General features: G+C 70.1%; 55 protein-coding genes (1 of these 55 running past the window's edge). 21 read left to right on the top strand and 34 right to left on the bottom strand.

The genetic code is table 11. The features are described from left to right. Window positions 1–1474, top strand: a 1474-nt coding sequence (locus DXK32_RS19865; protein ID WP_162801267.1) for an ABC transporter permease, incomplete at its 5' end; no start/stop codon positions are given. Window positions 1475–1577: 103 nt separating this feature from the next. Next, entirely contained in the window at window positions 1578–2426 is an 849-nt protein-coding gene (locus DXK32_RS19870; protein ID WP_114860090.1) for a pirin family protein, read from the top strand. A 180-nt stretch (window positions 2427–2606) separates the two neighbouring features. On the opposite strand, the gene DXK32_RS19875 is transcribed toward DXK32_RS19870, so the two are convergent. Then, window positions 2607–3635, bottom strand: a complete 1029-nt coding sequence (locus tag DXK32_RS19875; protein WP_114860091.1) for a Fe(3+) ABC transporter substrate-binding protein — start codon at window positions 3633–3635, stop codon at window positions 2607–2609. 276 nt (window positions 3636–3911) lie between these two features. Here DXK32_RS19875 and DXK32_RS19880 point away from each other — a divergent pair, with 276 nt between their 5' ends. Next, the gene (locus DXK32_RS19880) at window positions 3912–4424 is read left to right on the top strand and encodes an invasion associated locus B family protein (RefSeq protein ID WP_094301712.1); all 513 of its coding nucleotides are present in this window, start codon (window positions 3912–3914) and stop codon (window positions 4422–4424) included. Between the two features lie 108 nt (window positions 4425–4532). On the opposite strand, the gene cobT is transcribed toward DXK32_RS19880, so the two are convergent. The 4 genes from cobT to DXK32_RS19900 all read right to left on the bottom strand — a co-directional run bounded on the left by cobT (window position 4533) and on the right by DXK32_RS19900 (window position 8498). Next, complete coding sequence (cobT, locus tag DXK32_RS19885; RefSeq protein ID WP_114860092.1) at window positions 4533–6398, bottom strand: cobaltochelatase subunit CobT; 1866 nt, start codon at window positions 6396–6398, stop codon at window positions 4533–4535. Between the two features lie 91 nt (window positions 6399–6489). Beyond that, a complete protein-coding gene (locus tag DXK32_RS19890; protein WP_114860093.1) occupies window positions 6490–6750 on the bottom strand; it encodes a GxxExxY protein in 261 nt (86 codons plus the stop codon). A gap of 85 nt (window positions 6751–6835) precedes the next feature. Further along, window positions 6836–7840, bottom strand: a complete 1005-nt coding sequence (gene cobS, locus DXK32_RS19895; RefSeq protein ID WP_014239256.1) for a cobaltochelatase subunit CobS — start codon at window positions 7838–7840, stop codon at window positions 6836–6838. A gap of 73 nt (window positions 7841–7913) precedes the next feature. Continuing rightward, window positions 7914–8498 carry a J domain-containing protein gene (locus tag DXK32_RS19900; protein ID WP_114860094.1) on the bottom strand — a complete coding sequence of 195 codons (585 nt, stop codon included), beginning with the start codon at window positions 8496–8498 and terminating at the stop codon, window positions 7914–7916. A 165-nt stretch (window positions 8499–8663) separates the two neighbouring features. Between DXK32_RS19900 and DXK32_RS19905 the strand changes: the two genes are divergently transcribed. Both DXK32_RS19905 and DXK32_RS19910 read left to right on the top strand, forming a co-directional pair. Beyond that, window positions 8664–8936, top strand: coding sequence for a BolA family protein (locus tag DXK32_RS19905; RefSeq protein ID WP_014239259.1), 273 nt, complete (start codon window positions 8664–8666; stop codon window positions 8934–8936). A gap of 311 nt (window positions 8937–9247) precedes the next feature. Then, window positions 9248–9670: a ribbon-helix-helix domain-containing protein gene (locus DXK32_RS19910; protein WP_247877246.1), complete on the top strand. Its 423-nt coding sequence runs from the start codon at window positions 9248–9250 to the stop codon at window positions 9668–9670. Between the two features lie 169 nt (window positions 9671–9839). On the opposite strand, the gene DXK32_RS19915 is transcribed toward DXK32_RS19910, so the two are convergent. From DXK32_RS19915 to DXK32_RS19930, 5 genes are all read right to left on the bottom strand, one after another. After that, a complete protein-coding gene (locus tag DXK32_RS19915) occupies window positions 9840–10454 on the bottom strand; it encodes a DUF2889 domain-containing protein (protein WP_114860096.1) in 615 nt (204 codons plus the stop codon). Window positions 10455–10578: 124 nt separating this feature from the next. Then, window positions 10579–10770: a CBS domain-containing protein gene (locus DXK32_RS33640; RefSeq protein WP_348981603.1), complete on the bottom strand. Its 192-nt coding sequence runs from the start codon at window positions 10768–10770 to the stop codon at window positions 10579–10581. Between the two features lie 6 nt (window positions 10771–10776). Next, window positions 10777–11064, bottom strand: coding sequence for a CBS domain-containing protein (locus tag DXK32_RS33645; RefSeq protein ID WP_348981602.1), 288 nt, complete (start codon window positions 11062–11064; stop codon window positions 10777–10779). 114 nt (window positions 11065–11178) lie between these two features. Then, window positions 11179–12303, bottom strand: a complete 1125-nt coding sequence (gene aroB / locus DXK32_RS19925) for a 3-dehydroquinate synthase (protein WP_114860097.1) — start codon at window positions 12301–12303, stop codon at window positions 11179–11181. A gap of 7 nt (window positions 12304–12310) precedes the next feature. After that, window positions 12311–12949, bottom strand: coding sequence for a shikimate kinase (locus tag DXK32_RS19930; protein ID WP_114860098.1), 639 nt, complete (start codon window positions 12947–12949; stop codon window positions 12311–12313). A 264-nt stretch (window positions 12950–13213) separates the two neighbouring features. On the opposite strand from DXK32_RS19930, the gene DXK32_RS19935 reads away from it, so the two are divergent. From DXK32_RS19935 to DXK32_RS19965, 7 genes are all read left to right on the top strand, one after another. Then, a complete protein-coding gene (locus DXK32_RS19935; RefSeq protein WP_247877247.1) occupies window positions 13214–13354 on the top strand; it encodes a hypothetical protein in 141 nt (46 codons plus the stop codon). A 91-nt stretch (window positions 13355–13445) separates the two neighbouring features. Further along, window positions 13446–15389, top strand: a complete 1944-nt coding sequence (locus tag DXK32_RS19940) for a hypothetical protein (protein ID WP_162801269.1) — start codon at window positions 13446–13448, stop codon at window positions 15387–15389. Continuing rightward, entirely contained in the window at window positions 15386–16405 is a 1020-nt protein-coding gene (gene xerD, locus DXK32_RS19945; protein ID WP_114860101.1) for a site-specific tyrosine recombinase XerD, read from the top strand. Before DXK32_RS19940 ends, xerD begins: the two co-directional genes overlap by 4 nt. A 141-nt stretch (window positions 16406–16546) precedes the next feature. Beyond that, on the top strand, window positions 16547–18151 hold the full coding sequence (gene aceB / locus DXK32_RS19950; RefSeq protein WP_114860102.1) for a malate synthase A: 1605 nt from the start codon (window positions 16547–16549) through the stop codon (window positions 18149–18151). Window positions 18152–18385: 234 nt separating this feature from the next. Next, entirely contained in the window at window positions 18386–19300 is a 915-nt protein-coding gene (locus DXK32_RS19955; protein ID WP_114860103.1) for a DMT family transporter, read from the top strand. An 87-nt stretch (window positions 19301–19387) separates the two neighbouring features. After that, a complete protein-coding gene (locus DXK32_RS19960) occupies window positions 19388–20344 on the top strand; it encodes an acetyl-CoA carboxylase carboxyltransferase subunit alpha (RefSeq protein ID WP_114860104.1) in 957 nt (318 codons plus the stop codon). Window positions 20345–20349: 5 nt separating this feature from the next. Further along, window positions 20350–20892, top strand: a complete 543-nt coding sequence (locus DXK32_RS19965) for an MAPEG family protein (protein ID WP_114860105.1) — start codon at window positions 20350–20352, stop codon at window positions 20890–20892. A gap of 7 nt (window positions 20893–20899) precedes the next feature. On the opposite strand, the gene DXK32_RS19970 is transcribed toward DXK32_RS19965, so the two are convergent. The 3 genes from DXK32_RS19970 to argB are packed head-to-tail and all read right to left on the bottom strand — an operon-like array spanning window position 20900 to window position 23148. Continuing rightward, complete coding sequence (locus tag DXK32_RS19970) at window positions 20900–21883, bottom strand: magnesium transporter CorA family protein (RefSeq protein WP_114860106.1); 984 nt, start codon at window positions 21881–21883, stop codon at window positions 20900–20902. An 11-nt stretch (window positions 21884–21894) separates the two neighbouring features. Then, window positions 21895–22224 carry a hypothetical protein gene (locus DXK32_RS19975; protein WP_114860107.1) on the bottom strand — a complete coding sequence of 110 codons (330 nt, stop codon included), beginning with the start codon at window positions 22222–22224 and terminating at the stop codon, window positions 21895–21897. A 24-nt stretch (window positions 22225–22248) separates the two neighbouring features. Next, window positions 22249–23148 carry an acetylglutamate kinase gene (gene argB / locus DXK32_RS19980; RefSeq protein ID WP_109070784.1) on the bottom strand — a complete coding sequence of 300 codons (900 nt, stop codon included), beginning with the start codon at window positions 23146–23148 and terminating at the stop codon, window positions 22249–22251. A 168-nt stretch (window positions 23149–23316) separates the two neighbouring features. On the opposite strand from argB, the gene DXK32_RS32270 reads away from it, so the two are divergent. Continuing rightward, a complete protein-coding gene (locus DXK32_RS32270) occupies window positions 23317–23493 on the top strand; it encodes a hypothetical protein (protein ID WP_162801270.1) in 177 nt (58 codons plus the stop codon). Window positions 23494–23497: 4 nt separating this feature from the next. On the opposite strand, the gene DXK32_RS19985 is transcribed toward DXK32_RS32270, so the two are convergent. The 6 genes from DXK32_RS19985 to rpmH all read right to left on the bottom strand — a co-directional run bounded on the left by DXK32_RS19985 (window position 23498) and on the right by rpmH (window position 28312). Next, a complete protein-coding gene (locus tag DXK32_RS19985) occupies window positions 23498–24766 on the bottom strand; it encodes a cation:proton antiporter (protein WP_114860108.1) in 1269 nt (422 codons plus the stop codon). 4 nt (window positions 24767–24770) lie between these two features. Continuing rightward, window positions 24771–25433 carry a ribosome biogenesis GTP-binding protein YihA/YsxC gene (gene yihA / locus DXK32_RS19990; protein WP_114860109.1) on the bottom strand — a complete coding sequence of 221 codons (663 nt, stop codon included), beginning with the start codon at window positions 25431–25433 and terminating at the stop codon, window positions 24771–24773. Window positions 25434–25590: 157 nt separating this feature from the next. Further along, window positions 25591–27330 carry a membrane protein insertase YidC gene (gene yidC / locus DXK32_RS19995; RefSeq protein WP_114860110.1) on the bottom strand — a complete coding sequence of 580 codons (1740 nt, stop codon included), beginning with the start codon at window positions 27328–27330 and terminating at the stop codon, window positions 25591–25593. 27 nt (window positions 27331–27357) lie between these two features. Then, window positions 27358–27678, bottom strand: coding sequence for a membrane protein insertion efficiency factor YidD (gene yidD, locus DXK32_RS20000; protein WP_014239278.1), 321 nt, complete (start codon window positions 27676–27678; stop codon window positions 27358–27360). Beyond that, the gene (gene rnpA / locus DXK32_RS20005; RefSeq protein ID WP_114860111.1) at window positions 27675–28172 is read right to left on the bottom strand and encodes a ribonuclease P protein component; all 498 of its coding nucleotides are present in this window, start codon (window positions 28170–28172) and stop codon (window positions 27675–27677) included. Before rnpA ends, yidD begins: the two co-directional genes overlap by 4 nt. Before the next feature lie 5 nt (window positions 28173–28177). Continuing rightward, window positions 28178–28312 (bottom strand): 50S ribosomal protein L34, encoded by a 135-nt coding sequence (gene rpmH, locus DXK32_RS20010; RefSeq protein ID WP_014239280.1) that lies wholly within the window; start codon window positions 28310–28312, stop codon window positions 28178–28180. A gap of 290 nt (window positions 28313–28602) precedes the next feature. Here rpmH and DXK32_RS20015 point away from each other — a divergent pair, with 290 nt between their 5' ends. Then, window positions 28603–30045 carry a hypothetical protein gene (locus DXK32_RS20015; RefSeq protein WP_162801271.1) on the top strand — a complete coding sequence of 481 codons (1443 nt, stop codon included), beginning with the start codon at window positions 28603–28605 and terminating at the stop codon, window positions 30043–30045. Window positions 30046–30054: 9 nt separating this feature from the next. On the opposite strand, the gene DXK32_RS20020 is transcribed toward DXK32_RS20015, so the two are convergent. From DXK32_RS20020 to DXK32_RS20035, 4 genes are read right to left on the bottom strand one after another with little or no spacing between them, the layout of a single operon-like run. Then, complete coding sequence (locus DXK32_RS20020) at window positions 30055–30984, bottom strand: glycosyltransferase family 2 protein (protein ID WP_114860113.1); 930 nt, start codon at window positions 30982–30984, stop codon at window positions 30055–30057. Then, entirely contained in the window at window positions 30984–32003 is a 1020-nt protein-coding gene (locus DXK32_RS20025) for a glycosyltransferase (protein WP_114860114.1), read from the bottom strand. The genes DXK32_RS20020 and DXK32_RS20025 overlap by 1 nt, the downstream gene beginning before the upstream one ends. A 29-nt stretch (window positions 32004–32032) precedes the next feature. Further along, window positions 32033–33214 (bottom strand): hypothetical protein, encoded by a 1182-nt coding sequence (locus DXK32_RS20030; protein WP_162801272.1) that lies wholly within the window; start codon window positions 33212–33214, stop codon window positions 32033–32035. Then, on the bottom strand, window positions 33211–34638 hold the full coding sequence (locus tag DXK32_RS20035) for a hypothetical protein (protein WP_114860116.1): 1428 nt from the start codon (window positions 34636–34638) through the stop codon (window positions 33211–33213). The genes DXK32_RS20030 and DXK32_RS20035 overlap by 4 nt, the downstream gene beginning before the upstream one ends. A 280-nt stretch (window positions 34639–34918) precedes the next feature. Here DXK32_RS20035 and DXK32_RS20040 point away from each other — a divergent pair, with 280 nt between their 5' ends. After that, window positions 34919–36871 (top strand): right-handed parallel beta-helix repeat-containing protein, encoded by a 1953-nt coding sequence (locus DXK32_RS20040; protein WP_162801273.1) that lies wholly within the window; start codon window positions 34919–34921, stop codon window positions 36869–36871. Window positions 36872–36875: 4 nt separating this feature from the next. Beyond that, a complete protein-coding gene (locus DXK32_RS20045) occupies window positions 36876–37466 on the top strand; it encodes a demethoxyubiquinone hydroxylase family protein (protein WP_114860118.1) in 591 nt (196 codons plus the stop codon). Window positions 37467–37469: 3 nt separating this feature from the next. Here DXK32_RS20045 and DXK32_RS20050 read toward each other — a convergent pair whose 3' ends face one another. The 9 genes from DXK32_RS20050 to DXK32_RS20090 all read right to left on the bottom strand — a co-directional run bounded on the left by DXK32_RS20050 (window position 37470) and on the right by DXK32_RS20090 (window position 49188). Continuing rightward, window positions 37470–37982: a hypothetical protein gene (locus DXK32_RS20050; RefSeq protein WP_162801274.1), complete on the bottom strand. Its 513-nt coding sequence runs from the start codon at window positions 37980–37982 to the stop codon at window positions 37470–37472. A gap of 112 nt (window positions 37983–38094) precedes the next feature. Then, window positions 38095–39243 carry a glycosyltransferase family 4 protein gene (locus tag DXK32_RS20055; protein WP_205215774.1) on the bottom strand — a complete coding sequence of 383 codons (1149 nt, stop codon included), beginning with the start codon at window positions 39241–39243 and terminating at the stop codon, window positions 38095–38097. Then, window positions 39243–40454: a glycosyltransferase family 4 protein gene (locus tag DXK32_RS20060; protein ID WP_114860120.1), complete on the bottom strand. Its 1212-nt coding sequence runs from the start codon at window positions 40452–40454 to the stop codon at window positions 39243–39245. Before DXK32_RS20060 ends, DXK32_RS20055 begins: the two co-directional genes overlap by 1 nt. After that, on the bottom strand, window positions 40451–41710 hold the full coding sequence (locus tag DXK32_RS20065; protein WP_114860121.1) for a glycosyltransferase family 4 protein: 1260 nt from the start codon (window positions 41708–41710) through the stop codon (window positions 40451–40453). The genes DXK32_RS20060 and DXK32_RS20065 overlap by 4 nt, the downstream gene beginning before the upstream one ends. Before the next feature lie 6 nt (window positions 41711–41716). Further along, a complete protein-coding gene (locus DXK32_RS20070; RefSeq protein ID WP_114860122.1) occupies window positions 41717–42694 on the bottom strand; it encodes a GDP-L-fucose synthase family protein in 978 nt (325 codons plus the stop codon). A 14-nt stretch (window positions 42695–42708) separates the two neighbouring features. Further along, window positions 42709–43707 (bottom strand): NAD-dependent epimerase/dehydratase family protein, encoded by a 999-nt coding sequence (locus DXK32_RS20075; protein ID WP_114860123.1) that lies wholly within the window; start codon window positions 43705–43707, stop codon window positions 42709–42711. A gap of 25 nt (window positions 43708–43732) precedes the next feature. Next, window positions 43733–45088: a nucleotide sugar dehydrogenase gene (locus tag DXK32_RS20080; RefSeq protein ID WP_114860124.1), complete on the bottom strand. Its 1356-nt coding sequence runs from the start codon at window positions 45086–45088 to the stop codon at window positions 43733–43735. 230 nt (window positions 45089–45318) lie between these two features. After that, window positions 45319–46764 carry a flippase gene (locus DXK32_RS20085; RefSeq protein ID WP_114860125.1) on the bottom strand — a complete coding sequence of 482 codons (1446 nt, stop codon included), beginning with the start codon at window positions 46762–46764 and terminating at the stop codon, window positions 45319–45321. 150 nt (window positions 46765–46914) lie between these two features. Beyond that, complete coding sequence (locus tag DXK32_RS20090) at window positions 46915–49188, bottom strand: GumC family protein (protein WP_114860126.1); 2274 nt, start codon at window positions 49186–49188, stop codon at window positions 46915–46917. A gap of 237 nt (window positions 49189–49425) precedes the next feature. Between DXK32_RS20090 and DXK32_RS20095 the strand changes: the two genes are divergently transcribed. The 4 genes from DXK32_RS20095 to DXK32_RS20110 all read left to right on the top strand — a co-directional run bounded on the left by DXK32_RS20095 (window position 49426) and on the right by DXK32_RS20110 (window position 52266). After that, window positions 49426–50118, top strand: a complete 693-nt coding sequence (locus tag DXK32_RS20095) for a Crp/Fnr family transcriptional regulator (RefSeq protein WP_114860127.1) — start codon at window positions 49426–49428, stop codon at window positions 50116–50118. Between the two features lie 77 nt (window positions 50119–50195). Beyond that, window positions 50196–50387, top strand: coding sequence for a YgaP family membrane protein (locus tag DXK32_RS20100; RefSeq protein WP_114860128.1), 192 nt, complete (start codon window positions 50196–50198; stop codon window positions 50385–50387). A gap of 79 nt (window positions 50388–50466) precedes the next feature. Then, entirely contained in the window at window positions 50467–51225 is a 759-nt protein-coding gene (locus DXK32_RS20105) for a helix-turn-helix transcriptional regulator (RefSeq protein ID WP_114860129.1), read from the top strand. 69 nt (window positions 51226–51294) lie between these two features. Beyond that, window positions 51295–52266 carry a DMT family transporter gene (locus tag DXK32_RS20110; RefSeq protein ID WP_114860130.1) on the top strand — a complete coding sequence of 324 codons (972 nt, stop codon included), beginning with the start codon at window positions 51295–51297 and terminating at the stop codon, window positions 52264–52266. Between the two features lie 71 nt (window positions 52267–52337). Here the strand turns inward: DXK32_RS20110 and DXK32_RS20115 are convergent, their stop codons facing one another. Together DXK32_RS20115 and DXK32_RS20120 are read right to left on the bottom strand one after the other, a co-directional pair. Next, on the bottom strand, window positions 52338–52922 hold the full coding sequence (locus tag DXK32_RS20115) for an ActR/PrrA/RegA family redox response regulator transcription factor (RefSeq protein WP_014239303.1): 585 nt from the start codon (window positions 52920–52922) through the stop codon (window positions 52338–52340). A gap of 14 nt (window positions 52923–52936) precedes the next feature. Beyond that, entirely contained in the window at window positions 52937–54280 is a 1344-nt protein-coding gene (locus tag DXK32_RS20120; protein ID WP_114860131.1) for an ActS/PrrB/RegB family redox-sensitive histidine kinase, read from the bottom strand. Window positions 54281–54388: 108 nt separating this feature from the next. Between DXK32_RS20120 and DXK32_RS20125 the strand changes: the two genes are divergently transcribed. Continuing rightward, a protein-coding gene (locus DXK32_RS20125) for an ABC transporter ATP-binding protein (protein WP_114860132.1) crosses the window boundary here: on the top strand, window positions 54389–54815 show its 5' portion. It continues 374 nt past the right edge of the window; 427 of the gene's 801 nt are visible here — the first part of the coding sequence; the start codon lies at window positions 54389–54391; its stop codon lies off the right edge, out of view.

Below are 54815 nucleotides of genomic sequence, written 5' to 3' on the forward strand. Positions count from 1 at the left end.
CTTCGGGGTGGTGGTGGGCACGCTGGTCATCGGGGTGGGCACCGCGTGGCTGGTCACCATGTGCCGCTTCCCCGGCAGCCGTACGCTGGAATGGGCGCTGCTGCTGCCGATGGCGGTGCCGGCCTACGTCATGGCGTACGTCTACACCGACCTGCTCCAGTTCGTCGGCCCGGTGCAGACCGCGCTGCGCGAGGTTTTCCACTGGTCGCGGCGGGATTACTGGTTTCCGGACATCCGTACGCTCGAGGGTGCGGCGTTGATGATGACGCTGGTGCTCTACCCGTACGTCTATCTGCTGTCGCGCGCCGCCTTCCTGGAGCAGTCCGTCTGCGTGCTGGAGGTCAGCCGTACGCTCGGCCGCGGCCCGTGGCGCAGTTTCTTCACGGTGGCGCTGCCGCTGGCCCGCCCCAGCATCGTCGCCGGTCTGGCGCTGGTGCTGATGGAGGTGCTGGCCGATTTCGGCACCGTGCAGTATTTCGCGGTGAACACCTTCGTCACCGGCATCTACCGGACATGGTTCGCCATGGGGCAGCCGGTGGCGGCGGCGCAGCTGGCCGCCGTGCTGATGATGTTCGTCCTGGTGCTGGTGCTGATGGAGCGCTGGTCGCGCCGGCAGGCCCGTTACCACCACACCACCACCCGCTACCGCCGTCTGCCCAAGCATGAGCTGAAGGGCTGGCGCGCCGCCGCCGCCATGACGGCCTGCGGGCTGCCGCTGCTGCTCGGCTTCCTGTTGCCCGCCGGGCTGCTGGTGCGCATGGCGGTCACCGCGGGGGATCAGGCCTTCGGGCCGGTGTTCCTGACGCTGGCCCGCAACAGCTTCACGCTGGCGGCGCTGGCCGCGGTTCTGGCGGTGTCGCTGGCGCTGGTCCTGGCCTACGGGCAGCGGCTGCGCCCGACGCCGCTGCTGAAGGGCGCGGTGCGGGTCGCCGCCATGGGCTACGCCATTCCCGGCTCGGTGATCGCGGTCGGCGTGCTGATTCCCTTCGCCCATCTCGACAACGCCGTCGACGCCTTCATGCGCCAGACCTTCGGCGTGTCCACCGGGCTGCTGCTGAGCGGCACCATCGCGGCGGTGCTGTTCGCCTATCTGGTCCGCTTCCTGGCGGTGTCCTTCAACACGATCGAGGCCAGCCTGGGCAAGATCCGCCCGACGATGGACTTCGCCTCGCGCGTGCTCGGCCACACGGCGGGGCGGACGCTGATCCGGGTGCACGCGCCGATCATGTGGGGCAGCCTGCTGACCGCCGGCCTGCTGGTCTTCGTCGACGTGATGAAGGAACTGCCGGCGACGATGATCGTCCGGCCCTTCAACTTCGACACGCTGGCGGTGCGGGTCTACACGCTGGCCTCCGACGAGCGGCTGACCGAGGCCGCCACCGGGGCGCTGGCCATCGTGGCGGTCGGCATCGTGCCGGTGATCCTGCTCAGCCTGTCCATCAGCCGCTCCCGTCCCGGCCAGACCGACGAGTGAGGCTGTTGCCCCCGCCGCAACAGTGTTGAGCAGCGCTGGGGCTTTATCCGGCGGTCCGGAAAGAATACCTCTCTCTCAGCACACTGCTTGAGGAGAGCGTCCGATGACCGCCGAAACCGTCCGCCCCGTCCTGACCGCCGTCGAAGGCATGGAGGCGTCCGACGGGGCCGGCGTGCGCATGACCCGCATGGTCGGCACGCCGCGCCTGCGCATGCTCGACCCCTTCCTGATGCTGGATTACTTCGGCTCCGACACGCCGCAGGACTATCTGGCCGGCTTCCCAGACCACCCGCACCGCGGTTTCGAGACGGTCACCTACATGCTGGCCGGCCGCATGCGCCATTGGGACAACCACGGCCACGAGGGGGTGATCGAGACCGGCGGCGTGCAGTGGATGACCGCCGGGCGCGGCGTGATCCATTCCGAGATGCCGGAGCAGACCGAAGGGTTGATGAAGGGCTTCCAGCTCTGGATCAACCTGCCGGCGCGGCTGAAGATGTCGGAGCCCGCCTACCAGGAGTTCGCCGCCGACCGCATCCCGGTCGAGACGCGCGAGGGCGGGACCACGGTGACGGTGATCGCCGGCACCACCGGCAACGGCACCGCCGGCCCGGTGCGCAGCGGCCCGACGGAGGCCCGCTATTTCGACGTCAGTCTGCCGGCGGGTGCCACCTTCTCCGAGCCGGTGCCCGCCGGCCACGCGGCGGCGCTGGTGGTCTTCGAAGGATCGGTGGTGGCACCCGGCAGCTCCGTCCGGCTGGGCGGGCCGCGGGTGCTGGTGCTGGGCGAGGGCGACCGGGCGGAGATCACCGCCGGCCCGTCCGGCGCGCGCTTCCTGCTGCTCTCCGGCCGTCCGCTCGGCGAGCCGGTGGCCTGGGGCGGCCCCTTCGTCATGAACAGCCGCGAGGAGGTGATGCAGGCCTACCGCGACTATGAAGAGGGAAAATTCTAGAGCGAATTTTCATTCGCTTTAGACTCACACGGCCTCATTTGCCGGCCGGGCTTCGGCCGCATGTGCGGCCGGGTCCGCCGTCGCGGTCCAAAGCGGATTGCAATCCGCTTTAAATTTTACAAAAGAAAAGGGCGCGTCTCCACCGCTGGGACGCGCCCCTTCGCTACGCCGGACGGTGGCTTACTTCCAGCCGGCGCGATCCATGATCTTCAGAGCCTCGGCGTTGTTCTTGCCGTAGACGGCGGCGTTCAGCGGGTCTTCCTTGAACTTGCCCCAGGTGACCAGCACCGGCGCGGTCTCGGCCCCGGCGACGATCGGGTACTCGTAGTTCTTCTCCGTGAACATCTTCTGGGCCTCGGGGCTGACCAGATACTCCAGGAACTGGATGGCCTGCTCCTTGTTCGGCGCGTTCTTCATGACGCCGGCGCCGGAGACGTTCACGTGGGTGCCGCGACCGTCCTGGTTGGGGAAGATCACGCCCAGCTTCTCCGCGATGGCCTTGTCCTCCGGCTTGGCGGAGGAGGCGATGCGGGCGAAGTAGTAGGTGTTGGTCACGGCCACGTCGCCTTCGTTGGCGGCCACGCCCTTGATCTGGTCGGTGTCGCCGCCCTGCGGCTTGCGCGCCATGTTGGCGACGACGCCCTTGGCCCACTCCTCGGTCGCCTTCTCGCCGTGGGCGGCGAGCAGCGAGCCGACGAGCGACTGGTTGTAGACGCTGGTCGAGGAGCGGACGAGGACGCGGTCCTTCCACTTCGGGTCGGCCAGCTCCTCGTAGGTCTTGATCTCGTCCGGCTTCACCGAGGCCTTGTTGTAGACCAGGATGCGGGCGCGCTTGGAGATGCCGAACCAATGGCCTTCCGGCTCGCGCAGGTGGGCCGGGATGGCCTCCTCCATGACCTTGGAGCGGGTCGGCTGGAGCAGGCCGGCCTCCTGGGCGCGCCACAGGCGGCCGGCGTCGACGGTGATGAACACGTCGGCGGGGCTGTTGCCGCCTTCGGTCTTCATCCGCTCGATCAGCTCCTCTTCCTTGCCCTCGATGACGTTGATCTTGATGCCAGTCTTCTTGGTGAAGGCTTCGTAGAGGTCCTTGTCCACATCGTAATGGCGCGCGGAGTAGACGTTCACCTCGGCGGCGCTGGCGAGACCCGTCATGGTCAGCAGCGTGGCGGCGAAGGTGGCGGCGAACACGCCGCGCGATCCGATGTGCATCCTCGTGACTCCCGAAGTCTTGTCGGTTCACGCCCGCAATTGCGAAGCGTTCTCATGCGCCGACTTGACCATTCGGGGGGCGGGGTGTCAAGCGTGAACGATAACCATTCTCAATATTCAAAAAGGATGCGGAGCGTGACGATCATCCGGGACTAACATGCCAACCAAAGGTGTAAAGGCTTGTCCGCCTTTGGGGTATGCCTATAATCCGTTCGCGATCCCCGCCGTCGGGGAATCGCGAGCGGCCGAACAGGACGACAGATGGGGAGCGTCAGGATGCGTTGGACAGGTCTCTTCGCTTTTGGTGCGGCGCTGCTGTCCGCGCTGGCCGCCACGCCGGCCTCCGCCGTCGACTTCTCCAAATCCGCCGCCGAGTACGGCCCGGAAGGCGCCTGGACCAGCCGGTGCGAGATCGACCGGATGACCGACACCAAGGTCTGCCGGCTGATGAACTACCGGCTGTTCGACGACGGCAAGGAGGTCGGCTTCGTGGCGCTGAGCGTCATCCCGACCGGCAACGACTACCACCTGTTCCTGACGACCAGCCAGGGCATGATCGACAACTGCGCCATCCGCGTCGACCGCCAGCCGCGCATCGAGACGCAGATCGCCACGCTGAACATGTGCATGTTCCCGAACTTCGTGTCGGGCCGCGTGGTCGACCAGTTCCGCAACGGCTCCACGGTGCTGGTCCGCGTGAACTTCCTGCGCGCCGGCAAGCGCGACATCGACTTCCCGTTGAACGGCTTCTCGCGCAACTTCGAAGAGATGCAGCGCAGCCTGCAGTGACCGGACGAACCGGGCGGCACCAACAAAAACGGCGCGGAGTGATCCGCGCCGTTGTCGTTTGTGCCGCTGTCGTTTGTGCTGTTGTCGTTTCCGGTCCGGGCGCCGGCCTCAGCGCCAGCCGCTGCGGCCCCGGCGGTCGTCCTCGTCGAACAGCTCGGCCAGCTTGTTCATCATGGTGCCGCCCAACTGCTCGGCGTCCACGATGGTGACGGCGCGGCGGTAGTAGCGGGTCACGTCGTGGCCGATGCCGATGGCCACCAGCTCCACCGGCGAGCGGGTCTCGATGTACTCGATCACCTGCCGCAGGTGCCGTTCCAGATAGTTGCCGGCGTTGACCGAGAGGGTCGAATCGTCCACCGGCGCGCCGTCGGAGATCACCATCAGGATCCGCCGCTGCTCGGGCCGCCCGATCAGACGGTTGTGCGCCCACATCAGCGCCTCGCCGTCGATGTTCTCCTTCAGGATGCCTTCGCGCAGCATCAGGCCGAGATTCTTGCGGGCGCGGCGCCAGGGCTGGTCGGCGTCCTTGTAGATGATGTGGCGCAGGTCGTTCAGGCGGCCGGGGTTGGCGGGCTTGCCCGAGGCGATCCAGTGCTCGCGCGCCTGTCCACCCTTCCAGGCGCGGGTGGTGAAGCCCAGCACCTCCACCTTGACCGCGCAGCGCTCCAGCGTGCGGGCCAGGATGTCGGCGCTCATCGCGGCGATGGAGATCGGCCGACCGCGCATCGAGCCGGAATTGTCGATCAGCAGCGACACCACCGTGTCGCGGAAGTCCATCTCCTTCTCCTTCTTGAAGGAGAGGGGGAGGACCGGGTTCACGACGATGCGGGCGAGACGGGCGGCGTCGAGGATGCCGTCGTCCAGGTCGAACTCCCACGACCGCTGTTGCTTGGCCAGCAGGCGGCGCTGCAGGCGGTTGGCCAGCTTGGAGATCACGCCCTGGAGATGGACGAGCTGCTGGTCGAGCATGTGGCGCAGCCGGGCCAGCTCCTCCGGGTCGCACAGCTCGGCGGCGTCGACCACCTCGTCGAAGCGGGTGGTGAAGGGCTTGTAGGCGTTGGGGTCGGGCTCGTTGCGGCCGCGCGCCTCCGGACGCCAGGGCTGGCCGGGGCCGGCGGGCTCCTCCGCCCCCTCGCCCTGGCCCATCTCGGTGTCGCCCTCCTCGCCGGTGCCCTCCTCGGCCTGCTCGCCCTGGTCGGACTCCTGCGTCTCCTGCGAGGTCATCGATTCGGCCTGGCTCTGGGTGTCGTCCTCACCCTGGGTCTGGCCCTTGTTCGGCTCGTTCTCGTTCTCGCCGGAGTCGCGCTCGTCCTCTTCCGGCTCCTGCGGCTCGTCGGGGTCGTTGCCGACCTCCATGTCCAGTTCTGTCAGCAGCTTGCGCACGGCGCGGGCGTAGGCATCCTGATCGGCCATGTGGCCGGCGAGTCCGTGCAGGTCCTTGCCCAGCCGCTCCTCGATCCAGCCGCGCCACAGGCTGACCGCGTGCTCGGCGGCCGGGGGCGGGGCGGCGCCGGTCATCGCCTCGCGGGCGATCAGGCGCAGCACCTCGGGCAGGGGAACCTGCTCGCGCTCCTCCAGCCGCTCGAAGCCCTGCTTGTGGTAGCGCTCGTCCAGCGCCGCCTCCAGGTTGGCGGCCACGCCGGGCATGTGGCTGGCGCCCAGGGCCTCGCAGCGGGCCTGCTCCAGCGCGTCGTAGGCGGCGCGGGCGCTGTCGCCCAGCGGCATGCGCTGGAGATGGACGGCGTTGTCGTGGAAGCGCAGCCGCAGCGACACGGCGTCTGCGGCGCCGCGCAGCGTCGCGACGTCGTGCGGGTTCAGGTCGCGCGCCGGGGTGGGGATGCGCACGCGCAGGCCGGCGACGCCGGGCGGCTCGGTGGAGAAGCCCACCTGCACGTCGGCCCGGCGGGAGAGGGCCCGCACCGCGGCGGCGGTGGAGCGCTTGAAGGCCTCGACGGGGTTTTCACGGTCGGTCATGGCGGGCTGTCTTGGGTCTGCGTCCGGCGGTCGTCGGACAAGATTGACACGGATTTCACGGACGAAGCACGGATTTCACGGATGTTCGCCGTTACGGCAGGACACGGGCGAAGGTGAGGCTGGAGCCACCGAAATTGAACAACAGGCCGACCGGCAATCCGCTGGCGTGAAGATAATTGATGACCTGCCGTTTGTGCGGCGGCGCCAGCGCGTCGGCGACCTTCAACTCCACGATGACGCGGCGCGCCACCACGATGTCGGCGAAGTAGGTGCCGACGTTCGAGCCCTTGTAGCCGATCTGGAATGGAACCTCCTGTTCCGCATCCAGGCCGCGCTCGAGAGTGACCCTCATCCGTGAAATCCGTGCCCAGATCCGTGAAATCCGTGTTGTCCTGTTGCCGGGGAGGCTGTGGTCCCGGGGGACGGGGCGCCCCCCGTCACACCAGGTTCGCCTGCACCCCCGTCTCCGGCAGTTCGGTGCCGAAGCAGCGCTGGTAGTATTCGGCGACGGTCGGCCGCTCCACCTCGTCGCACTTGTTCAGGAAGGTGATCCGGAACGCGAAGGCGATGTCGTTGAAGATGTTGGCGTTCTGCGCCCAGGTGATGACCGTGCGCGGGCTCATCACGGTGGAGATGTCGCCGTTGATGAAGCCGGCGCGGGTCAGGTCGGCCAGACGCACCATCGACGCCACGGTCTTGCGCCCGGCCTCGCTGTCGTATTCCGGCACCTTGGAGGCGACGATCTTCACCTCGGCGTCCACCGGCAGGTAGTTCAGCGTCGCCACGATGTTCCAGCGGTCCATCTGGCCCTGGTTGATCTGCTGCGTGCCGTGGTAGAGGCCGGTGGTGTCACCCAGGCCGACGGTGTTCGCCGTGGCGAACAGGCGGAAGGCCGGGTGCGGGCGGATGACGCGGTTCTGGTCGAGCAGGGTCAGCTTGCCTTCCACCTCCAGCACGCGCTGGATCACGAACATCACGTCGGGGCGGCCCGCGTCATACTCGTCGAAGACCAGCGCGCAGGCGTGCTGCAGCGCCCAGGGCAGGATGCCTTCGCGGTATTCCGTCACCTGGACGCCGTCGCGCAGGACGATGGCGTCCTTGCCCATCAGGTCGATGCGGCTGATGTGGCTGTCCAGGTTGATGCGGATGCAGGGCCAGTTCAGGCGCGCGGCCACCTGTTCGATGTGGGTGGACTTGCCGGTCCCGTGATAGCCCTGGACCATGACGCGGCGGTTGTAGGCGAAGCCAGCCAGGATCGCGAGCGTCGTGTCGCGGTCGAAGCGGTAGGCTTCGTCGATGTCCGGCACATGCTCCGTGCGCTGGCTGAAGGCCGGCACCTGCATGTCGCTGTCGATGCCGAACACTTGACGCACCGACAGGGTGATGTCGGGAACGTGATCGAACAGGGCCGAGCTGGCCTGGGTGGCTCCTTGAGAAGGCATGGGAGGTTCTTATCGTTCCAACGTGTCTGTTGTCGGGGCCGCCCGGCCAATCTGGTCCGGCCAACCGTCGGGGTTACGCACCATAGCAGGCTTTCAGCGTGTTGTAGGCCTGATTGATCTCCTTCAACTTTTCTTCGGCCGCCTTGTCCCCGCCGTTTGCGTCGGGATGGTGGATTTTCACCAGTTCGCGGTAGCGCGCCTTGATGCGCGGGAAATCCACCGGCGGGGCGAGGTCGAGGACGACCAGCGCCTCCTCCTCCGCGCTGCGGGCGGCCTGCCGGCGCTGCTTGGTCTCCTCGGACTGGTCCTTGCCGGCCTCGCGGCCGAACTCGAAGCTGAAGCCGTGCATCGCGCGGTCGCGCAGGAACTTCTCCTGCACTCCCCAGAAGCCGAGCGGCCAGCTCGGCCGCTGCCAGGTGGTGTCGCGGCGGACCTCGGCCTCGATCTGCTCGGGCTTCATGCCGGCGTAATAGTCCCAGGCGCGGTTGTATTCGCGCACATGGTCCAGGCAGAACCAGTAGTAGTCGTTGAGCTGCCGGCGGCTCTTCGGCGCCCGGTACGCGCCCTCGCCGGCACAGCCCGGATGATCGCAGGCGCGCACGGCGGTGCGCGGCTGGTCGTAGCGGCTGAAGTCGTAGCGGGTGCGTGGCTTGCTCATGTGCGAAGTATGGGAAGAGGCATCCTTTCTGGCAAGCGCACGCAAGGGGGCCGTGCCGAACTGCGGAAAATGGCCGGTCTGCGGCATTGGCGGCTTGACGGAAGCGGCGCCGCGCCGTCACCTCAATCCCAAACCCGATCCAGCCCAGACTCAACGAGGATCCCCATGGAATACGCCACCCGCATGCGCCGGAAGCTGACCGACGCGCTGGCCCCCGAGCGGCTCGACATCCAGGACGATTCCGGCCGGCACGCCGGCCATGGCGGCGCCCATCCGGAGGGCGAGACCCATTTCCACGTCACCATCGTTTCCGCCGCCTTCGCCGGAAAGTCGCGCGTGGAGCGCCAGCGGCTGGTCTATGGCCTGCTGGCCCAAGAAATGGCGGAACGCGTTCACGCCCTCGGCCTGACCACGCTGACGCCCGAGGAGGCCCGCTGACAGCAACGCCGACAAGAACGCCGGGCCGCCGCCCGTGCAGCAAGGGAAAAGTGCCACCTGCAAATGCATACATACGCATGCAACTACTAGAGGTTCTTTTCCGTCTTCAAACATAATTGGAGTGCTGCCGTGGTTGCAATTCTCGCTGTATTTAGTAGAGTGCAGCGCATGCAACCAATCAATGCGCCGTGGGCGATGCACTTTTCGCGCGTCGTCCGGCGGGTTCGTGGAGAGGGCGGCGTATGGCGAAGCGCGGGCCGAAGAAGCGGTTAACAGTGAATCCCAACGCGTGTGTGGAACCGCTGAAGAGCATGAACATCATGATTGCCGGGCGCCGCACGAGCATGCGTCTGGAGCCGACCATGTGGGACGCTCTGGAGGACATCGCCCGCCGCGAAGGCCTGACGGTCAACGGCCTCTGCACCCTGATCAAGGACCGGCTGGACGAGCAGATCCGGCGGCGCGGTCCTGGAGCGGACAATGCTGAGGTCACCCTGACCTCGGCGGTCCGCGTCTTCATCGCGGCTTATTTCCGCCGGGCCTGCACCGAGGACGGCCACGTCCAGGCCGGGCATGGCGGCGGCGATCCCTTTGTCGGGACACCCTTCGACCTGCCGCCGCTGGACGAGCTGGACCGGCCGGAGAGCGGGGCCGGCACCACGGCATCCACCATGCCGCCGGCGGCGCAGCCGGGCGCGCCGGGCGAGGGATTGCGGTCAGCGCTGGACGCGTGACCGCCGGCGGCATCCCGACCGGCCGAAGAAAAGGGCGCGTCCGCAGGATGCGCCCTTCTGTGTCTGTCCTTGTGTCTCTGTCCCAGACCCTGTGTCTGTCCCAGACTCTGTTTCTGTCCCGGATTCCGTGTCCGGTGCGGACGAAGACCGGTCGGCCCCGGCCGCCGTCTCAGTCCGCGGCGTCGCGCGGACGGTCGCCGGTGTAGTGGTCGGGCCAGTTCTTCCGCACGACCTCGCCGTTGCTGTCGAAGATGTGGCAGGTGTTCAACAGCACCGGGCGCTTGGTGCGCAGCATGTCCTCCTTGCTGCCCGCCTCGCTGCCGCCGGCCGCCCGGGCCTTGTCGGCCTGCTCGCGCGCCAGGATGGGATAGATGGTCTGGAAGGCGGTGGTGGCGATCGGTCCCAGAAGCTCCACCAGATGCGTGCAGCCCTGGACGCCGCCCAGCCGCTCCTTCACCGCGCGGGTCCAACCCGGCCCGATCTTCAGCCCGACCAGCCGCTGGAAATTGGGGGTGACGGAGCCGCAGGTGCGGTAGGGGCTCTTCTCCGTCACCGCCTCGACCGCCTGGACGGTCAGGTCGTTGTCCACCGTCAGGCGAAGCCACATGCCGTGCACCGGGTCGCCGGGCAGGATCTGGCCGCGCTGTTCGGTGTGGAAGGCGTAGCTCTTCACATCGGTCAGATGGCCTTCGACATCCCACAGCCCATCGGTCCGCCGATAGCCCCGGCAGGTCACTTCCCGGGTATGGATCGGTTCGCGTGCGGCGGGTTCGGACAGCGGCATGGGACTCTCTGACGTTCGGCCTAGTTCGGTCGGCCGGGTTGTTGGGGCGTATCCTGGAATATCGGTGGGGCCAGCGTTCAGGTCAAGCCGGCTCCGCCGCATTGCAGCATTACGCGTCCCGTGGTTACGGAGGAGCGCTGGCGGAGTAGTTCGACCCGAAGATGAAGGCCTCGCGGTCGCGGATCTCGTCCTCCAGATGGGCGCGGACCACGGCGAACAGATCGCGGATGGAGACGATGCCCATCACCGTGCCGTCCGATTCGCCGTCCGCGGTGACCGGCAGGTGGCGGTAGTGGTGGCGCTCCATCAGGTCCAGCGCCTCTTAGGCGCGGGCGTCCGGACCCAGCGTGTCGGGGGAGGCGGTCATCACCTCGGAGAGCCGGGTGGCGGCCGGGTCGCGACCCGCGGCGACGACGCGGGCCGCGAGGTCGCGCTCGGTGAAGATGCCCCTGAGGGACCGGCCCCCCTTCGGCCGGTCCTGAGTGACCAGGAGGGCGGCGACGCGGCGCTCCGCCATCAGGACGGCGGCGTCCCGGACGCTGGCCTCCGGGGGCAGGCAGACGAGCTGCTGGTCCTTGATGACGTCGGGGATGAGCTTGCGGTTCGGCATGTCCAGTCTCCCTTTTTTGGGGCGGCTTTTCCTCGCATCTTGGACGCGAATCGGAACTGTCATTAACTCTGACAGTTTGCTACCCCAACGGTCAAGGGATTATGGTGCAGCGCATCAGCGCGCGACGGCATCCTCCAGTAGCGCCCGCACCACCGCCGGATCGACGTCGCGCCGGGTGAAGGCGTCGCCCAGCGCGCGCGCCAGAACGAAGGCGATGCGCCCGTCCTTGACCTTCTTGTCCTTGGCCATGGACAGGATCAGCCCGTCGACGTCCCACTCCACGCCGGGAATGTCGGTGGGGCGGACCGGCAGGCCGACGCGGGCCAGATGGGCGCGCGCCTTCTCGGCGTCCGCCGCCGGGCACAGCCCCAGCCGCACCGACAGGTCGAAGGCCAGGACCATGCCGATCGACACCGCCTCGCCGTGCAGCAGGCGGGAGCCGAAGCCGGTCGCCGCCTCCAGCGCGTGGCCGAAGGTGTGGCCGAGGTTGAGCAGGGCGCGGTCGCCGCTCTCCCGCTCGTCGGCGCCGACGATGGCGGCCTTGGCCCGGCAGCTTTCCGTGACGGCGTGGCGGCGGGCGTCGCTGTCGCCGGCGACCACCCGCTCGCCGTTCTCCTCCAGCCAGGCGAAGAAGCCGGGCAGGCGGATCAATCCGTACTTCACCACCTCGGCGTAGCCGGCCAGCACCTCGCGCCGCGGCAGGGTGTCCAGCGTGGCGGTGTCGGCGATGACCAGACGCGGCTGGTGGAAGGCGCCGATCAGGTTCTTGCCGTGCGGGCTGTTGATCCCGGTCTTGCCGCCGACCGAGCTGTCCACCTGGCTCAGCAGCGTGGTCGGCACCTGGATGAAGTCGATGCCGCGCAGCGCCGAGGCGGCGGCGAAGCCGGTGATGTCGCCGATCACCCCGCCGCCGAGCGCCAGCAGGACCGCCGACCGCTCGATCCCGCGCGCCAGGACGGCGTCCATGAGCCGTTCGAAATGGGCGAAGTCCTTGGTCTTCTCGCCCGCCGGCAGGACGATGGCCTGGGTCGGCGCGACGCCGGCCTCGCGCAGCGTGCGCTCCAGCGTCGGCAGGTGCCGCGGGGCGACGTTCTCGTCGGTGACGACGATGGGGGCCTTGCCGTTGGTGATCGCGGCGATGCGCGGCCCCGCGCCGTCGAGCACCCGGTCACCGACCAGGATGTCGTAGCTGCGCGGGCCGAGGTCGAGGCGGACGGTGTCGATGGCGGTTTCGGTCATGATGGGATCAGGGCTTGTCGTGGTGGTGGTGCGCCGGATGGCGGTGATGATGGTGATGCGGGGCGTGGGGCAGGGTGATGCCGAAATGCGCCTCCAGCGCCTCGATCACCTGCTCCACGGTCGCCTCCGGCGGACGCTCGTCGCTGATCACCGTCAGGTCGGCTTCCGCATAGACGGGGTAGCGGGCGGTCATCAGCCGGCTCAGGATCTCCTTGGGGTCGCCGGCGTTCAGCAGCGGGCGGTGGGTGCGCCGCGCCGTGCGGGCCAGCAGCACGTCCAGCTCGGCGCGCAGCCAGATGGACAGGCCGTGGGCGCGGATGGCCGCGCGCGTCTCCGGGTCCATGAAGGCGCCGCCGCCGGTCGCCAGGATGTGCACCGGCTGTTCGGTCAGCAGCCGGGTGATGATCCGCCGCTCCACCGAGCGGAACACCGCCTCGCCGTCGCGGGCGAAGATTTCGGCGATGGAGCAGCCCGCCGCCGTCTCGATCTCGGTGTCGGCGTCGGTGAAGGGCAGGTGCAGCCGCGCGGCCAGCCGCCGGCCAATCGCGCTCTTGCCCGCGCCCATCAGCCCGACCAGCACCACCGTCCTCGGAAGGGTCTTGGACGGGTCCGGCGGCTGTCCCTGCGGTGATGGGCGGGCGGTCATGGTGCTGTGGACTTTCCTTATGCGGTTCCGGCCTGATGCGGTTCCGGAGGGCGGGTGTTCGATTCGGTCGCAGGGGCCTCCGCATGTTGCGCAGCGGCGTCCCCGTGGCTAAAGTGGTACGTCCAGCGTTCATCGGCCATCGGGCCAGCGGTGCGGACGGTGTGCGATGATTAGCATGAAAGCGCACCCTTGTCCCAAGCCGCACGGACGCAGACCGTGATACAGCGCCGCCGTTCCTTCCACAGAAACACGACTCCGATCGCCATGAGCCGGGTTATTTCCGTTCTTTTCGTCCTGTTCCTCTTCGTCGTCGGGGGTGGCATGGCCTTCCTTGCCTCCTGGGACATGCCGGCCCCGTCCAAGACGGTGGAGAAGGTCATTCCGGATGAGCGGTTCCCCCGCTGACGCCGGGGACGCCGTCGGGAAAGCCGATGGGCGCCGCCGCCGGTTCGCTGTTCCGCCACGGGGCGGACGGGCCGGGGGCGGCGCCGTTTCCATGTTTGCCGCCGCTTCCCTGGTGCTGGCCCTGTCCGGTACCCTAACGGGAGCGGCGACGCCGACGCTCGCCCAATCCCTGGCCCAATCCCTGGCCCAATCCCATGCCCAGGCCGTGCCTTCCGGGCCGCCGATCCGCCTGTTCCCACCGCCGGAACGGATGGGCGCCCCCGACGCCGGGCCGGAGGCGGGGAGGGTGCTGGACGATCCGCTGGAATCGCCGGGACCGTCCGCCGCCCCGCTGCCTCTGACGCCGTTCCCAACTCCGGCGCCCGCCCACACGCCGTCCTTCGACGTGGTGCCCACCGTGGCGCCGCCCTCGGCCATCGCGGTGGAGACTCTGGGGCCGCTCGACCCCGACGGTGCCGGCCCTCTGGCGGGAGCCGCCGGGCTGGGCGGCGACCCCTGGCGCGGCATCCCGCGCGCCGAGCTGCTGGCCCTGCTGCCGGAGCTGCCCACCCTCACCCCGTCGCCCGCCGTGAAGGAGCTGCAGCGCCGCCTGCTGCTCAGCCGCGGCTCGCCCGCCGCCGCTCCCGGCGAGCCCGAGCCGGCACGCCGCTTCGGCGCGCTGCGGGTGGAGAAGCTGGCGGCCATGGGCGACCCGCGCGGCGCCGCCGACCTCGCCGCCCTGCTGCCCGAGGCGATGAGGACCGACGAGGCCGCCGCCCGTGGCCTGACCGACGCCGAGCTGCTCGCCGGCCCGCTGGACTGCGCCGCCGCGACGGAGCGCGCCCAGCCTTTCTCGGGCCCCTATTGGCAGGGGGTGGCGCTGTTCTGCCGCCTGCGCGCCGGGCGGGTCGGCGGGGGAGCGCCGGCGGAGGCCGGACCGATGGGCGACGACCTCGCCTTCGACATGCTGCGCGAGCAGCCGGGTGGCGACCCCGATTTCCTGCGTGCGGCCGAGGCGATGGCCGGCGGCCCGGCGGTCCGGCCGCGCAGCCTGAAGGACCCCAGCCCGCTGACCCTGGCCGCTCTGCGGACGCTCCAGGCCGGGCTGCCGCCGGACGTGCTGTCGCTGACCGATCCGGCCCGTCTGGCCGCGGTGGCGTCCAACGGCGGCACCGACCCGGCGACCCGCGTGACCGCGGCGGAACGCGCCGCCGCCGCCCTGTTCCTCGATTCCCGGCGGCTGGCGGAGGCGTACCGCGCCGCGCCGGCCAAGGGCGACGAGCTTCTGCGGCTGAAGGACGCCGCGGCGCGCGACCGCACCGCCCGCACCCGCGCGCTGGTCCAGCAGGCCATGCTCGCCGCCATGGCCGGCGGCCGGCGGGTGGAGCTGGCCGGGCTGGCGCTGGAGCTTCTCGACCCGCCGATGCTGGCCGGGCCGGTGGGGGCGGTGGTGGCGGACATGCTCGACACCCTGTCGCCGACTCCGGACGCCGCCGGCCTGGCCCCCGCCGCCGCGCGGCTCTGCTTCGCGCTGGGCCGGGCCGACACCGGCAAGCGCTGGTACGACCTCGCCCTGCGCGGCCGCCCCACGGCGGAGGTGGCGCGGCTGTGGCCGCTCGCCCTCATCGCTCTGGGCCCGCCGCCGGGCGGCGGGGCGCTGGGCCTTGCCGGCTGGCTGGACGAATCGCTGCGCGGCGCCGACCTGGAGGCCCGCGCCCGCGTCGCCGGGCAGCTGGCGCTGCTCCAGGCGATGGGCGTCGCCGTGCCGGGCGAGGCGTGGCGCCGGACCACCGTTTCCGACGACGAGGCGCCGATGACCGCCGACAGCCGCCCCGCCATGGCGGACCCTGCTTTGTGGCAGCGACTGACGGAGGCCTCCGCCGACCGGCGGGTGGGCGAGACGGCGCTGGCCGCGCTGCTGCTGCTCGGCGAGGCCGGGCCGGCGGGCACGCCGCCCGCGGTGGTGGCGCGGGTGGTCGGCGCCCTGCGCGCCGTGGGTCTGGACAACGACGCCCGCGCCATCGCCCGTGAAGCCGCCGCGGCCCTGGCCGGATGAGTCCCATGCCCAAGACACCCCTGCCGAAAGCCCAGCCGAAGCGGCGCGGGCGCCCCTGCAAACCGCGCCCGATCGCGGCCTCGCCCCACGTCGACGCCTTCCTGGACATGCTGACGGCGGAGCGCGGCGCCGCGCTCAACACCCGCGTGGCCTACGAGCGCGACCTCGCCGACCTCGCCCTCTGGCTGGCCCAGCGCGGGCAGCCGCTGGAGAAGGCGGTGACGGAGGATCTGCGCGCCTACCTCGCCTTCCAGTATGTGGAGGGCGGGCAGAAGCCGGCGCCGCGCACGCTGGCCCGCCGCCTGTCGGCGATGCGCCAGTTCTACCGCTTCCTGGTTTCGGAAGGCCGGCGGGCCGACGACCCCGCCTCGGCGCTCGACAGCCCGAAGCAGGGCCGCCCGCTGCCCAAGATCCTGACGGTGGAGGAGGTCACGCGCATGATCGACTCCGCCCAGACCCGCGGCGGGCCGGAAGGGCTGCGGCTGGTCGCGCTTCTGGAGGTGCTCTACGCCACCGGCCTGCGCGTGTCGGAGCTGGTCGGCCTGCCGATGGCGGCCATCCTGCGCGACGGGCGCGGGCTGATCGTGCGCGGCAAGGGCGGGAAGGAGCGCATGGTGCCGCTGTCCGAACCGGCTTCCGCGGCGCTGAACGCCTATCTGCCCTGGCGGAGCCATTTCATCCTGGCCGGGCGCGAGAGCGGGCCGATCGCCTTCCTCTTCCCGTCGCGCAGCTCCACCAACGGGCATCTGACGCGCCAGCGATTCGCCCAGCTTCTGAAGGAACTGGCCATCGAGTCGAACATCGACCCGGAGAAGGTCAGCCCCCACGTCCTGCGCCACGCCTTCGCCACCCATCTGCTCGACCGCGGGGCGGACCTGCGCTCGGTCCAGAAGATGCTGGGCCACGCCGACATCGCCACCACCCAGATCTACACCCACGTGGTGTCGGAGCGGCTGAAACAGGTCGTGCACGAGCACCACCCGCTGGCCCGGCGAAAAACCGTTCGTACGCAATAGCGTTGCGCGCAGAAGGGGTGGCTCTTTCGAAAGATACCAATCCGGCTATGGCGGCTTCTCCCGCTGTGGTATAGCCCTTGTCCCAATGGGGTTGGCCGGCGACCGCGCCGGACCGCCCTCGCGACGAACAGGGGGAACCGCATGGCCACGACCATCTCCGGGCTTGAGATCCTGGGTCCGCTCACGCCGGGCGTCGAGACGATCCTGACGCCGGAGGCCCTGGCCTTCCTGGCGGAGCTGGAGGGGCGGTTCGGGTCGGAACGGCTGCGCCTGCTCGACGTGCGGACCAAGCGGCTGGCCTTGATCGAGCAGGGCCACCGGCCGGACTTCCTGCCGGAAACCCGCGCCATCCGCGAGGCCGACTGGACCATCGCGCCGCTGCCGCACGACCTGCTCGACCGCCGGGTGGAGATCACCGGGCCGGTGGACCGCAAAATGATCATCAACGCGCTGAATTCCGGCGCGAAGGTCTTCATGGCGGATTTCGAGGATTCGAGCTGCCCGTCCTGGGCCAACCTGATCGAGGGGCAGGTCAACCTGCGCGACGCCGTGCGGCGGACCATCGCCTACGACGATCCCGCGTCGGGCAGGAAGTACCGGCTGAACGACAAGACCGCCGTCCTCAAGGTCCGCCCGCGCGGCTGGCATCTGGCGGAGAAGCACGTCACCCTCGACGGCGAACCGGTGTCGGGCGCGCTGTTCGACTTCGCCCTCCACGCCTTCCACAACGCGCGGGAGCTGCTGGCCCACGGCTCCGGCCCCTATTTCTACCTGCCGAAGCTGGAAAGCCATTTCGAGGCGCGGTTGTGGAACGAGGTCTTCTCGGTCGCCGAGGACTATCTCAAGATCCCGCACGGCTCGATCAAGGCCACGGTGCTGGTGGAGACCATCCTCGCCGCCTTCGAGATGGACGAGATCCTCTACGAGCTGCGCGACCATTCGGCCGGGCTGAACTGCGGGCGCTGGGACTACATCTTCAGCTTCATCAAGACCTTCCGCAACGACCCCGCCGCCGTCCTGCCCGACCGGGCGGAGGTGACGATGGCGACGCCGTTCCTGCAGTCCTACAGCCTGCTGGCGGTCAAGACCTGCCACCGCCGCGGCGCCCCGGCCATCGGCGGCATGGCCGCCTACATCCCGGTGAAGGACGATCCGGCGGCCAACGAGGTGGCTTTCTCCAAGGTCCGCGCCGACAAGGAGCGGGAGGTGTCCAACGGCCATGACGGCACCTGGGTGGCCCATCCCGGCCTCGTCCCCGTCGCGCGGGAGGTCTTCGACGCCTACATGCGCAAGCCCAACCAGATCGACCGCAAGCGCGCCGACGTCAGCGTGACCGCCGCCGACCTGCTGGCCGTCCCGGAGGGGCCGAAGACGGAGCGCGGTCTGCGCAACAACGTGGCCGTCGCCATCGGCTATCTGGAGTCGTGGCTGCGCGGTGTCGGCTGCGTGCCGCTGTTCAACCTGATGGAGGACGCCGCCACCGCGGAGATCAGCCGCACCCAGCTCTGGCAGTGGGTCCACCATCGCGCCAGCCTCGACGACGGGCGCCCGGTGACCATGGAGCTGGTGGACGAGACCATCGCCGAGGAGCTGGCCGCCTGGAAGGCCCGCGTCGGCGACCGCGCCTTCGACCACGGCCTGTACGAAGACGCCGCGGTGATGCTGCGCGACCTCGTGGAGCGGGACGACTTCGTGGATTTCCTGACCCTGCCGGCCTACGACCGCATCGTCGCGCAGGGGGCGTGAGGCTCCTCTCTGGACTCTCGTACCTACGGTCCCCCACCCTAACCCTCCCCCGCTGCGCAGGGGAGGGGACTGCCGCCGCTTTGCGCCAAGCTCCCTCCCTTGCGAAGCGGGGGAGGGCCGGGGTGGGGGCAACACTCAGACGCGTTCCCAGCCTGCCCGACCTGCTTGGCAAAAGGCGGAGGCTTCGCCATGTTCGCTGGCCCGTCCGCGTCCCGAGCCTGAGGTTCCGTTCCCGTGTCCACATCCGCCACCGTCCCGCCGGCCTCGCGCGGGGCCGAATCGCTCGCGCTGCTGCTCCTGGTCGGCGGGTTGATCGGGGTGATCTTTCCGGTCACCAAGATCGCGCAGGCGGCCGGCGTGCCGCCGCTGCCCTGGGCCTTCTCCATGATGCTGGGCGCCGGCGTGATCCTGGCCGGGCTGGCGCGTTTCAAACGGCAGCCGATGCCCCTGACCGGGCGGTATCTGCGCTACTTCGCGGTGTCGGGGCTGCTGTCCATGGCGCTGCCCAACGTGGTGCTGTTCTTCGTCATGCCGTGGCTGGGGGCCGGGCTGTCGGCGGTGGTCTACACGCTGCCGCCGATCCTGACGCTGCTGATGGCCGTGGCGGTGCGGATCGAAAAGCCCGACCGCGGCCGGGTGGCGGGCATCCTGCTCGGATTCGCCGGCGCGCTGATGATCGTCGGGCCGCGCGGCAGCCTGCCCTCGCCCGATCTGGCCGGCTGGATGGCGCTGGCCTTCGTCATGCCGGCCGCGGTCGCGGCGGGCAACGTCTACCGCACCGTGGCCTGGCCGCCGGGCGGGCAGCCGGTGGCGCTGGCGGCGGGGACCATGCTGGGCGGGGCAGGCTGGGTCCTGCTGGCGCTGCTCGGCACCGGGGCGGTGGCGGAATTGCCGGCGCTGGGCCTTGCGCCCGCACTGGCCCTGATTCAGATCGCGGTGACGGCGCTGACCTATGTGCTGTATTTCCGGCTCCAGGTCGTCGCCGGGCCGGTCTATCTCAGCCAGATCGGCTACGTGGCGACCTCGGTCGGGCTGGGCACCGGGACGCTGCTGTTCGGCGAGCGCTATTCCCCTTGGGTGTGGGGCGGGGCCGCGGTGATCGTCCTGGGCGTGCTTCTGGTCAGTTTTGGCCGGCGATTCGCGCGATAAGCTGTGGCATCGCCGCCGCGCACCGTGGTACCAAGGCCGGTCCGCGACGTCCGCGTCCTATCCTATTCGGTCCGTGATCCTTCCGGCATGCAAACCTTCCTGGAATTCGAAAAGCCGATCGCCGAGCTTGAAGGCAAGATCGAGGAACTGCGCCACCTGACCAACGCCGGCGACATCAACATCGCCGACGAAGTGACGAAGCTGCAGACCAAGGTCGACAAGCTCCTCCGGCAGACCTACGCGAAGCTCACCCCGGCGCAGAAGGTGCAGGTGGCCCGCCACCCCAACCGTCCGCACTGTCTGGACTATGTGAAGGGGCTGATCGACGACTTCACGCCGCTGGCCGGCGACCGCGGCTTCGCCGAAGACCGCGCGGTCATCGGCGGGCTGGGCCGCTTCCGCGGCCGCTCGGTCGTGGTGATCGGGCAGGAGAAGGGCCACGACACCGAGACGCGCGTGCGCCACAACTTCGGCATGGCCAAGCCCGAGGGCTACCGCAAGGCCCAGCGCCTGATGGACCTTGCCGACCGCTTCAAACTGCCGGTCGTCTCGCTGGTCGACACCGCCGGTGCCTTCCCCGGCGTCCAGGCGGAGGAGCGCGGCCAGGCCGAGGCCATCGCCAAGAGCATCGAGCGCTGCCTGCGCCTGTCCGTGCCCATGGTGGCCGCGGTCATCGGCGAGGGCGGCTCCGGCGGCGCCATCGCCATCGCGACGGCCGACCGGGTGCTGATGCTGGAGCACGCCATCTACTCCGTCATTTCGCCGGAGGGCTGCGCGTCGATCCTGTGGCGCAACCCCGACATGGCCGGCGAGGCCGCCGTGGCGCTGCGCCTGATCAGCCACGACCTCAAGGAGCTCGGCGTCATCGACCGGGTGGTGAGCGAGCCGATCGGCGGCGCCCACCGCGATCCGGCGGAGACCATCAAGGCGCTGGGCGACGCCATCGAGGAGTCGCTGGGCGATCTCGACGGGCTGGACGGCGCGGCGGTCCGCGCCCAGCGCCGCCAGAAGTTCCTCGACATGGGCCAGAAGGGCCTGGGGTAAGCTCCATGGCCGCCGCACCGGAGACCCGTCCCTCCAAGACCCGTCTTCTGCGTCTGGCGGCCACCGTCAACCTCGCCGCGGTGGCCGTGGCGCTGCTGGCCCTGTGGCTGCTGCCGCCGCTGTTCGCGCCGCCGCCCGGCATCGCCGATCCGGGCGCGCGCATGGCCTTCTGGGGGCGGCTCGCCCTGTGGCCGGCGCTGGTGCTGTTCCTGACGGTGGGCGGGGTGCTGGTCGCCCGCGCCCGCTCCGTCGCCCTGAACCCCATCGACGACGCCGAGTCGCGCCTCTACCGGGTCAGCCAGCGCGTGCTGACCAACACGGTGGAGCAGACGCTGATCTTCGTGCCCGCCCTGGCGGCGCTGGTGGCGCAGATGCCGCTGCCCGATCTCGGCTTCGCCCGGCTGGCGACCGCGCTGTTCGTGCTGGGCCGCCTGCTGTTCTGGGCGGGCTACCTGATCCACCCCTATGTGCGGGCGCCGGGCATGGCGGTCACGCTGACCGTCAACCTCGTCGTGCTCGGCTGGGCGCTGGTGCTCGCCGTCGGCTGAGCGGGGGTTACAGCCAGCGCCGCCGCTTGAAGTGGATCATCGGCAGGGCCGCCGACAGGACCATCAGCATGACCGCCAGCGGATAGCCGAAGGTCCAGTTCTTCTCCGGCATGTGCACGAAGTTCATGCCGTAGATGCTGGCGACCAGGGTTGGCGGGAACAGGGCGACCGTCAGGATCGAGACGATCTTGATGATCTCGTTCTGCTCGACGTTGATGCGGCCCAGCGTGGTGTCCAGCAGCAGGCTGACCTTGCCCGACAGGAACTGGGCGTACTCGCCGAGCCCCGTGACGTCCTGCAGGGCGGCGCGCGCCCAGCGCCGGGTCCGCTTGGCCGGGGTCCAGCCCTCGCCGCGGGCCAGGAAGGTCAGCAGGCGGTTGAGCGTCGACAGGCTGACATGGGCCTTGCCGATCAGGTGCCCGGTGTGGCCGATGCGCTTGAGCGTGCGGGTGTCGTCGCGCCGCTCCCCCTTGACCGGCAGCGCGCGCCCGCGGAAGGCGCGGCTGCCCATGGTGTCCAGCTCCAGCCCGACGCGGCGCAGGACGGCGGCGGTGCGCTCCACCACCCCGTCGAGCAGGGCGGCCAGGACCGCCTCGGCCGTCAGCTCCGCGCCGCCGCTGCGGGTGACGCGGCGGCGGAAGGCCAGGAAGGGCTGAGGGTCGACGGTGTGGATAGTGGCGAGCCGCCCGCCGGCCAGGACGAAGCTGACCGGGACGATGCGCGGCTGGTCGGTGTCGGCCCAGACCAGGACCAGCGCGGTCATGTGGATGGCGCCGGGAGTGATGCGCAGGCGGCTCGATTCCTCGATCTCCGCCATCTGCTCCCGAGTCGGCAGCTTGATGCCCATCAGCGCCTCGGCGCGGGCCAGCTCCTCCGGGGTCGGGTTCTGCAGATCGAGCCAGACGGCGTCGGTGGGCAGGGGAGTGGCGACGCCCTCGGCCTCGCGGGCCCAGCGCAGCCGGTCACCATCGCAGGCGAAGACGTGGAGCATGGCGGCCCGCTTTAGAGGAGACGGCCGAAGCGGCGCGGCTTGCGCGGCTGGGACGGCTCTTCGGCGGGGCCATCGGCGTCCCTGGCGGCGTCCCCGGTGGCATCCCCGTCCGGAAGGTCGGCGGGCGCACCGTCCCGGCGCAGCGCGTCCTCCAGCTTGCGGCGGAAGGCCCCGCCGTCGTCCTTGGAGTCGAGGAAATGCCCGACGGCTTCCTTCGCCGAGTCGCGGTCGTAGGGGACCTTGCCGAAGACCGACAGCTTGGCGCGCTCCAGCAGCTTCGGGTCCATCCGTTCGCGGATGGCCTTCATCTGGCGGAGCAGGTCCTTGCGCACGTCGGACATGGCGGGTCCCCCTCGCTTACGCGGTCACTCGCGGCCGATCAGCGTACCGGCCCCGCCCTCGGTGAAGATCTCCAGCAGCAGGGCGTGCGGCACCCGGCCGTCCAGGATGACGGCGGCGTCCACGCCCTGCTCGACGGCGTCGATGCAGGTCTCGATCTTCGGGATCATGCCGCCGGTGGCGGTGCCGTCGGCGATGGCGGCGCGCGCCTGGTCCAGCGACAGGCGCGGCACCAGCTCCTTGTTCTTGTCCAGAACGCCGGCGACGTCGGTCAGCAGGAAGAAGCGGGTGGCGCCCAGCGCCGAGGCGACGGCGCCCGCCGCGGTGTCGGCGTTGATGTTGTAGGTGTCGCCGTTGCGGTCGAAACCGATCGGGGCGATGACCGGGATGATGTCCGACTGGGCCAGCGACGTGAGGATCTGCGGGTTCACCTGATAGGGCTCGCCGACGAAGCCGAGGTCCAGCACCTTCTCGATGTTGCTGTCCGGGTCGCGCTGGGTGCGGCGCAGCTTGCGCGCGGTGATCAGGCTGCCGTCCTTGCCCGACAGGCCGACGGCGCGGCCGCCCGCGTTGTTGATGGCGGCGACGATCTGCTTGTTGATGGAGCCAGCCAGCACCATCTCGACCACCTCGACCGTCTCCTTGTCGGTGACGCGCAGGCCGTCGATGAAGCTGGACTTGATGGCCAGCCGCTGCAGCATCTGGCCGATCTGCGGGCCGCCGCCGTGCACGACCACGGGGTTGATGCCGACCTGCTTCAGCAGGACGATGTCGCGGGCGAACTTCTCCGCCAGGCTGTCGTCACCCATGGCGTGGCCGCCGTACTTGATGACGAAGGTGCGTCCGGCGTAGCGGCGCATGTAGGGCAGGGCTTCGGACAGGGTGCGGGCCTTGGCGAGCCACTCGTCGCGGGTCGTGTTCTGCACGGGATGGAGCCGTTCGTCGGGGTGGGCCAATCGGGTGAGATTCCGCCGACTCTTTAACGGAAAGCGCGAGGGGTGCCTAGGGGGCTTTTTCAGGGGGTGCCGCGTCCGGGAACCCTTGACCACGCCCGGCGGTTCGCCAAGGCAGGACGAGCCAGCAAGGACCCCGCCATGAACGACCGCATCATGCCGACGCCGCGCAACCCCTTCACCGAGGCCCACAAGGCGGAGATGGAGGAAACCGCCCGGCGGGCCGAGGAGATCGACGGCTCCCCCAACGCCCAGGAGGTGACGGAGGCCGACAAGGCGCTGAAGGAACGGGGCCGCAGCGACGGCAAGCCCGGCTGAGGAATCAGGCCGTGCCGGGGTGGCTGCCCCGGCGGCCGGCGATCCGCCCGGCCAGAAGGGTCATCGGCTGGGTCAGCGCGGTGACCACCACCGCCATCAGCACCATGGCGGAGAAGCAGGCCTCCGACAGCACCCCGGCCTCCAGCAGGATGGTCAGGACGATGACCTCCATCAGCCCCTTGCAGGACATCAGCGTGCCGAGCCGCCAGGAATCGGCGGCGCTCTCGCCCGACAGCCGGGCGGGCAGGGCGGTGCCCAGGACCTTGCCGGCGAGGGTCGCCACCGTCGCCAGCGCGAACACCCACCATTGCGCCGAGGCGGCGAGGTCGAGATCGACCTTCAGGCCGGTCAGGGTGAAGAAGAAGGGCAGCAGGATCAGCGTCGCGAAATGCTCCAGCCGGTCCAGGATGGCCGACGCGAGCCGCCGCGGCATGACCGTGCCGGCGACGAAGGCGCCCAGGATGTAGTGCAGCCCGATCAGCTCCGTCACCGCGGCGGAGCCGAGAAGGGCGGCGCAGGTGACCACCACCACCATGTCGCCGACGTCGCCGTCCGGGGCGATGCGGTTCATCAGCCGGGTCAGCAGGGGGCGGGCGAGCAGCGCCGTCGCTGCCAGATAGGCGAAGCCCAGGACGGCGATCTGCGCCACCCCGGCGAACCCGCCGCTTCCCCCCGCCGCCAGGGCCAGCACGGCGGTGATGAGAAGCCACAGCAGCGCGTCGTTGACCGCCGCGTAGCCCAGCGCCAGCCGGCCGACCCGCTCGCCGATCAGCCCCATCTCGCGCAGGATGGCGCCCAGCACCGGCAGGGCGGTCACCCCAACGCAGATGCCGAATCCGGCCGCGAACAGCAGCGGGTCGGCCTTCGGCCCGGCCATTTCGGGAAAGGCGCCGACGATCCGCCAGCCGAGCCCCCCACCGAGCAGCGTCGGCACGATCATGCTCGACAGGCCGATGCCGAGGAAGACGCGCCCGCGCCCCTTGAACTCCTCCAGGTCGAGATGCAGCCCGGTCAGGAAGGCGAAGAAGACCACGGCGAGCAGGGCCAGCCCGGAGAGCGGCGCCAGCGACTCCCTGGCGAACAGCGGTTGCCAGAGTTCCGGGGCGGCCTGCCCGAGAACCGACGGGCCGAGCGCGATCCCGAACAGGATTTGTATCACCACCATCGGGGCCACATGCTTCAGGCCGGACAGCCGCCACAGCAGGAACGGACCGGCGATCAGCAGGATGGCCTGGAGGAGGAACAGCAGCGCCGGGGTCGGCTCGACGGCCATCGGGTCATCCCAGGCTGGCGAGCTGGGCGAGGCTGGCCCGCAGCTCCGCGATGCCCTGGCCCTTCTCGGCGCTGGTGGCGTGGATCTCCGGGAAGGCGGCGGGGTGTTTCTTGATGGCCGCCACGGTGCGCTTGCTCACCTCGGCCAGCTCCTGCGACCGCACCTTGTCCGACTTGGTCAGGACGACGACGTAGGGCACCGCCGCCTGGTCGAGCATGGTCATGATCTCCTCGTCGTTGGGCTTCAGCCCGTGGCGCGAATCGACCAGAACCAACGCCCGGCGCAGCGTGACCCGGCCGCGCAGGAAGCGGCGGACCATGTCGTTCCAGAGCTCGATCTTCTCCTTCGATTCCTTGGCGTAGCCGTAGCCGGGCATGTCCACCAGCTTCAGCCGGTTGCCGAGGTTGAAGAAGTTGAGCTGCTGGGTGCGGCCCGGCGTGTTGGAGGTGCGGGCCAGCGTCTTGCGCCCGGTCAGCGCGTTGACGAGGCTGGACTTGCCGACGTTGGACCGCCCGGCGAAGGCGACCTCCGGCAGGTCGGCCTCGGGCAACTGCTCCGCCGTCTGGGCGCCCCAGATGAAATCGCATTCCTTGGCGAACAGAAGCCGCCCCGCTTCCAGGGCCTCCTCGTCGAAACCGGAGATCGGGGAGCTGCTGGAAGTGGTCATGGACGGCGCTTTCGAAAGACACGGGGTGCGGGTGATCGTGACCGGCCCAAAACATAACCGCCGGCAAACGCCCGTCAAGGGAGGCGCTTGCCGGCGGTCGATGCCCTGCAAACAGACAGGGAAATCAGGGAAGCCGGGTATCAGGTGAAGAGAACCCTCAGGTCACCTTCACACCGTCCTGCCGCATGATGATCCACTGCTGGGCGATGGACAGGGTGTTGTTCCAGGCCCAGTAGATCACCAGACCAGCCGGGAAGCTGGCGAGCATGAAGGTGAAGATGATCGGCAGGAACTGGAACACCTTCTGCTGCACCGGATCGGGCGGTGCCGGGTTCAGCTTCTGCTGGAAGTACATGGTGATGCCCATGATGATCGGCCACAGGCCCAGCATCAGGAGGTGCGGCGGCTGCCACGGGATCAGACCGAACAGGTTGAAGATGGTGGTCGGATCGGGCGCGGACAGGTCGTGGATCCAGCCGAAGAACGGCGCGTGCCGCATTTCGATGGTCACGAACAGCACCTTGTACAGCGCGAAGAACACCGGGATCTGGATCAGGATCGGCAGGCAGCCCGACACCGGCGAGACCTTCTCGCGCTTGTAGAGCCCCATCATCTCCTGGTTCAGGCGGACCTTGTCGTCGCCGAAGCGTTCGCGCAGCTCCATCATCTTGGGCTGCAGCTTCTTCATCTTGGCCATCGCGTGATAGGACTTGTTGGCCAGCGGGAAGAAGGCCGCCTTGACGATCACGGTGAAGACCAGGATGGCGATGCCGAAGTTGCCGAACAGGCGGCCCAGCAGGTCCAGCCCGTAGAAGAACGGCTTGGTCAGGAAGTAGAACCAGCCGAAGTCGATCGCCAGGTCGAAGTTTGCGATGCCCAGCTTGTCCGAATAGTCGTCGAGCAGGCGGACCTGCTTGGCGCCGGCGAACAGACGGTCGGTCAGCTCGATGGTGGCGCCGGGGGCGACCTCCACGGCCTTGCCGAGCGTGTCGACCTGGTAGCGGTCGGCGGCACCGGGGGCGGAGTGGACGAAGCGGGCGGTGATCGGGGCCTTCTGGTCGGGGACCAGCGAGACCAGCCAGTACTTGTCGGTGATGCCGATCCAGCCGCCGGTCGACTGGGCGGAGATGGTGCCGGCCTTGCGCAGGTCGTCGTACTTGTGCTCGTTCAGCTTGCCGTCGAAGACGCCGAGCGGGCCCTCATGCAGGATGTAGTAGCCGTCGGTGTGCGGCGTGCCGGCGCGGCTGACCAGGCTGTAGGGCAGCAGGCTGACCGGAGCGGACCCCGTGTTGCGCACCTTCTGGGTGATCGTGAACATGAAGTTCGGATCGACCGCGATGGTCCGCTCGAACACCAGCCCGTTGCCGTTGTCCCAGGTCAGGACCAGCGGCTGGTCCGGCGTCAGCGCGGTGCCGGCGGCGGTCCAGCGGGTGTCGGCGCCGGGAACCGGCTGCGACTTGTCCTCCGGAACCCAGCCGAACTCGGCGTAATAGGCCTCGGGCGTGCCGGCGGGGGCCAGCAGGACGATTTCCGGGCTCTTGGGATCGGGGGTGACGCGGTAGTCGGCCAGCGTCAGGTCGTCGATGCGGCCCCCAACCAGATTGACCGATCCGTGCAGCGACGGCGTGTTGATCTTGACGCGCGTTCCGGCGGCCATCTGCTCGGCGAGCAGGCCGGCGCGGTCGCGGACCGTGGCCGGAGCCGCCGTGCCGGGAACCGAACCGGGAGCGGCGCCCGGAGCGGGCGCGGCGCCGGGGGCGACCGACTGCTCCGTCTGGGCGGCCTGCTGCGCAGCCTGCTGCTGCTTCACCCGGGGTCCATCGTAGAAATACTGGAATCCCAGGAGGATGGCGATCGACAGAGCGATCGCGAGGATGAGGTTGCGTTGATCGGTCATGGCATCCCGGTTGCCGTGGGCCTTCTGTTAAGAAGGGGGCCGAACGCCGGTTTTCAGGCCGGCATGCGAATTGCTGCATCGATGCGCCGATTCGTCCGGCCCGTGCGAACAGCGGGTGGACCGCCCCGGTTCGGGCACGGGATCATATCCCCACCCGCCCCAGGGATGGCAGCGCAGAAGCCTCCGGACGGTCAGCCAACTGCCCCGGATCGCTCCGTGCTTAGATAGCGCATCCAGCGCATAGTTTGAACAGGTCGGCTGAAATCGGCAGTGCCACCCGATGAAGGGCGACAGGGTCCACTGATAACCGACCACGAGCGCGCGCAGAAAATAGGCGAGCGGGCTCACGCGCCGACCTCCCCGCCGCCGGAACCGTTGCCGGTCCCGCCGTTGGAAGTGACGGCGTTTGGCCCGCCAGTCGCCCCGTTCCCGGACGCGTCGCTCTTCGAGACTTCGCTCTTAGAGATATCGCGCCACAGGCCGAGGCGTTTCAGCGCCGCGATCAGATCGCCCACAAGCTCCGTCCACGGCCTTTCGGCCGTCGCGGCGCGGGCCACCAGCACGAAATCGTGACCGGGGGCCGCGTGGGCGGTCAGAATTTGGCGGGCCGCTTCGCGAAGGCGGCGGCGTGCGCGATTGCGCACGACCGCGTTCCCCACTTTGCGGCTCGCCGTCAGGCCAAGACGAATCGGCGGCTCGCCAGGGGCGGGCCGCTGCCGTTCGTCGTGTCGGCGCACCTGCAGGATAAGGCCGGGAGCCACATGCTTGCGCCGTGTACCGGCCACGGCCAGAAATTCCGGCCGCCGCTTCAGGCGCCCGACCCTGGGGTCCGGCGCCGCCATGCGTATCAGGCGCTCAGGACACTGCGGCCCTTGGCGCGACGGCGGGCAATCACCTTGCGGCCACCGACGGTCGCCATGCGGGCGCGGAAGCCATGCCGGCGCTTGCGCACGATTTTGCTGGGCTGGAACGTGCGTTTCACGGCACCATACTCCTCGATCTCAGGGCAAAAAATGAGCCCCGCTGTATAGAGGTACCGACCCCCGGAGTCAATCACGCGCTGCCACCCAAGCGTGGGAAATATTCTCCGTTCGGATGGGCAAAGACAAGAAGGGTGGCGCAAAGGAGGGTGAAAAGGGGTAGGGCCCTGCCTCCCCCGCCGTGTGGCGTGTTTACCCCCTGACATTCGCGAAAGGTCCGGGGGAAGTCGGCATGCTGCACCGGCGGCAATTCATCGTGTCCAGAAACACCCACGCGCTCCGTCCGGATTGGGTGAGCCGTGACATCGGCGGGCTCGTCCTGTCCCATTGTCCCGACCTGCCGGTCCGGCGCGTGCTGGGCGGGGACAAGACGGTCTGGCATCTGCTGGGGCTTCCCGTGCAGACCGACCCGGCGCGCCCCGACCCGGCGGAGGCGCTGGCCGCGTCCCGCGCCGGGGACATCGCGGAGCTGTGCCGCTCCTGGACGGGACGCTGGCTGCTGCTCAACAACCGCGCGGTCCATCTCGACACCGGCGGGACGCTCGGCTGCTTCTACGGCATGGTGGGCGGCGCCCTGACCCTCACCTCCAGCGCCGGCGTGATGGCCGAACTGCTGGGCGGGGAGGCGAGCTTCCGCCGCCCGCTGGCGCACGAGGCCGGGCTGGACTGGTACCCGCTGCCCGGCTCCGGGCTGGCGGGGGTGCGCCGGCTGCTGCCGACCCAGGTGCTCGACCCCGCCCGGCCGATGGACGATCCGGGCTTCCTGACCTTCCGCCGGCCCTTCCCGGCGGTTCCGCCGGGCTTCTCCGATTCGCTGGCCTATGAGCGGATGGAAGCGATCCTGGTCACCGCCATCCGCAACCTGCACCGGACCCTGGCGGGGCCGGAGGGCGGCGACCGCCCGCTGCTGCTCCAGCTCACCGCCGGTTACGACACGCGGCTGCTGCTGGCCGCCGCGCAGAAGGCCGGGGTGCCCTTCGCCACCTTCACCTTCGACCACCGCGACCTGACGCCGGGTGACCGCAAGCTGCCGCCGAAGCTGGCCCGGCTGGCCGGGGTGGAGCATCACCTGATCCCTTGTCCACCGCTGGACGCCGAGCGGGCGCGCGACTACGCCGCCCACACCGGTGGGCACACCGCCGCGATGGACGGCGAGTTCTACGCCAACGGCGCCTGGGACGGCGTGCCGGAGGGGGCGGTGGTCCTGCACGGCGGCGTCTTCGAGGTGGCGCGCTGCTTCTACTGGGGCCAGATTCCGCCGGGCCTCGCCGCCGACGGCGAGGACATCGCCGCCCGGATCTTCGACGCCTTCCGCGGCAAGCTCTACAACCCGCCGTCCCATTGCGAGGCGCTGCGCGACTGGCTGGCCTGGGTGGTCAAGACGCCGGACGTGCTGCCGGGCGGCACGATGGACCTGCGCGACCGCTTCTATCTGGAGCAGCGGGTGGCCGGCTGGCTGTCGGCCATCGACCAGGGGGTGGACCTGACCGGGCGGCAGCTCTTCCAGGTTGGCAACTGCGCGGACTTCCTGGCGATCGCGCTCGCCATGCCGGTGGACGTCCGCCGCTCCAGCCAGCATCAGGCGGAGCTGATCCGCCGCATGGCCCCCGACCTGCTGAGCGAGCCGATCAACCCGCCGCAGCCCGCCGTGCTGCGCCAGCTGCGCAAGCTGCCGCGCCGCCTGAACAAGCTGCGCACGGCGATCGGGCACCATCTGGCGCGGACGTCGGCTTAGGGGGTGTTTTCAGGGGGAGGTGCGGTGGATGCCGGCTTGCCCCCTCCCTGACCCTCCCCCGCTTTGCAGGGGAGGGGAATTGGGTGCGGCCGTCCTGGACAGGTGCAGCCAGCGGCGGTAGGCGTCCTCGCTGACGGGGGCGCGATGCTTCAGGCCGATGCGGACGATCTCCGGCAGGGCCAGCAGAACCTTCAGGTCGGTCAGCCGCGGGCCGTGGCGCAGGTTCTTCCAGCTGTTGCCGATCCAGCTCCGCGCGAAGCGCCAGGGCAGCAGGCCGGCGGGGCAGCGGGCGATCTCGCGGATCAGGTCGTTGCGGTGGTTGTAGAAACGCTCCAGCCCCGGCTTGCGGCCCTTCTCGCTCTTGTCGTGATAGACCATGACGCCGGGCAGGGCGACCACCCGGTGGCCGGCGCCGATCAGCCGCAGGCAGCGGTCCTTCTCCTCCCCCTGGCGGTACAGCTCCGGCATGTAGAGGCCGGTGGCGGCGACCGCGCGGCGGCGCAGCAGATGGCCGCAGCCGACGTACCAGGGCGCGTCGAAGGGATCGGATTGGGGTGGGAAATAGACCAGCCCGTCGCGCGTCTCGATGTTGCAGGCCACCGCCGCCACGTCGGCGTGCGTCTCCATGTAGGCCACCGCGCGGGCGAGGCCGTCCGGCTCGGCGAACCAGGAATCGTCGTCCACCGACAGCACGTAGTCGCCCGCCGTGTTCACGAAGCCGAAGTTGCGGGCGTAGATCAGCCCGGCGTTGTGCGGCAGCCGGACGTAGCGGACGCTGGGGAACTCCCCCCGCACCATGGCGTCGGTGCCGTCCGTGGACCCGTCGTCCACCACCAGGATCTCCGCGACCGGATGCGTCTGGGCGAGCAGGCGGGACAGCGCGGTGCGCAGCTCCGGCGCGCGGTTGAAGGTGGCGATGACGGCGCTGACGGTGGGCATCAGGCGACCTCGCTGGAGGACGACGGCGCGGCGCGCGGCCGCTCGGGCAGGGGCAGCCGGACCGGCGGGCGCTTCAGCTCCTCCGGATACTCGTCGCGCAGGCCGGACAGGTAGCTGTCGAGGAAGACCCGCAGGCCGCGGACGTCCCGGTTCACCAGATAATGGGCGGTGTATTTGGCGATCATGCGCGGGATCACCCCGGCCTTCTCGTAGGTGGCGTGGATGTAGCCCATGTTGCGGAAGAAATGCGGCGCCCGGTCGGTCCGCATCGTCTCCACCGTGCCCAGACGGCCGCCCAGCACCTTGTGCTCCGTCCGCGACATGCCGGGATGGATGTGGAGCGCCTTCACCGCCGTGCCGACCTTCAGCCCGGCGCGGCGGGCGCGCAGGGTGAATTCGTACTCGTCGCCCCAGATGAACATCTCGCGCTTCACGTTGCCGATCCGCTCGAACACCGCCCGTCCGATCAGCGTGCCGTTGAACAGGGCGATGGTGCCCGGCACCAGCCCGTCCACCGCCCGCGCCATCAGGCTGTCCGGGTCGCGGGTGCCCTGCATGGGGAAGGCCAGGGTGGAGCGGTCCTCCGCCGCCAGCACCAGCGGGCCGACCATGGACAGGCCGTGGTGCCGCGCCTGGGCCAGCAGCTCGGCCAGCGCGCCGGGCTGCGGGATGCCGTCGTCGTCGGTGCTCCAGATCCAGCGGGCGCCGAGGCCGAGGGCCGTCTCGAAGGCGGTGTGGTAGGCGCCGGCGGACCCGCAGTTGGCCTGCCGCACCACGACGAGCGCGTCACCCCACTCCTCCGCCTGCGCGGCCAGCCACTCCGGCGTGCCATCGCCGGAGCCGCTGTCGACCACCACCAGCCGCTCCGGCCGCGGCTGCTGGCCGAGGATCGCCGCGACGCAGGTGGCCAGAAGCGGCAGGCGGTTGTGGGTGACGACGATCGCCACGACGCCGTGGGCGATGCGCGCCGGGGCGGTGTCCGCCTGGACGCTGTTTGCCGAAAATTGGTCCTGAGCCATGGCTGGGCGGTTCCTCCTGGTCCTGTCCATCAGTCGGTTTGGGTGCGCGTGGGGGTGCAGTCGCCCTGACCCGGCCGGCAGGGCAGGATGGCGACGTCGGGCGAGGGATCGGTGGCGCCGGACAGCACGCCCAGCCGCCCCAGCGTGCGGGCGACCGTCCGCGCCGCGTAGAGCTGCCCTTCCAGCCCCCAGCGGCTGCCGTTGGGCGCGTAGAGGTCGCGCACCCCGCCGGCGGCCAGCGCCGTCAGGCCGGCGGCCAGCGGCACGGCCTGAAGCGTCGGGTCGGCGCCCAGCACCTCGTCCACCGCGGAGCGGTGGGGCGGCGGTTCGAGCAGGAAATCGGCGTAGACCGTCCCCTTGTCCGGCGCGACCAGCAGCAGGAAACGCGTCACCCCGTTGGCCTCCACCGCGTCCTGGATCGCGTGCAGACGCGCGCGGCGCTCCTCCAGCAGGCGGTGGTCGGCGCGCCAGGGCTGGAAATCCCCGGCGCGGAAGAGGGCCGTGGTCGCGGCGGCGGAGCTGAACAGGCCGGCATAGGCCAGGGGCCGCTCCTGCACCGGGCCGCCGGTCACGTTCAGCGCCGCGCGCGGCAGCGCCTTGACCAGCAGGTCGAGCGCGTGGCCGATGGGCGGCGGGTTCCAGGCCTGGGCGCGGCTGCGCTCCAGGGACCGCGGCTGGCGGTTGAGCGGCTCCACGGGAAGGGCGTGCGGGGCCGCCACGCCTTGCGGTCGGGGAGCGGTGACGGTGGAGAGCTCCAGTCCGCCGATCGGGGTCTCCAGCGCGCTCTCCGATAACTGCAGGATCACCACGCGCGGCGGGCGCTCCCGGAAGTCGGGGGAAACCAGATGGGCGGCCAGCGTCGCGGCGTCCGCGGACCGCACGCCGATGGTCAGGCCGGTCAGGTTGCGCAGATGGTCGGTCCAGTAATGGCCGTAGCGGCCGTGCCGCTCCCCCGCGTCGGGGCGGGAGAAGCCGTCGCCGAACACCAGCACGTCGTAGGCGGCGCCGGGCACCGCCGCCTCGGCCAGCGGCGGCACGAAGATCGCTTCGGGTGTCCTGGGGCCGAAGCGGTTCTCCGCGTAGCCGCCCAGCTCCGTCAGGTCGCCGTCCGGTGGGTCCAGAGCGAAGGCCAGCGGCAGGACCAGAGCGGCGGCCAGCGCCAGCCCGCGCAGAAGGATCCTGTCCAGCCCGGCCGCCACCGGTCGCCTCACGCCCGGTCCGCGGGGAACCGGAAGCCCGGCAGGCGGAAGGCGGGCTTGTGGAACACGGGCATGCGGCTCTGCGCCAGCGGTGACCCGGCGGAGTCGCCGATCCACAGACGCAGCGCCTTGGTCGCGCCGATCCACAGCAGGATGGGCAGCAGCGAGAAGAAGCCGAACTTGACGATGGTGATGTTGCCGTCGCGGTACCATTGCAGCGACAGCGGGATGAAGGCGCAATAGAACAGCACCGCGTAGCGGTTGGTGAAGCCCGACTCCCAGAACCAGCGGTGCAGCCGGCCGAGGATCAGCCCGACCACCACCATGGTGACGATCACGCCGATCCACCCCGCGCTCATCCAGCCGTCGCCGGCCAGCGAGGTGGTGAGGTTGGAGAAGTTGCCGAAATCGTGCAGCGAAACCCATTTGACCGGCGCGCCGATGGGTTTGTCCGGCCACAGCATGCGCGGGATCGGCTCGGTGAAGAGCTGTAGATACTGGGTGAACCAGGTGTAGGTCCCCGACTGCTGCGGCACCGCCCACAGGATGAAGGCCAGGAAGTCGAAGTTGGCGATGTCCTGGTTCGACACGCTCTCGACGAAGGAGCCCTCGCCGCCCTGGAAGATGCTGAACAGCTTGCCCGGATTCTCGGTGCCGGCCAGCACGCCGCGCAGGAAGTCGCGGTTGTTGCCCAGCGTGTGGAACAGCAGCAGCACCGGCAGGCCGCAGGCGAGCTGCCACCAGCGGAACCACTTGGTGCGCGTGTGGTAGAGGATCAGCAGCACCATGCCCAGCACGCCCATGATGATCGCCCAGCGCCCCCAGCCCAGGTAGGCGCGGTAGCTGACGAAGGCGATGAAGGGGATGAAGGACAGCGGGTGGAAGCGGCTGACCCAGATGATGCCCAGCGTCAGCGGCAGGCCCATGGAATGGGCCTCGGCGATGTAGCCGGTGGTGTTGACGTAGACCGGCTGGCCGGTCAGCGGGTCGCGCTCCATCTGCACGTCGCCGGTGCCGGTGAAGTCGGCGCCGTCCTGGCGCAGGATCGCCGAATAGATGGCCAGCGGCCCCAGCGCCGCCACGGTCAGGGCGAAGGCGGTGATGTCCAGCCGGTCGAAGGTGAAGGTGGGCGCCCGGCTGAAGTCCGGCTTCACCCGCCCGGCCCAGCCGCAGGCGATGGAGAAGGCGATCAGCGCCACCGAACTGACCGTCAGCGACTTCACGAACTCCGCCGCACTCGGCCAGTAGCCCATGAACAGCCAGGCGTTGTCGATGCCGAAGCCGTGGACCAGCAGGGGCCGGATCACGAAGACCAGCGTGTGGAAGATCAGATAGTAGGTCAGCGGGTGGAACATCGACGCGGTGCCGGTGCTGAGATAGGCCACCACGACCAGGGCCACCACCAGCACCTGGGCGATCAACGCCGTTTCGATCATGCCGGACTCCGCTTGGCCTCGTGAACGCGCGTCACCGCCGGCCACGGCCGGTGGTATCGCGGCCGGTGGGGCGGTGTCGTCGTGCCGACCCCCACGGGCGGGGGTGGCGCATCCGGAAGCAACGCCGCCGGACCCGGTCGGGTCCCCCCGTCCGGGAGCGCAGACGGCGAGGGCCGCCCGGTCAGGGCTATCCGCGCGACGCCTTCGAGGCACCCCGTCCGCGCTTTTGCTTCATCCGCCCCGCGCCGCCAGTTTCGCTGGGGTGCGGAACGGAGGTGATATGACGCGCCGGATTCCTGGACTGTTCGCGGGCGGGCTGTTGTGGCTGGTCCTCTTCCTGGCTGGTCCCCTCCCGTCCCTTGCGGCGGAGCCGGCGATCCACGTCTCCCCCCAGGGCGACGACCGCTGGTCCGGGCGGGTCGCCGCCTCCACCCCGGACGGCCGCGACGGTCCGGTCGCCACGCTGGCCCGCGCGGTGGAGGAGGCGCGCAAGCGCGGCCTGCACCTGATCCTGTTGCGCGGCGGCATCCATCGGCTGACCGACACGGTGACGCTGGGGCCGGAGGATTCCGGGCTGCGCATCGCCGCCTTTCCCGGCGAGACCCCGGTGCTGTCGGGCGGCGAGGTGGTGACGGGTTTCAGGGCGGAGCGGGACGGCGTCGTCTCCGCCCCGCTGGCGCGCGAGCCGGGGTTGGACGTCAGCGCCGGCGGGGTGCGGCTGCGCGCGGCGCAGAGCGGCGCCTTCGACCCGCAGGACCCGATCCGCAGCGGCTGGTTCGTCGCCCAGCAGACCAAGGGCGGCGGCGACAAGCGGCAGTTCCGCTTTCCGCCCGGCACCGTCCAGGCGGCTTGGGTGGTCCCCGGCGTGCGCGTCCAGGCGCTCGACCGCGAGCGGCAGGCCGACGACATCCGCGGCATCGAGCGCATCGACCGCAACGGCACGCTGGTGCTCGACCGCGACGGCTGGTACCCGTTCCGCGACGGCAGCACCTTCCGCCTGCTCGGCCATCCCGACTTCCTGAAGTTCCCCGGCCAGTTCGCCTGGAGCGCCAAGGACCGGCGCCTGCTGCTGCGCCCCCACGACCCGGCGGCCTTCGCCCGTGACGGCGAGGCGGTGGTGGCGCGCACCGCCCCGCTGATCCAGGCCGAGAAGGCGGATTCCATCACGCTCGACGGGCTCTCCTTCGCCGACGTGCCCTACAACGGGGCGGCGGTGCGGCTGGCCGGCGGCTCGGGGCACCGCGTCCTCGACAACCGCTTCTCCGCCGTCGGGACGGGGGTGCTGCTGGTCGGCGTCGCCGACAGCGAGGTGCGCGGCAACCGGCTGGAGCATCTGGGGCGCAGCGGGATCGAACTCACCCCCGGTAGTGTCGGCAACCGGATCGTCGCCAACACCATCCGCCATGTCGGCGAGGTGAACTTCTACGGCGGCGGCATCATGAGCGCCGGGGTGACCCGCACGCAAATCGCCCACAACGACATCCGGCACGCCGCGCGCTACGGCATCTCCATGAAGAACTGGAACCCGGAGACGAAGAACACCGACAACGTGATCGAGTACAACCGCATCCGCGACGTCGGGCGGGAGACCGCCGACCTCGGCGCCATCGAGACGCTGGGGCGCAGCGACATCGACACCAAGCTCATCATCCGCTTCAACGACATCCGGGGAACCGGCGGGATCGCCACCGACGCGGCGGGGCGCTGGATGACCCGCTACAAGGGCTTCGGCGTCTATCTGGACGACCTGACCAACGGCGTGCGGGTGGAGGGCAACTTCCTGGAGGACACCGGCTGGGCGTCGGTGTTCATCCATGGCGGCGACGGCAACCGGGTGGAGAACAACATCGCCGTGCTGACCGACGAGCGCGACCGCTTCCTGCGCTTCGAATGGGTGCCGAAGGCGGGGACGGCGGGTTTCCTGCGCGACAACGAGGCCAGCCGCAACATCATCCACGCCCGCGTCCCGGTGGAGCAGCTGGTGACGGCGCTGACCGGCGGCGAGTACCGGCTGGAGAACAACATCTTCGACCGGCCGGGCCGCGGCCTGCGCGCGCCGGGGGCGCCGGTTGAACGTACGCAGGCGCGCTCCGTTCAGGGAGGCAACCAGCCGGACCCCTATTTCATGAACCCGTCTAAGGACGACTACCGCCTGCGCCCGAATTCCCCGGCCCTGAAGATCGGTTTCCAGGAGCTTCCCTGGTCGCGCATCGGTCCGGAAGGGGCGCGCTGAGCCCGTGGACACCCCCATACCCTCCCCGGAAGCCCCGCCGTCCGCGACCATCGGGCTGGCGCCGCCCCGTCTCGACCTGTCCGCCCTGCCGCCGCGCATCCGGCGCGAACTGCGCGCCAGCCATGTCGGCGAGACCGTGGCGGTCGCCCTTTACGACGGGGTCGCCGGGGCCACCAGGGATCCGGAGGTTCTGCGCTTCGCCGCCTCCCACCGGAGGGTCGAGCGGCGGCACCTGCGGCTGTTCGAGGCGGTCCTGCCGCCGGACAAGCGCAGCGCACCGCTGGCCTTCTGGCGCTGGTCGGGCCGGGTGATGGGCGGGCTGCCGGCTTGGCTCGGCCCGCCCTATTTCTATGCAGTGGTCGCCGGGGTGGAGGCGTGGGTGGATGGGCATTACGCCCGGCAGATCGCCCTGGCGCGGCGGTTCGCCCCCGATCCGGGGCTGCTGGATTTGCTGGAGGCCTGCCGCCTCGACGAGCGTCTCCACGCCCTCGACGCCGCCCGGTTGGACCCGGCGCCGCCCTGGACCGCCCGCGCGCTGGCGCGGCTGGCGGTGTTCCTGTCCCATGTGGGGGTGATGGCGGCGCGCTGGGTGTGACGGTTACTTGCTGCGGATTTCCTGAAGCAGGACGCCGAGCATCTGCTTCAGTTCCAAGTGGTTGTCGTTGTGGACCTTGTTCGACGCGGCCAGCGACCCTTCGAGGTTTTCGAAGCGCTGGTCGATCGACTCAAACCTCTGGTCGATCGCTTCAAAGCGTTGGTCGATTGCCTCAAACCTCTGGTCGATGGCTTCGAATCGTTGGTCCATCGCCTCGAATCGCTGGTCCACCTTTTCGAAGCCCTGCACCATGTCGGTGCGCAGGGACTTCACCTCGGTTTCGAGCGCGGTCAGCCGGCGGTCGATGTGATGGCCGAGATGATCGATGGCTTCGTTGAACTTGTCCTGCGTCACGTAAGCCATGCGTGCCATCCGTTCTTGCGCGGAAACCGGCTCGGTGGAGCGTCCATCCGCCGGAGTGTGAACCGCTTTCGTGTCACTGTCGATGGGTTCGTCCGGCCGGGCGGCCCCGGCTCGGGTCGGGCGGATGGACGGGGCTTTGTCGGCGGGCGTCATCGGGTCGGTCGGATTGCGGATGTATGCGGCGATGATGGCGCATTCCGGCCCGCGGTTCCAGCCGGCCGACCCGAAAACGCGAATGATGTTCAGAAAATTCCACCGCCGGGAGTTATCCCATGGCGCGCTTCGGGCGGACGGCGGTTCCGGCGGCTTCCGGCAGCGGGCCGGCGATGCGGTCGAGCAGCGCGTCCATGCCGCCGTGCCCGGCCTCATGGGCGGCACGGGCGCGGGCGTGGGCCTGCTCGGAGGCGAGCGCCAGCGCGTCGCGGTCTTTGGCCCACAGGCGCAGCGCCGGCAGCACCGCCTGGATGAAATCCCGGTCCTGGGGGACGAGGCCGGGGCGGGGGATGTCGCTGCCGATGCAGCCGCGGTCATAGGCCAGCACCGGCACGCCCGCCGCCATCGCCTCGAACAGCACCAGCGGCTGCGCCTCGTTGCGGTAGCGGGTGGGGAAGACGAAGACGTCGATGTCGCGGTAGAAGGCCGCCTTGGCGTCGCCGTCCACCGGGCCGTGATACTCCACGTCGCCGTCGAAGGCGGCGAGGCCGGCGGCGACCAGCGCGTTGTCCATGCGCCCCAGACCCGGCCCGGCCAGCACCAGCTTGACGTCCACCCCCTCCGACCGCAGGGCGCGCAGCAGGGTAAACAGCGTGTCCAGCCCCTTGTCGGCGCACAGGTTGGACAGGTGGCCGATGCGCAGCGGGCCGGACTTGCCGTGGCGCGGGCGCGGCACCGGCGGGGTGAAGATGGCGTTGGAGACGCTCATCGCCGTCTTCGCCGCCGGGTAGAGCGCCTGGAACCGCGCCTGCATGGCCGGGCAGAGCAGCACATGCATGCAGTCCGTGCCAGCCAGCCGGGTCAGCAGGCTCATCCGCCAAGTGGGTTTGGAGATGGTGGCGAAGGAGTGGTGGTGCAGCGTCCGTTCATAGCCGAACAGCCGCGCCGTTCCGGCCAGCGCCGCGGTGTAGAAGATCCCCAGCCCCGAATCGACGGGCATGTAGAAGCGCCGTCCGGGGATCGTCGCCCCGGCGGCCAGACGCAGGCCCGCCAGCAGCACGCGCATGGCCTTGGCCGCGTGGTAGCGCAGGCCGCCGCCGTTCCAGCCCGGCGACAGGTCCGCAACCTCCACCGTGGCCTGCACCGGGCCGCGGCTGCGCAGGCGGTCCAGCACCAGGGCGGTGACCCGGCTCATCCCGTCCATGGGCGGGGGAAGGCGGCCCGAGACGACGATGTGAGGGGTGTTGGGGCGGTCGGTCATCAGGCTTCGCTTTCACGGGTGCCCTTGCGGGCGCTTTCGTCGGTGCTTTGGGCGGCGCCCTGGTTGGCATCCTTGCGGGCGCCCAGGCTGTGCAGGGCCTTCTCCACGGCCTCCGCGAAATAGCCGGCGTCGGCCAGCGCCTGGAAGGGCCGTCCGTTGAGGCTGAGGCGCCGCCATTCCGCCTCGTCCGACGCGACGGACAGCATGTGGCGGGCCAGCCCCTCGGGGTTGTCGGGCTCGACGATGTGGCCGTTCAGGCCGCTGCGGATCAGCACGTCGCGGGCGCCGCACTGATCCGACAGGATCGTCGGCACGCCCATGGCCAGCGCCTCGTTCACCACCAGCCCGAACTGCTCCTCCAGCGAGGGCAGCAGCAGGCACAGGGTGGAGCCCAGCGTCTGTGCGATCCCCTTCTCCTGAAGGAAGCCGCGGAAGACGATGTGCCCCTCCAGCCCGCGCCGGGCGACCTCCGCCCGCAGATCGGCCTCCAGCGGGCCGGAGCCGCAAAGGTGCAGGGGCCGCGCCGCGTCGCCGGCCAGCCGGCGGTAGAGGTCGTAGGCCTCGACGGCGCGGAACAGGTTCTTCTTCGGCACGAAGCGGGCGATGATCGTGAAGTGCCGCTCGGCGAAGGGCACGCCGTCCGGGGCCGGGGTCATGCCGGACAGCCGGCGCACCCGCTCCAGCGACAGGGTGTCGTAGCCGATGAACAGCCGGTCCTTGGGCAATCCCAGGAAGCGGTAGTAGTCGACGGTGCGGTGGCTGCCCCCGATCGCCGCCTGATAGGGCTTGTAGAGCAGGGACTTCAGCGCCTCGCGCCAGAGGACGCGCGGCTTGTCGTCGAACTTGGAGGCGTTCATGTTGACGACGCGCCGGCCCATCAGCCGCATCGTCACCGCCAGGGCGAAGACGTCCGGCTCCTCGTAATGGCACAGGAAGACGTGGCTGGCCCCCGCCTTGCGGCATTCGCGCAGCAGGGCGCGGTAGACCTGGAAGGACGGGATGTCCGCCTTGGAGCGTCCGGGGAACAGCGTGACCTTGCGGAAATGCTGCCCCTCCCCGGTGGAGTCCCAGGCGTAGGTGTGGGACTTCGACCCGACCTCCAGACCGACCACGTCGTAGAGATGGCCGAGCCGCCGCCCGACCGCCTCCAGCCGGTCCATGTGGTAGGGGCCGAACATTTCCCAGGAAAAGACCAGGGCGGGCTTCGTCATGCGGCGTCGTCTCCCAGCAGCAGCGCGGCGTACTGCGCCAGGACGGCGCTGCGGCTGGCGTTGCCCTCCACCCAGGCGCGGCCCCGGCGGCCCATGGCGGCGCTCCGGGCGGGGTCGTTCAGCAGGTCGGCCACGGCCTGGGCCATGGCCTCCGGCGCGTCGGGCGGGGTGCGCCGGAAGGCGTCGATCTCCGTTCCCAGCCGGTCGAGCGCCGATCCGGGCAGGCAGGTGCACACGAAGGGCCGTCCGGCGGCCAGGATGGTCACCGCCTTGCCCGGCATGGCGAAGGCCGCCCCCTCCGGACGCTGCGGCACCAGATGCACGTCGCCCTCCGCCAGCCCCTCGGCGAGCCGGTCGGCGGCGATCAACGGCGCGAACTCCACGTTGGGCAGCGCCATCGCCTTGGCTTGGGCCTTCAGCTCCTCCTCCAGCCCGCCCTGGCCGCGCAGCAGCACGCGGGCGTCGGGGCGCAGCGCGTGGAGGTGGCGGGCCATCTCCAACACCTGCTCCAGCCCCTGCTTGCGGGCGAAGGCGCCGCTGTAGAGCACGGTCGGCGGCTGGCCCTCCGGTCGCGGCAGGGGGCGGATGGCGTCGGCGTCGACGTGGGGCGGGATGACCGTGATCGGCCGCCGCACGCCGAGGTCGCGCAGCACGTCGGCCATCGCCTCCGACAGCACGACGATGCCGTCGGCACGGTTCAGCGCGGTGCGCTCCACCGCCTGGATGGCCTTCAGCGCGGCGCCGCCGCCCATGCCCAGCGCGCCGGCGAGGCCGGACTGGATGTCGTGCACGATGGCGATGTGCCGGCCGCCCGGCGCCCGGAAGCGGTCGGCGACGGCGACGCTGAAGATGGAGGGGCAGAGCGACAGCACCGCCTTGTGCGGCGCGACGCGCCCGCGGGCGCGCGCCGCCAGGAAGCCGGCGTGCAGCACGCCCTCGTGGATCAGTCGTGCCTTCATGCCACCGCCCTTGGGCGGGATGGTGAGCAGCCGCTCGATGCGCACGCCGTTCACGGTGCGGCGGTCCTCCGCCCCGTCGGCGTAGCCGTCGTAGATGGCGTGCCCCGGATAGTTGGGACGCGCGGTCAGCACCGTCATGTCCGTCCCCGCCGCGGCGAAGGCCGTGGCGAGGTCGGTCATCATCGGGGCGCTGCCGGCGGGCTCCGGCCAGTAGCTCATCGCCACCAGCAGGACCGAGGGCGGCAGGGCGGCCGGAGCCATGGTCCGGGTGCGCAGGGGTGTGGAGTCATCGGGCATCGGCGATCACTCCGCGGCTTCGCCGGTCGTGGCGGCGGCGGGCCGGGGAGCCGGCGGGGCGGCGTTCTCCAGGAACCAGCCGTAGGTGCGGCGCAAGCCCTCCTCCAGCCCGACCTTGGGCCGCCAGCCGGTGGCGAACAGGCGCGACACGTCCATCAGCTTGCGCGGGTGGCCGTCCGGCTTGCTCAGGTCCTGGGTCAGCGCGCCCTCGTAGCCGACCACCCCGCGGATCAGCCGGGCCAGATCGCCGATGGGGATGTCCTCGCCGGGGCCGACGTTGATGATGTCCTCGCCGTCGTAGCGTTCCATCAGGTGCAGGCAGGCGTCGGCCATGTCATCCACATAGAGGAACTCGCGCCGCGGCGTGCCGGTGCCCCACAGGGTGACGCTGGGCGCCCGCTCCATCTTCGCGTCGTGGAAGCGCCGGATCATGCCGGGGATGGCGTGCGAGCCCTCCGGGTCGAAATGGTCGCCGGGGCCGTAGAGGTTCGACGGCATGGCGCAGATGGCGTTGAAGCCGTACTGCCGCCGGTAGGCCTGGCACTGGGTGATGCCGGCGATCTTGGCGATGGCGTAGGGCTTGTTGCTCGGCTCCAGAGCGCCGGTCAGCAGCGCCTCCTCCCTCAGCGGCTGCTCCGCGAACTTCGGGTAGAGGCAGGAGGAGCCGAGGAACAGCAGCTTCCTCACCCCCGCCCGCCACGCCGCGTCGATGACGTTGGTCTGGATCAGCAGGTTGTCGCGGATGAAGTCGCCGCCGAAGCGCTCGTTGGCCAGGATGCCGCCGACCTTGGCCGCGGCCAGGATCACGTAATCGACCTTCTCCCGGTCGAAGAAGGCGCGCACGGCCGCCTGGTCGGTCAGGTCCAGCTCGTCGCGGCCGCGCAGCAGGAGGTCGTCGTAGCCATCCTCCACCAGACGGCGGACGATGGCCGAACCGACGAGGCCGCGGTGCCCCGCGACGAAGATGCGGCTGTTTCGCTCCATGGGTCTCGGTTTCCTTATTCGGCGGCGCTGGCGATCGGGGCGTCGCCGGCGCGGCTGCGGGCGGCGTACCAGTCCACCACGCCGGGCAGACCGTCCTTCAGCGGGATGCGCGGCGTGTAGCCGAGCGCGGACAGGCGGGTGATGTCGGGGCTGCGCCGCTGGGTGCCGCCGGGGGCGGGCGGTCCGATCCGGATGTCCGCCACCCGCCCCAGCGCGGCGACGACCTGCCGGGCGACCTCGGCGATGGAGATCTCCTCCGGGTTGCCGACATGGTAGATGCCGAGATGCTCGCCGCGCTCGATCACCGTCATGATGCCGTCCACCGCGTCGTCGATGTGGACGAAGGCGCGGGTCTGGGTGCCGTCGCCCTGGATGGGGAAGGGCACGAGGACCTCCGACGTGCGGTCGATGGCCTCCACGGCGCGGCGCACGAACTCCGGCACCACATGCTCCCACCCCATGTCGGGGCCATAGACGTTGTGCGGGCGGAAGATGGCGACGCGGTCGAAGCCGGTGCGGCCCCAGTTGACCGCCAGAAGCTCCGAGATCAGCTTCGACCCGCCGTAGCTGTAGCGCGGGTTCAGCACGTCGGGCACGACCAGCGGGATGTCCTCCGGCGTGGGCACCGTCGGCGGGGTCTGGTAGGCCTCGGAGGAGGAGGCGACGACCAGATCACCCACCCCGTTCGCCCGGCAGGCGTCCAGCACGTTCAGCATGCCGCGGACGCCGACGTCCAGCACCACCTCCGGCTTCTCGTAGAAATGCTTGGTGCCGTTGACGGCGGCCAGATGCAGCACGCCGTCGACGCCGCGCACCGCCTTGTCCACCGCCGCCGGGTCGCGGATGTCGCCGGACACGAATTCGACCGCGTCCACGGCGTCGCCGAGCCGGCGCGGGTGGCCGCGGGAGTTGTCGTCGAGCACGCGGACGCGGTGCCCGTCGCGCACCAGACGGCGGACCAGGGCGGCGCCGATGAAGCCGCTGCCCCCGGTCACGAGGTAGTGTTTCGGCATTGGTCTGTTCCCTCGGGCAGCGGCGTCAGGCGACATGGGCGAAGCGGGCGGCGCCGTGGCTGCCCAGCGCGACGTAGGCCGTGCCCTCGGGCAGGTCCACTTCGCGGCTGTTGAAGTTGTTCCAGAAGTCGTAGATGACCCCCGGCCGGTCCATGCGGCGCGCCAGATCGGGCAGCGGCATGGAGGTGAAGACCGGGTGGTTGTTCAGGATGACGGCGAGGTTGGCGCCGTCCACCGCCTCGGTCATGCTGTTGGCCGGCTCCAGCCCGAAGCCGCGGATGTCGTCCGCCGCCACCACCGCGTCGAAGCCGCGCCAGCGCGCCTTGGGGAAGCGGGTGCGCAACTCCTCGAACAGCGGCTTGGCCATGGTGCCGCGCAGGTCATCGGTCGCCGGGCGGCCCTTGAAGGCGAGGCCCATCAGGCTGATGGTCGGCTCCTGTGGGAAGCCTTGCATGGAGCCGGTCAGCCGTTCCAGGAACTCCGACACCTCGTGGGGCTGGCTTTCGTTGATGCGGCGCCCGGCGGCGGTGATGTCCATCTCCACCCCGAACCCGCGGGCGGATTCGATCAGGATGTGCGGGTCCTTCTCCAGGCAGGGGCCGCCGACCGGGCCGGGCAGCGGAAGCTGCGTGCGCGGGTAGCCCAGCTTGCCCGCCCGCGACACCTCCAGCGCCGAGACCTCCATGGCGTTGCACAGCCGGGCGATCTCGTTGGCGAAGGCGAAGGTGACGTCGCGGTAGGTGTTGTCCACCAGCTTGATCATCTCCGCCGTCTCCAGCGTCGAGACCTTGACCGTGGTCGGGGTCAGCATGCCGAAGATCTGCGAGGCGCGGGCCGCCACCTCGACGCTTTCCGCGCCGATGATCTGGGGAAGCTGGTTCAGCTCGATCAGCGCCTGTCCCTCCAGCGTGCGTTCCGGGCAGAAGGCGATGTCGAAGCGCTTGCCGGTGCGGCGCAGGATCGGCGCCACCACCTCGCGGGTGGTCCCCAGCTTCACGGTGGAGCGCAGGATGACGAGGTCGCCGTCGCGGATGCAGTCGGCCACCTGGCGGGTCGCCGCCTCGATCATGTCGGTGCGCACGCGGCCGTCGCGGTCCAGCGGGGTGCCGACGGTGATGATGAAGACGGTGCAGTCCCGGGCGCTGTCCGGCGTGCGGCCGAAGGTAAAGCGCCCGCGCTCCATCACATGGCGCAGCTTCTCGGCGAGGCCCGGCTCATGGAAGTGGGGGACGCCGTGGGCCAGCTTGTCCAGCACCTCGTCCCGCACTTCCACGCCGTGCACCTGGAACCCCGCGTCCGCCATGGCCACGCCCAGCGTCAGCCCGACATAGCCGAGGCCGAGCACGCAGACGTTCCGGTCGGGAAAGGACTTTGGGAGCATAGTCTTTCGATCCTGCTTAGTGATTGGAGCATGCATCCAAAGGCGCCGCCATCCGCCACCCGCGCCATGCGCAATCCGAACGTCTTGCAACGCGGCATTGTTCCGGCCGTTCGGGGTGGCGTGAAATGGCTATGCCGTTGATCGGGCATTGTTTTGTTCGTGGTACCCCGGACCGGCTGCAAGGGTGCGTCCGGTCGGCGTCCTTCGGGATTCGGGATGAGACGGGCGCATCATGCGGCCGCCGCGATCAGCCGGCGCAGCCGCGACGGGCGGACCAGCCCGGTCGCCAGCGCCGCCAGCGCGTAGACCGCGACCAGCACGCTGCCGCCGATCAGCAGCGCGGGCAGCGGGTGCGCGGGGGCCATCAGGTCGGGCAGCGCGTGGGTCAGCCCCAGGGTGGCCGCCATGGCCAGCGCACCGCACAGCGCCGCCCGCGCGGCGATTCCGAGATAGAGCTGGCCGACCGCCCGCCGGTGCAGCCAGGCGAGGCCGGTCATGGCGGTCAGCTCGGCGACGATGGTGGCGGCGGCGGAGCCCTCGATCCCGTAGCGCGGGATCAGGATCAGGTTCAGGGCCGCGTTGGTCAGCCCGCCGACCAGGATGGCGGTCATGTAGCCGGTCTGGCGGTGCCAGACGAGCAGCGGGTTGCCCATCGTCAGGTTGATGTGGACGATGGCGACCGCGATCATCAGCAGGCGCAGCGTGTCGGCGGCCGGCGCGTAGGCCGGGCCGAAGACGGTGCCCAGGATGGCCGGCGCCAGGGTGAAGCCGCCCGCCGCGATCAGCGCGCCGATCGACAGGATGGTCGCGGCGTAGTCGCGCATCCGCGCCCGCATCGCCTCGCGGTCGCCGTAGGCGGCGGCGAGCTGCGGCATGAAGGCGCTGAGGATGATGTTCCCCGCGGTCAGCGACAGCACCAGCAGCTTGGTCACCGCGGCGTACCAGCCGACCTCCGTCTGCGGCGCCATGAAGCCGAGCATCACCAGGTCGAGGTGGGAAAACAGCGCCCAGGCGAAGACGCTGACCGCCATCGGGGCGGAGGTCTTCAGGATCGCCCGCCATGTGGCGAGGTCCACCCGCGGCCGCGGCATCCGGAAATCGCGGCTGAAGCGGGCCAGCATCAGGGCGGCGTTGACGACGAAGGAGACGGCGGTGATGCCGGCGGCGACGGCCAGATCGTCCGGCCCGCGCACCAGCAGCAGAACGGCGACCATGTTGCCGAGCGACGTGCCGATCTCGCGCACCGCGATGACGCCCATCCGCTCCGTCGCCTGATAGACGAAGTCGAGCAGCAGCGCGTTGCCGAGAAGCTGGATGGCCTGGACCAGCAGCACCGCCTTGACCAGCGCCGATTTGTCGAGCTGCAGCACGAACAGGGCGTAGAGCCCGCCGACCAGCAGCGCCAGCAGCGTGCGCAGCGTCAGCACATGGTCGGCGAGATCGGTCGCCTTTTCCCGGTTGCGGGCGATCTCGCGCACCGCGTAGGTGGACAGGCCGAGATTCACGAACAGCGCCGCGTAGGCGAGCATGGAGGTGCCGAAGCCGAGCACGCCGAACCCCTCCGGCCCCAGCGCGCGCGCGGTCCAGGCCGTGGTGATCAGCCCGCTCAGCAGCGTGGCGACGCGGGCCAGCCCCAGCGCACGGATGTTCAGAAAAATGCGTCGTCCGGCGGTCATTTGGTCTTTGCGAGATGTGTGGGCGTGTCGTGTGACGTGTCGTATCGGTGCCCCCCTCCCGACCTCCCCCCGCTTTGCAGGGGGAGGAGAAGAGCCCTCCCCTGCGAAGCGGGGGAGTGTTGGGTGGGGGCCCGGCGCCGTCGCTTGCCGTCAGTTCGCGTAGTAGCGGCGGTAGCCGTGGTAGCGCCCGCTGTCCGGGAACTCGTATTGGGCGTGGCGGCGGATATCGACCTGGGAGAACAGGACGCCGACGACCTCGCCGCCCGCCTCGACGATCTCCTTCAGCCCGGCCATGGCGGTCTCCCGCTTGGTCTTGCCCCAATGCACGATGAAGACCGTCTGGTCGGCCAGCGCCGCCAGCAGCTTGCCCTCCGACACCGCCAGCACCGGCGGGCTGTCCAGGATCACCCGGTCGTACTCCAGCGCCAGCCGCGAGATGAGCTGGTGCATCCGGCTGGAGCCCAGCATGTCCTGCGGCAGGGCGGAGCCGCGGCCGGACGCGATGAAATGCAGGCCGGTGCGCGGGTCGGTCTGGATCACCTCGTTCGGGGCGCATTCGCCGGACAGCACCTCGTACAGGCCGTGCCGGTTCTCCAGGCCCAGCATCGGGTGCAGCCCCTTGCGGCGCATGTCGCAGTCCAGGATGATCGTCTTCTGGCCGGCGTTGGCGCAGATGCGCGCGAAGGCCGCGGCGATCGAACTCTTGCCCTCGCCGGGGACGGAGGAGCTGAACAGGATCACCCGCTGGTGGCCGTCCGGGTTGGCGAGCAGCAGCGTGGTCCGCAGGTTCTGCATCGCCTCGGCGAAGGCCGACATCGGCTTTTCGATGGCGTAGTCGGCGGGCGACGTGCCGCGGCGGCGGCGCCCGATGGCCGGGACGATCCCCAGCGAGCGCACGCCGGTCGCCGATTCGAACTGGTGCGGGCTGCGGAAGCCGCGCTCCGACTGCTCGCGCAGCATCGCCAGCAGCACGCCCAGCGTGGCCGAGGCGACCAGGGCCAGCAGGACGATCATCTTCTTGTTGGGCTGCGACGGGTTCAGCGGGATCGCCGCCTCCGACACGATGCGGGCGTCGGGCTGCTGGATCTCCGTCTGGCCGGCGATCTCCTGGAAGCGCGTCAGCATCGCCTCGTACATGGTCTGCGAGGTCTCGGCGTCGCGCTCCAGGGTGCGCAGGGTCACGTTGGATTCCTGCTGCTGGTTGCGCTGGGCCTGGAGCTGGTCGAGGTTGGCCTTCAGGGCGGCCTCGCGCCCACGCTCCACCTCCACATCGTTGCTCAGGTTCTGAACGATGCGGTTCACGTCGGCGCGGATCTGGCCCTGCAGGTCGCGCAGCTCGCTCTGCAACGCGGTCAGAGTCGGGTGACGGGCGCCGTACTTGTTGGCGGCCTCGGCGATCTTGCGCTGAAGCTCGACCTCCTGCTGGCGCAGCGCCTGGATCAAGGGCGAACCGAGCACGTCGCCGATGGCCGACACGCCGCGCGGGCTCTGCGCCAGGGTGGACACCTCGCGCAGCTTGGACTCCGCCTCCTGCCGCTTGGTGCGGGCGAGCACGTAGCTGGTGTTCAGCTCGGCCAGCTGCTGGGCGATCAGGGTGGTCTCGCCGTTGGCGTTGGTCAGGCCGCTTTCGGCGCGGTACTTCTCGGCCGCCTCGCCGGTCGTCTTGGCCTCGCGGCGCAGCTCGGTGATGCGCTCCTCCAGCCAGGCCGTGGCGCGCTTGGCCGCCTTGAACTTCTCGTCGAGCTGGTCGACGAGGTACATCTCGCCGATGGTGTTGGCGATGAGCGAGGCCTTGCGCGGGTCCTCGCTGTCGAAATCCACCGCGATGACGTAGGACCGGCCCTGCGGTCGCACCGCCAGATTTTCGATGAAGCTGTTGACGACCGAGGTCTTCTCGTTGGCCGTCTTCTCCTCCGGGCTCAGCGCGATCTCGGGGCGGTCGCCGCGGGCGCTGTTCCACCAGGAATCGGGCACCCAGTTCCGCGGGTTCAGATAATAGAACCAGTTGGTCTGCTCGGGCCGCAGCGCCGCGTTGAACTCCGGATCGTTCATCAGGCCGAGCTTGTTCACCACCTTTTCCGCGAAGGCGGGCGATTTGAGGATCGCCACCTCGCTCTGCAGGGCGCCCAGCTCGGTCGAGAGGCCGGACACGACCTCCTGGTAGTTCACCACCTGGTTCTTGCGGTGCTCCACCATGATCAGGGTCTGGGCGGTGTAGAGCGGCGTCATGCGCAACGCGGCCAGACCCGCGATGCCCGTCCCCAGCACGATCACCGTCCCGATCAGCAGCTTGTGGCGCAGCAGCATGCCGGTGGTGCGGCGCACCGCGCTGGCCGCCGCGGTCGACAGGTCGAACGATACCGGTCCCGGGACCGGTGCCGATTGCCGCCGCTGGGGTTGATCCTGAAAGTCCTGGGTCGCCAAAGCGGGTCCTCCTCGCATGCCGAACGGCACCCCGTTCGGGGCGTTACGGTGCCTAGAACGTCATCGACCGTCCGGCCGTTTCATGCTGCCCGGAGGGCATATGGTGGGGAAGACACGCTCATTGGGTACCCCTCCCCGGAGTCGCCGTCGGGTCGGGCGGTCCAGGGGGAGGAGTCGGGGTGGACCGGGGAAGCCCCTTCGCGGATAATGGTCATGGTCGATCGAAGGGGACCGGGCATGCTACCGCAACATGTTGAAAAGATTGACGGTATCTGGGCGGGTGCGTTTCCGGCGCTGGCCGCGCTGGAGCCCGACGCGCGGGCCGTCCTGCGCGCGCAGGGGACGCGGATGGCGGTGCCGCGCGGCACGGTGCTGTTCCGCACCGGCGGTCTCTGCCACAATTTTCTCATGCTGCTGGACGGAACGGTGCGGGTCCAGATGACCGCCGAGACCGGGCGGGAGATCGTTCTCTACCGCGTCGGGGCGGGCGAGACCTGCATCCTGACCACCGCCTGCCTGATGACGCGCGCCGACTACAGCGCCGAAGGGGTGGCCGAAACCGACCTGGACGCCATCGCGCTCGGGGCCGGCGCCTTCCACGAGCTGCTGGCGCGGTCCGCCGTGTTCCGCGATTTCGTCTTCGCCTCCTTCGGCACGCGGCTGCTCGGCATGATGATGCTGGTGGAGGAGGTCGCCTTCGGGCGCATCGACCTGCGGCTGGCCCGCTTCCTGGTCGACCACCGCGACGCGCGCGGCGGGCTGGACACCACCCACCAGGCGCTGGCGGTCGAGCTGGGCACGGCGCGCGAGGTGGTCAGCCGCCAGTTGAAGGAGTTCGAACGACGTGGCCTCGTGGAGCTGTCGCGCGGCCGCGTCGCGGTGCGCGATCCCGACGCTCTGCTGGCGCTGGAGCGAACGGAAGGCGTGTGACGGAGTCACAGACCGGCGGGCGGAAAGGGGCTTGGATGGGGGCATCAACCGCCCACACCACTCCATAAGGTGCACCCATGCCCGTCAACGTCGGCACCATCGACCGCGCGCTGCGCGCCATCGTCGGCCTCGTCCTGATCGCCCTCGTCTTCGTCGGTCCGCAGACCCCCTGGGGCTGGATCGGCCTCGTCCCGCTGCTGACCGCGGTGGTCGGCTTCTGCCCGGCCTACACCCTGTTCGGCGTGCGGAGCTGCTCCATCAAGGAGTGAGCGATGGGGCAGAGCGCCACCCCCCGCCGCCCCCTTTCGGCGGGTGGCCGGCGCTCCGGGTTTCGGTTATAGAAAGGCGATGTCCACAGCGCCGCGCCTCAGCATCGATGTCCGCAGCTACGGGGCGGCGCAGAGCGCCCACCGGCACGATTTCGCTCAGCTCGTTCTGCCGTTGAGCGGCGCCCTGGAGATCGACATCGCCGGACAGGGCGGCCGTCTCGGGCCGTGCCGGGCGGCGTTCGTCGAGGCCGGCTCCCCGCACAGCCAGGAAAGCGACGGGCCGAACCGCTCGCTCATCCTGGATCTCGATCCGGTTATCCTGGAACCGGCGGTCGGCGACCGGCTGATCCGCCATCCCTTCGTCGCGCTGACCCCGGCGGCCGGCAAGCTGATCGACTACATGGGCCTGATGCTGGACGGCCGTGGCATGTCGGCGGACACCCTCCGCCTCTGGGTGCCCCTGCTGCTCGACGCGCTCGCCGAGGAACCCGCAAGGCCCCGGTCGCGTCTTGGAACCCTGCTGGCCGCGGTCGAGCCCGACCTCGCCCGGCCGTGGACTGCCGAGACGATGGCCGAGCGGGCCTGCGTCAGCGTCAGCCGGCTCCACGCCCTGTTCCGCGCCGAGCTGGACACCACCCCGCGCGCGTGGCTGGCGGAGGTCCGTCTGAAGCGGGCCTGCGACTGGCTCGCGCGGTCGGACCTGCCGATCGCGGAGATCGCCTACCGCGCCGGCTACGCCGACCAGAGCGCCTTCACCCGCGCGATGCGGCGGGCCAGCGGCCTGACCCCGGCGGCCTACCGGCGCCAAAGCCGCGAGACCCGGCCCAAAAGTCGGTAGCCCGGGACAAGACCAGCGCCGCCCTCCCTGGCATCCTCGCCCCGGAAACCAGAGAGGATTGGAGCAGGGATGGGCACGACGTGGTTGGGGGTCGCCTGCGGCATCGTCGCGGGGGCCATGTGGGGGCTGGTCTTCCTCGCCCCGGAGCTGGCCTCGGCCTTCACGCCGCTCCAGCTCGCCGCCGGGCGCTACCTCGCCTACGGCCTGTTCGCCGTGCTGCTCGTGGCGCCGCGCTGGCGCACCCTGCGCGCCGGGCTCGGCCGGCGGGAATGGTGGGCGCTGGCCTGGCTGAGCCTGCTCGGCAACATCCTCTATTACGCGCTGCTGGCCACCGCCGTTCAGGTGGGCGGGATGGCGATGACCTCGCTGGTGATCGGCTTCCTGCCGGTCGCGGTCACCGTCATCGGCAGCCGGGATCATGGGGCGGTTCCGGTCCGGAAGCTCGTCCCGTCGCTGCTGCTCGGCGCGACTGGCATCCTGTGCATCGGCTGGCAATCGTTGAGTGGGTCGCTGGGCGGTGTGTCGGGCGATGGCCGGGGGATCCCGGTGGCCGAATTGACCGGCCTGCTCTGCGCGGTCGGCGCGCTCGTCTCCTGGACGGTCTACGCCGTGGGCAACAGCCGCTGGCTCGCCCGGCTCGGCCATGTGTCGGCGCATGACTGGAGCCTGCTCACCGGGGTGGTGACCGGCGCCCAGGCGCTGCTGCTCGCGGTTCCCGCCTTCCTGTTCACCCCGAGCGGCCACGCCGCCGCGGACTGGCTGCGCTTCGCCGCCGTGGTGACCGGCCTGGCCATCCTCGCCTCCATCGTCGGCAACGCCTTGTGGAACCGGATGAGCCGGCTGCTGCCGCTGACCCTGGTCGGTCAGATGATCCTGTTCGAGACCCTGTTCGCTCTGCTCTACGGCTTCCTGTGGGAGCAGCGGCTGCCGACGGGGATGGAGCTTGCCGCCCTGGTCTGCGTGACCGGCAGCGTTCTGTCCTGCGTCGCGGCCCACCGCCCGAAGCCGCCGGAGACCGCGCGGCAGCCGGCCCCGGCGTGAGGTGAGCCCGAAACGACGACGCCCCCTCACCGACGTGGAGAGGGGGCGTTGTTGTTTTGGAAAGAGCGGGATCAGCCGCGCGGGGCGTGCTTGTTCAGGATGCGCTGCAGGGTGCGGCGGTGCATCTTCAGCCGGCGGGCGGTTTCGGAGACGTTGCGGTCGCACTGCTCGAACACGCGCTGGATGTGCTCCCACCGCACGCGGTCGGCGGACATCGGGTTCTCCGGCGGCGAGGGCAGCGGGCGGCCGTCGGCCAGCAGGGCGGATTCCACGGCGTCGGCGTCCGCCGGCTTCGGTAGGTAATCCACCGCGCCGGCCTTCACCGCGGCGACCGCCGTGGCGATGTTGCCGTAGCCGGTCAGCATGACGATGCGGGCGTCGGGGCGGGCGTCGCGCAGGGTCTTGACCACGTCCAGGCCGCTGCCGTCGGCCAGCCGCAGGTCGACCACCGCGAAGGCCGGCGCCGATTCCTGGGCGACGTCGATGCCGAGCTGCACGCTGTCCACGGCGACCACGTTGAAACCGCGCTTTTCCATGGCGCGCGCGAGGCGGGTTCGGAAAGGCGCGTCGTCGTCGACGATGAGGAGGCTGCGGGTAACGTCACCCGTGAACGTTAGCTTGGCGGTTTCGCCCGTTGGACTCTCGTCCGTGGTCATCGCGCTATCCACCACTAGTCCTCTGGTTCTAAGACACCACGGTCCCAACGTACGACAACTCGCGCGCCGCCGCTACGGTTATTGCTAAAGGCTACAAGGGCACCCGTTTTCTCTAGCAGCGTTTGTGCAATAAAGATTCCCAGCCCCATATGGCCCGACCGCTCGCTTCTGGCCGACAGGTAGGGCTCGCCGATGCGGCTCAGCAGATGGGCGGGATAACCCGGCCCGTCGTCCATCACCACCACCGTGGCCGACCGGGCGTCCCAGGAGGCGGCGACCGTCACCCGCCCGTCGGCGAACTGGTGGGCGTTCTGGATGAAGTTGCCCAGGCCGTGGATGATCTCCGGGCTGCGGCGGACGATCGGTTCCTCTTCCACGGAACCGTCGCTGCGCTCCACCGTGAACTGGATGTGGCCCAGCCGGTGCGGCGCGCCCGCCGCCTCCACCAGCGCGGTCAGGGGCAGACGCTCGAACGGGTCGCCGCCGTCGGCTTCCGGCTTGCGGGCCAGCTCCGCCAGGATCTCGCGGCAGCGCATCACCTGGCTTTGCAGAAGCGCCACGTCCTCGGTGAAGGGGCTGTCCGGCGGCATGTCGTGCAGCAGCTCCTTCGCCACCACCGCGATGGTGCCGAGCGGCGAGCCCAGCTCGTGCGCGGCGGCGGCGGCCAGCGCGCCCAGGGAGGACAGCCGCTGCTCGCGCGCCAGCGCCACCTGCGAGGCCGACAGGGCGTTGGCGAAGCGCCGCGCCTCCTCCGCCACGCGGAAGACGTAGCCGCTGATGAAGCCGGCCGACACCGACAGCGACAGCCAGATGCCGAAGGCGTAGAGCGGGGCGACCGAGGGCATCGGCTCCGGCCAGGGCAGCGGGAAGTGCCACATCGCCAGCACGGTCAGGCAGACGAGGTTGAGCCCGGTCAGCAGGACCACGCTGTAGCGCGACAGGATCGCCGCGGCCACGGTCATCGGGGCGAGCAGCAGGATGGCGAAGGGGTTGGCAAGGCCGCCGGTGAGATAGAGCAGCAGCGTGAGCTGCAGCATGTCATAGCCGAGATAGAGCGCCGCGTCCCGGTCGGCCAGCCGCAGCCGCCCGCCGCGCTGCGCCATCGCCACGAGGTTCAGCAGGACCGAGGCCCCGATGGCCGCCAGCACCGGCCCCAACGGCAGCGGGAAGCCCATGACGAGCTGCACCGCCGCCACGGTGGCGAGCTGCCCGATCACCGCGATCCAGCGGATCAGGATCAGGGTGCGCAGCGTGACGCGCCCGTCCAGGTTGGTCCACTGCGCCGGACCCGGACGGCCGGCGTGCGCCATGGCGTGGCGGAGGGACGAGGCGGCGGTGGCGGAACCGGTCACGGTCATGGGCGGGCTTTCCGGCAGGGCCGCTCTTCCCGCGGCGTCACATCGAATGGCTCGGATGCTGTTTTGCCACTCTGGCGTTTGCGCGCCAAGCGGCCATATTCTCCGCCTATGGATCAATGCGCAAAACAGCACGCCATCCGGGCCGAGAATCTGACCAAACGCTACGGCACCGCCCGGTCCGGCGAGGTCACCGCCGTGGACGGCGTCTCCTTCACCGTCGCGGCGGGGTCGGTCACCGGGCTTCTCGGCGGCAACGGGGCCGGCAAGACGACGACCATCTCCATGCTGCTCGGGCTTCTGCTGCCGACCTCCGGCACGGTGGAGGTGCTGGGGGTGGACATGGTGCGCCACCGTCACGCGGCGCTGCCCCGCATGAACTTCTCCTCGCCCTATGTCGAGCTGCCGCACCGGCTGACCGTGCGGGAGAACCTGACCGTCTACGGCCATCTCTACGGCCTGAAAGGGGTGAAGCGGCGGGTGGAGGAGCTGGCCGAGCATCTGGAGCTGACCCGCTTCCTGGAGCGTCCTTCCGGCG

The sequence above is a fragment of the Azospirillum brasilense genome, from assembly GCF_003349955.1.
GTDB lineage: Bacteria > Pseudomonadota > Alphaproteobacteria > Azospirillales > Azospirillaceae > Azospirillum > Azospirillum brasilense_B.

Excerpts from the sequence above, each read along its gene's own strand:
- DXK32_RS19870 (WP_114860090.1), top strand. The coding sequence starts at position 1,578 with ATGACCGCCGAAACCGTCCGCCCCGTCCTGACCGCCGTCGAAGGCATG.
- DXK32_RS19875 (WP_114860091.1), bottom strand. The coding sequence starts at position 3,635 with ATGCACATCGGATCGCGCGGCGTGTTCGCCGCCACCTTCGCCGCCACG.
- DXK32_RS19880 (WP_094301712.1), top strand. The coding sequence starts at position 3,912 with ATGCGTTGGACAGGTCTCTTCGCTTTTGGTGCGGCGCTGCTGTCCGCG.
- cobT (WP_114860092.1), bottom strand. The coding sequence starts at position 6,398 with ATGACCGACCGTGAAAACCCCGTCGAGGCCTTCAAGCGCTCCACCGCC.
- DXK32_RS19890 (WP_114860093.1), bottom strand. The coding sequence starts at position 6,750 with ATGAGGGTCACTCTCGAGCGCGGCCTGGATGCGGAACAGGAGGTTCCA.
- cobS (WP_014239256.1), bottom strand. The coding sequence starts at position 7,840 with ATGCCTTCTCAAGGAGCCACCCAGGCCAGCTCGGCCCTGTTCGATCAC.
- DXK32_RS19900 (WP_114860094.1), bottom strand. The coding sequence starts at position 8,498 with ATGAGCAAGCCACGCACCCGCTACGACTTCAGCCGCTACGACCAGCCG.
- DXK32_RS19905 (WP_014239259.1), top strand. The coding sequence starts at position 8,664 with ATGGAATACGCCACCCGCATGCGCCGGAAGCTGACCGACGCGCTGGCC.
- DXK32_RS19910 (WP_247877246.1), top strand. The coding sequence starts at position 9,248 with ATGAACATCATGATTGCCGGGCGCCGCACGAGCATGCGTCTGGAGCCG.
- DXK32_RS19915 (WP_114860096.1), bottom strand. The coding sequence starts at position 10,454 with ATGCCGCTGTCCGAACCCGCCGCACGCGAACCGATCCATACCCGGGAA.
- DXK32_RS33645 (WP_348981602.1), bottom strand. The coding sequence starts at position 11,064 with ATGCCGAACCGCAAGCTCATCCCCGACGTCATCAAGGACCAGCAGCTC.
- aroB (WP_114860097.1), bottom strand. The coding sequence starts at position 12,303 with ATGACCGAAACCGCCATCGACACCGTCCGCCTCGACCTCGGCCCGCGC.
- DXK32_RS19930 (WP_114860098.1), bottom strand. The coding sequence starts at position 12,949 with ATGACCGCCCGCCCATCACCGCAGGGACAGCCGCCGGACCCGTCCAAG.
- DXK32_RS19935 (WP_247877247.1), top strand. The coding sequence starts at position 13,214 with ATGAGCCGGGTTATTTCCGTTCTTTTCGTCCTGTTCCTCTTCGTCGTC.
- DXK32_RS19940 (WP_162801269.1), top strand. The coding sequence starts at position 13,446 with ATGTTTGCCGCCGCTTCCCTGGTGCTGGCCCTGTCCGGTACCCTAACG.
- xerD (WP_114860101.1), top strand. The coding sequence starts at position 15,386 with ATGAGTCCCATGCCCAAGACACCCCTGCCGAAAGCCCAGCCGAAGCGG.
- aceB (WP_114860102.1), top strand. The coding sequence starts at position 16,547 with ATGGCCACGACCATCTCCGGGCTTGAGATCCTGGGTCCGCTCACGCCG.
- DXK32_RS19960 (WP_114860104.1), top strand. The coding sequence starts at position 19,388 with ATGCAAACCTTCCTGGAATTCGAAAAGCCGATCGCCGAGCTTGAAGGC.
- DXK32_RS19965 (WP_114860105.1), top strand. The coding sequence starts at position 20,350 with ATGGCCGCCGCACCGGAGACCCGTCCCTCCAAGACCCGTCTTCTGCGT.
- DXK32_RS19970 (WP_114860106.1), bottom strand. The coding sequence starts at position 21,883 with ATGCTCCACGTCTTCGCCTGCGATGGTGACCGGCTGCGCTGGGCCCGC.
- DXK32_RS19975 (WP_114860107.1), bottom strand. The coding sequence starts at position 22,224 with ATGTCCGACGTGCGCAAGGACCTGCTCCGCCAGATGAAGGCCATCCGC.
- DXK32_RS32270 (WP_162801270.1), top strand. The coding sequence starts at position 23,317 with ATGAACGACCGCATCATGCCGACGCCGCGCAACCCCTTCACCGAGGCC.
- DXK32_RS19985 (WP_114860108.1), bottom strand. The coding sequence starts at position 24,766 with ATGGCCGTCGAGCCGACCCCGGCGCTGCTGTTCCTCCTCCAGGCCATC.
- yihA (WP_114860109.1), bottom strand. The coding sequence starts at position 25,433 with ATGACCACTTCCAGCAGCTCCCCGATCTCCGGTTTCGACGAGGAGGCC.
- yidC (WP_114860110.1), bottom strand. The coding sequence starts at position 27,330 with ATGACCGATCAACGCAACCTCATCCTCGCGATCGCTCTGTCGATCGCC.
- rnpA (WP_114860111.1), bottom strand. The coding sequence starts at position 28,172 with ATGGCGGCGCCGGACCCCAGGGTCGGGCGCCTGAAGCGGCGGCCGGAA.
- DXK32_RS20020 (WP_114860113.1), bottom strand. The coding sequence starts at position 30,984 with ATGCCCACCGTCAGCGCCGTCATCGCCACCTTCAACCGCGCGCCGGAG.
- DXK32_RS20025 (WP_114860114.1), bottom strand. The coding sequence starts at position 32,003 with ATGGCTCAGGACCAATTTTCGGCAAACAGCGTCCAGGCGGACACCGCC.
- DXK32_RS20035 (WP_114860116.1), bottom strand. The coding sequence starts at position 34,638 with ATGATCGAAACGGCGTTGATCGCCCAGGTGCTGGTGGTGGCCCTGGTC.
- DXK32_RS20040 (WP_162801273.1), top strand. The coding sequence starts at position 34,919 with ATGACGCGCCGGATTCCTGGACTGTTCGCGGGCGGGCTGTTGTGGCTG.
- DXK32_RS20050 (WP_162801274.1), bottom strand. The coding sequence starts at position 37,982 with ATGACGCCCGCCGACAAAGCCCCGTCCATCCGCCCGACCCGAGCCGGG.
- DXK32_RS20055 (WP_205215774.1), bottom strand. The coding sequence starts at position 39,243 with ATGACCGACCGCCCCAACACCCCTCACATCGTCGTCTCGGGCCGCCTT.
- DXK32_RS20060 (WP_114860120.1), bottom strand. The coding sequence starts at position 40,454 with ATGACGAAGCCCGCCCTGGTCTTTTCCTGGGAAATGTTCGGCCCCTAC.
- DXK32_RS20065 (WP_114860121.1), bottom strand. The coding sequence starts at position 41,710 with ATGCCCGATGACTCCACACCCCTGCGCACCCGGACCATGGCTCCGGCC.
- DXK32_RS20070 (WP_114860122.1), bottom strand. The coding sequence starts at position 42,694 with ATGGAGCGAAACAGCCGCATCTTCGTCGCGGGGCACCGCGGCCTCGTC.
- DXK32_RS20075 (WP_114860123.1), bottom strand. The coding sequence starts at position 43,707 with ATGCCGAAACACTACCTCGTGACCGGGGGCAGCGGCTTCATCGGCGCC.
- DXK32_RS20080 (WP_114860124.1), bottom strand. The coding sequence starts at position 45,088 with ATGCTCCCAAAGTCCTTTCCCGACCGGAACGTCTGCGTGCTCGGCCTC.
- DXK32_RS20085 (WP_114860125.1), bottom strand. The coding sequence starts at position 46,764 with ATGACCGCCGGACGACGCATTTTTCTGAACATCCGTGCGCTGGGGCTG.
- DXK32_RS20095 (WP_114860127.1), top strand. The coding sequence starts at position 49,426 with ATGCTACCGCAACATGTTGAAAAGATTGACGGTATCTGGGCGGGTGCG.
- DXK32_RS20100 (WP_114860128.1), top strand. The coding sequence starts at position 50,196 with ATGCCCGTCAACGTCGGCACCATCGACCGCGCGCTGCGCGCCATCGTC.
- DXK32_RS20105 (WP_114860129.1), top strand. The coding sequence starts at position 50,467 with ATGTCCACAGCGCCGCGCCTCAGCATCGATGTCCGCAGCTACGGGGCG.
- DXK32_RS20110 (WP_114860130.1), top strand. The coding sequence starts at position 51,295 with ATGGGCACGACGTGGTTGGGGGTCGCCTGCGGCATCGTCGCGGGGGCC.
- DXK32_RS20115 (WP_014239303.1), bottom strand. The coding sequence starts at position 52,922 with ATGACCACGGACGAGAGTCCAACGGGCGAAACCGCCAAGCTAACGTTC.
- DXK32_RS20120 (WP_114860131.1), bottom strand. The coding sequence starts at position 54,280 with ATGACCGTGACCGGTTCCGCCACCGCCGCCTCGTCCCTCCGCCACGCC.